This window comes from Kluyvera sp. (assembly GCF_965301105.1).
This window is the reverse complement of sequence record NZ_CBDKZX010000002.1, coordinates 1-57,671: the sequence shown is the minus strand read 5'-3', so window position 1 is coordinate 57,671 and position 57,671 is coordinate 1. Positions and strand designations below refer to the sequence as shown.

54 protein-coding genes are annotated in these 57,671 nt (G+C 56.7%); 25 read left to right on the top strand and 29 right to left on the bottom strand.

Annotation, left to right across the window (positions count from 1 at the left end):
• Positions 1-27: 27 nt before the first annotated feature.
• From ACW14G_RS01250 to timP, 5 genes are all read left to right on the top strand, one after another.
• Positions 28-1,572, top strand: coding sequence for a PTS transporter subunit EIIC (locus tag ACW14G_RS01250; RefSeq protein WP_249022896.1), 1,545 nt, complete (start codon positions 28-30; stop codon positions 1,570-1,572).
• A gap of 13 nt (positions 1,573-1,585) precedes the next feature.
• A complete protein-coding gene (locus ACW14G_RS01245; protein WP_249022895.1) occupies positions 1,586-2,950 on the top strand; it encodes a 6-phospho-alpha-glucosidase in 1,365 nt (454 codons plus the stop codon).
• A gap of 73 nt (positions 2,951-3,023) precedes the next feature.
• The gene (sseA, locus tag ACW14G_RS01240; protein ID WP_249022894.1) at positions 3,024-3,869 is read left to right on the top strand and encodes a 3-mercaptopyruvate sulfurtransferase; all 846 of its coding nucleotides are present in this window, start codon (positions 3,024-3,026) and stop codon (positions 3,867-3,869) included.
• Positions 3,869-4,642: a MurR/RpiR family transcriptional regulator gene (locus ACW14G_RS01235; RefSeq protein ID WP_249022893.1), complete on the top strand. Its 774-nt coding sequence runs from the start codon at positions 3,869-3,871 to the stop codon at positions 4,640-4,642. The genes sseA and ACW14G_RS01235 overlap by 1 nt, the downstream gene beginning before the upstream one ends.
• 350 nt (positions 4,643-4,992) lie before the next feature.
• Positions 4,993-5,127, top strand: coding sequence for a small toxic inner membrane protein TimP (gene timP / locus ACW14G_RS01230; RefSeq protein WP_419058551.1), 135 nt, complete (start codon positions 4,993-4,995; stop codon positions 5,125-5,127).
• Between the two features lie 36 nt (positions 5,128-5,163).
• Here the strand turns inward: timP and sseB are convergent, their stop codons facing one another.
• From sseB to trmJ, 11 genes are all read right to left on the bottom strand, one after another.
• Entirely contained in the window at positions 5,164-5,940 is a 777-nt protein-coding gene (sseB, locus tag ACW14G_RS01225; RefSeq protein ID WP_249022892.1) for an enhanced serine sensitivity protein SseB, read from the bottom strand.
• Positions 5,941-6,061: 121 nt separating this feature from the next.
• A complete protein-coding gene (gene pepB / locus ACW14G_RS01220; protein WP_249022891.1) occupies positions 6,062-7,348 on the bottom strand; it encodes an aminopeptidase PepB in 1,287 nt (428 codons plus the stop codon).
• 177 nt (positions 7,349-7,525) lie between these two features.
• Positions 7,526-7,726: a Fe-S cluster assembly protein IscX gene (gene iscX / locus ACW14G_RS01215; RefSeq protein WP_064543522.1), complete on the bottom strand. Its 201-nt coding sequence runs from the start codon at positions 7,724-7,726 to the stop codon at positions 7,526-7,528.
• 9 nt (positions 7,727-7,735) lie between these two features.
• On the bottom strand, positions 7,736-8,071 hold the full coding sequence (fdx, locus tag ACW14G_RS01210) for an ISC system 2Fe-2S type ferredoxin (protein WP_015963427.1): 336 nt from the start codon (positions 8,069-8,071) through the stop codon (positions 7,736-7,738).
• A gap of 1 nt (position 8,072) precedes the next feature.
• Positions 8,073-9,923, bottom strand: a complete 1,851-nt coding sequence (gene hscA, locus ACW14G_RS01205; RefSeq protein WP_163448283.1) for a Fe-S protein assembly chaperone HscA — start codon at positions 9,921-9,923, stop codon at positions 8,073-8,075.
• Positions 9,924-9,938: 15 nt separating this feature from the next.
• Positions 9,939-10,454: a co-chaperone HscB gene (hscB, locus tag ACW14G_RS01200; protein ID WP_249022890.1), complete on the bottom strand. Its 516-nt coding sequence runs from the start codon at positions 10,452-10,454 to the stop codon at positions 9,939-9,941.
• Between the two features lie 78 nt (positions 10,455-10,532).
• A complete protein-coding gene (gene iscA / locus ACW14G_RS01195) occupies positions 10,533-10,856 on the bottom strand; it encodes an iron-sulfur cluster assembly protein IscA (protein ID WP_004104506.1) in 324 nt (107 codons plus the stop codon).
• Between the two features lie 21 nt (positions 10,857-10,877).
• Positions 10,878-11,264, bottom strand: coding sequence for a Fe-S cluster assembly scaffold IscU (iscU, locus tag ACW14G_RS01190; protein ID WP_005120408.1), 387 nt, complete (start codon positions 11,262-11,264; stop codon positions 10,878-10,880).
• Between the two features lie 25 nt (positions 11,265-11,289).
• A complete protein-coding gene (gene iscS, locus ACW14G_RS01185; RefSeq protein WP_035891364.1) occupies positions 11,290-12,504 on the bottom strand; it encodes a cysteine desulfurase in 1,215 nt (404 codons plus the stop codon).
• Between the two features lie 150 nt (positions 12,505-12,654).
• Positions 12,655-13,146, bottom strand: a complete 492-nt coding sequence (gene iscR / locus ACW14G_RS01180; RefSeq protein ID WP_064543514.1) for a Fe-S cluster assembly transcriptional regulator IscR — start codon at positions 13,144-13,146, stop codon at positions 12,655-12,657.
• Positions 13,147-13,385: 239 nt separating this feature from the next.
• Positions 13,386-14,120 (bottom strand): tRNA (cytosine(32)/uridine(32)-2'-O)-methyltransferase TrmJ, encoded by a 735-nt coding sequence (trmJ, locus tag ACW14G_RS01175; protein ID WP_163448285.1) that lies wholly within the window; start codon positions 14,118-14,120, stop codon positions 13,386-13,388.
• A gap of 119 nt (positions 14,121-14,239) precedes the next feature.
• On the opposite strand from trmJ, the gene suhB reads away from it, so the two are divergent.
• Both suhB and ACW14G_RS01165 read left to right on the top strand, forming a co-directional pair.
• Positions 14,240-15,043, top strand: a complete 804-nt coding sequence (gene suhB, locus ACW14G_RS01170; RefSeq protein WP_163448286.1) for an inositol-1-monophosphatase — start codon at positions 14,240-14,242, stop codon at positions 15,041-15,043.
• Positions 15,044-15,178: 135 nt separating this feature from the next.
• On the top strand, positions 15,179-15,607 hold the full coding sequence (locus ACW14G_RS01165; RefSeq protein WP_249022889.1) for an OsmC family protein: 429 nt from the start codon (positions 15,179-15,181) through the stop codon (positions 15,605-15,607).
• A 121-nt stretch (positions 15,608-15,728) separates the two neighbouring features.
• Here ACW14G_RS01165 and ACW14G_RS01160 read toward each other — a convergent pair whose 3' ends face one another.
• Positions 15,729-16,712, bottom strand: a complete 984-nt coding sequence (locus ACW14G_RS01160) for a nickel/cobalt transporter (RefSeq protein ID WP_249022888.1) — start codon at positions 16,710-16,712, stop codon at positions 15,729-15,731.
• Positions 16,703-17,341, bottom strand: coding sequence for a DUF1007 family protein (locus ACW14G_RS01155; protein WP_249022887.1), 639 nt, complete (start codon positions 17,339-17,341; stop codon positions 16,703-16,705). The genes ACW14G_RS01160 and ACW14G_RS01155 overlap by 10 nt, the downstream gene beginning before the upstream one ends.
• Positions 17,342-17,457: 116 nt before the next feature.
• Between ACW14G_RS01155 and csiE the strand changes: the two genes are divergently transcribed.
• On the top strand, positions 17,458-18,735 hold the full coding sequence (gene csiE, locus ACW14G_RS01150; protein WP_249022886.1) for a stationary phase inducible protein CsiE: 1,278 nt from the start codon (positions 17,458-17,460) through the stop codon (positions 18,733-18,735).
• Here the strand turns inward: csiE and ACW14G_RS01145 are convergent.
• Together ACW14G_RS01145 and hcaR are read right to left on the bottom strand one after the other, a co-directional pair.
• Entirely contained in the window at positions 18,732-19,868 is a 1,137-nt protein-coding gene (locus ACW14G_RS01145) for a 3-phenylpropionate MFS transporter (RefSeq protein WP_163448291.1), read from the bottom strand. The two genes, csiE and ACW14G_RS01145, sit on opposite strands and share 4 nt — an antisense overlap.
• Before the next feature lie 160 nt (positions 19,869-20,028).
• Positions 20,029-20,913, bottom strand: a complete 885-nt coding sequence (gene hcaR / locus ACW14G_RS01140; protein WP_249022884.1) for a DNA-binding transcriptional regulator HcaR — start codon at positions 20,911-20,913, stop codon at positions 20,029-20,031.
• 135 nt (positions 20,914-21,048) lie between these two features.
• On the opposite strand from hcaR, the gene hcaE reads away from it, so the two are divergent.
• The 6 genes from hcaE to ACW14G_RS01110 all read left to right on the top strand — a co-directional run bounded on the left by hcaE (position 21,049) and on the right by ACW14G_RS01110 (position 25,837).
• Positions 21,049-22,410, top strand: coding sequence for a 3-phenylpropionate/cinnamic acid dioxygenase subunit alpha (gene hcaE, locus ACW14G_RS01135; protein WP_249022883.1), 1,362 nt, complete (start codon positions 21,049-21,051; stop codon positions 22,408-22,410).
• Positions 22,407-22,925, top strand: a complete 519-nt coding sequence (hcaF, locus tag ACW14G_RS01130; RefSeq protein WP_223803133.1) for a 3-phenylpropionate/cinnamic acid dioxygenase subunit beta — start codon at positions 22,407-22,409, stop codon at positions 22,923-22,925. The genes hcaE and hcaF overlap by 4 nt, the downstream gene beginning before the upstream one ends.
• Positions 22,925-23,242, top strand: coding sequence for a 3-phenylpropionate/cinnamic acid dioxygenase ferredoxin subunit (hcaC, locus tag ACW14G_RS01125; protein ID WP_167575232.1), 318 nt, complete (start codon positions 22,925-22,927; stop codon positions 23,240-23,242). The genes hcaF and hcaC overlap by 1 nt, the downstream gene beginning before the upstream one ends.
• Positions 23,242-24,054 (top strand): 3-phenylpropionate-dihydrodiol/cinnamic acid-dihydrodiol dehydrogenase, encoded by an 813-nt coding sequence (hcaB, locus tag ACW14G_RS01120; RefSeq protein WP_249022882.1) that lies wholly within the window; start codon positions 23,242-23,244, stop codon positions 24,052-24,054. Before hcaC ends, hcaB begins: the two co-directional genes overlap by 1 nt.
• A 9-nt stretch (positions 24,055-24,063) precedes the next feature.
• A complete protein-coding gene (gene hcaD, locus ACW14G_RS01115; protein WP_249022881.1) occupies positions 24,064-25,266 on the top strand; it encodes a phenylpropionate dioxygenase ferredoxin reductase subunit in 1,203 nt (400 codons plus the stop codon).
• A 148-nt stretch (positions 25,267-25,414) separates the two neighbouring features.
• Positions 25,415-25,837 (top strand): DoxX family protein, encoded by a 423-nt coding sequence (locus ACW14G_RS01110; protein WP_065355942.1) that lies wholly within the window; start codon positions 25,415-25,417, stop codon positions 25,835-25,837.
• Positions 25,838-25,954: 117 nt separating this feature from the next.
• Here ACW14G_RS01110 and glyA read toward each other — a convergent pair whose 3' ends face one another.
• Positions 25,955-27,208, bottom strand: coding sequence for a serine hydroxymethyltransferase (gene glyA / locus ACW14G_RS01105; protein WP_024157213.1), 1,254 nt, complete (start codon positions 27,206-27,208; stop codon positions 25,955-25,957).
• A gap of 326 nt (positions 27,209-27,534) precedes the next feature.
• Here glyA and hmpA point away from each other — a divergent pair, with 326 nt between their 5' ends.
• From hmpA to dtpD, 5 genes are all read left to right on the top strand, one after another.
• Positions 27,535-28,725 (top strand): NO-inducible flavohemoprotein, encoded by a 1,191-nt coding sequence (gene hmpA / locus ACW14G_RS01100; protein WP_249022880.1) that lies wholly within the window; start codon positions 27,535-27,537, stop codon positions 28,723-28,725.
• Between the two features lie 136 nt (positions 28,726-28,861).
• Positions 28,862-30,367, top strand: a complete 1,506-nt coding sequence (cadC, locus tag ACW14G_RS01095) for a lysine decarboxylation/transport transcriptional activator CadC (protein WP_163448300.1) — start codon at positions 28,862-28,864, stop codon at positions 30,365-30,367.
• Between the two features lie 348 nt (positions 30,368-30,715).
• Complete coding sequence (gene cadB, locus ACW14G_RS01090; RefSeq protein WP_163448301.1) at positions 30,716-32,047, top strand: cadaverine/lysine antiporter; 1,332 nt, start codon at positions 30,716-30,718, stop codon at positions 32,045-32,047.
• A gap of 90 nt (positions 32,048-32,137) precedes the next feature.
• Complete coding sequence (cadA, locus tag ACW14G_RS01085; protein WP_455648428.1) at positions 32,138-34,285, top strand: lysine decarboxylase CadA; 2,148 nt, start codon at positions 32,138-32,140, stop codon at positions 34,283-34,285.
• Positions 34,286-34,345: 60 nt separating this feature from the next.
• Entirely contained in the window at positions 34,346-35,800 is a 1,455-nt protein-coding gene (gene dtpD, locus ACW14G_RS01080) for a dipeptide permease DtpD (protein ID WP_249022879.1), read from the top strand.
• 45 nt (positions 35,801-35,845) lie between these two features.
• On the opposite strand, the gene glnB is transcribed toward dtpD, so the two are convergent.
• The 5 genes from glnB to purL form a co-directional block, all read right to left on the bottom strand.
• Positions 35,846-36,184: a nitrogen regulatory protein P-II gene (gene glnB / locus ACW14G_RS01075; RefSeq protein WP_002914032.1), complete on the bottom strand. Its 339-nt coding sequence runs from the start codon at positions 36,182-36,184 to the stop codon at positions 35,846-35,848.
• A gap of 68 nt (positions 36,185-36,252) precedes the next feature.
• Positions 36,253-37,590, bottom strand: a complete 1,338-nt coding sequence (glrR, locus tag ACW14G_RS01070; protein WP_163448303.1) for a two-component system response regulator GlrR — start codon at positions 37,588-37,590, stop codon at positions 36,253-36,255.
• On the bottom strand, positions 37,583-38,275 hold the full coding sequence (gene qseG, locus ACW14G_RS01065; protein WP_163448304.1) for a two-component system QseEF-associated lipoprotein QseG: 693 nt from the start codon (positions 38,273-38,275) through the stop codon (positions 37,583-37,585). Before qseG ends, glrR begins: the two co-directional genes overlap by 8 nt.
• A 17-nt stretch (positions 38,276-38,292) precedes the next feature.
• Positions 38,293-39,729 (bottom strand): two component system sensor histidine kinase QseE/GlrK, encoded by a 1,437-nt coding sequence (qseE, locus tag ACW14G_RS01060; protein ID WP_163448305.1) that lies wholly within the window; start codon positions 39,727-39,729, stop codon positions 38,293-38,295.
• A 566-nt stretch (positions 39,730-40,295) separates the two neighbouring features.
• Positions 40,296-44,183, bottom strand: coding sequence for a phosphoribosylformylglycinamidine synthase (purL, locus tag ACW14G_RS01055; RefSeq protein WP_249022878.1), 3,888 nt, complete (start codon positions 44,181-44,183; stop codon positions 40,296-40,298).
• A 245-nt stretch (positions 44,184-44,428) separates the two neighbouring features.
• Between purL and mltF the strand changes: the two genes are divergently transcribed.
• The 4 genes from mltF to ACW14G_RS01035 all read left to right on the top strand — a co-directional run bounded on the left by mltF (position 44,429) and on the right by ACW14G_RS01035 (position 50,318).
• Positions 44,429-45,967, top strand: coding sequence for a membrane-bound lytic murein transglycosylase MltF (gene mltF / locus ACW14G_RS01050; RefSeq protein ID WP_249022877.1), 1,539 nt, complete (start codon positions 44,429-44,431; stop codon positions 45,965-45,967).
• Positions 45,968-46,121: 154 nt separating this feature from the next.
• On the top strand, positions 46,122-47,483 hold the full coding sequence (locus ACW14G_RS01045; RefSeq protein WP_163448308.1) for an MFS transporter: 1,362 nt from the start codon (positions 46,122-46,124) through the stop codon (positions 47,481-47,483).
• Positions 47,483-49,462: an alpha-L-rhamnosidase-related protein gene (locus tag ACW14G_RS01040; RefSeq protein WP_249022876.1), complete on the top strand. Its 1,980-nt coding sequence runs from the start codon at positions 47,483-47,485 to the stop codon at positions 49,460-49,462. Before ACW14G_RS01045 ends, ACW14G_RS01040 begins: the two co-directional genes overlap by 1 nt.
• Positions 49,463-49,481: 19 nt before the next feature.
• Entirely contained in the window at positions 49,482-50,318 is an 837-nt protein-coding gene (locus tag ACW14G_RS01035) for a helix-turn-helix domain-containing protein (RefSeq protein ID WP_249022875.1), read from the top strand.
• Positions 50,319-50,327: 9 nt separating this feature from the next.
• On the opposite strand, the gene tadA is transcribed toward ACW14G_RS01035, so the two are convergent.
• Both tadA and yfhb read right to left on the bottom strand, forming a co-directional pair.
• Positions 50,328-50,831, bottom strand: coding sequence for a tRNA adenosine(34) deaminase TadA (gene tadA, locus ACW14G_RS01030; RefSeq protein WP_163448310.1), 504 nt, complete (start codon positions 50,829-50,831; stop codon positions 50,328-50,330).
• A gap of 65 nt (positions 50,832-50,896) precedes the next feature.
• Positions 50,897-51,532: a phosphatidylglycerophosphatase C gene (yfhb, locus tag ACW14G_RS01025; RefSeq protein ID WP_419058533.1), complete on the bottom strand. Its 636-nt coding sequence runs from the start codon at positions 51,530-51,532 to the stop codon at positions 50,897-50,899.
• Positions 51,533-51,758: 226 nt separating this feature from the next.
• On the opposite strand from yfhb, the gene ACW14G_RS01020 reads away from it, so the two are divergent.
• Complete coding sequence (locus tag ACW14G_RS01020) at positions 51,759-52,607, top strand: MurR/RpiR family transcriptional regulator (protein ID WP_064543458.1); 849 nt, start codon at positions 51,759-51,761, stop codon at positions 52,605-52,607.
• Positions 52,608-52,700: 93 nt separating this feature from the next.
• Positions 52,701-52,961 (top strand): YfhL family 4Fe-4S dicluster ferredoxin, encoded by a 261-nt coding sequence (locus ACW14G_RS01015; RefSeq protein WP_163448312.1) that lies wholly within the window; start codon positions 52,701-52,703, stop codon positions 52,959-52,961.
• Here ACW14G_RS01015 and acpS read toward each other — a convergent pair.
• The 6 genes from acpS to lepB form a co-directional block, all read right to left on the bottom strand.
• The gene (acpS, locus tag ACW14G_RS01010) at positions 52,958-53,338 is read right to left on the bottom strand and encodes a holo-ACP synthase (RefSeq protein ID WP_163448313.1); all 381 of its coding nucleotides are present in this window, start codon (positions 53,336-53,338) and stop codon (positions 52,958-52,960) included. The genes ACW14G_RS01015 and acpS overlap by 4 nt on opposite strands.
• Positions 53,338-54,069 carry a pyridoxine 5'-phosphate synthase gene (pdxJ, locus tag ACW14G_RS01005; protein ID WP_163448314.1) on the bottom strand — a complete coding sequence of 244 codons (732 nt, stop codon included), beginning with the start codon at positions 54,067-54,069 and terminating at the stop codon, positions 53,338-53,340. Before pdxJ ends, acpS begins: the two co-directional genes overlap by 1 nt.
• Positions 54,070-54,165: 96 nt before the next feature.
• A complete protein-coding gene (gene recO, locus ACW14G_RS01000) occupies positions 54,166-54,873 on the bottom strand; it encodes a DNA repair protein RecO (protein ID WP_064543449.1) in 708 nt (235 codons plus the stop codon).
• 11 nt (positions 54,874-54,884) lie between these two features.
• Positions 54,885-55,790: a GTPase Era gene (gene era / locus ACW14G_RS00995; protein WP_064543447.1), complete on the bottom strand. Its 906-nt coding sequence runs from the start codon at positions 55,788-55,790 to the stop codon at positions 54,885-54,887.
• Complete coding sequence (gene rnc, locus ACW14G_RS00990; RefSeq protein WP_064543445.1) at positions 55,787-56,467, bottom strand: ribonuclease III; 681 nt, start codon at positions 56,465-56,467, stop codon at positions 55,787-55,789. Before rnc ends, era begins: the two co-directional genes overlap by 4 nt.
• 218 nt (positions 56,468-56,685) lie before the next feature.
• Positions 56,686-57,660: a signal peptidase I gene (lepB, locus tag ACW14G_RS00985; protein WP_163448315.1), complete on the bottom strand. Its 975-nt coding sequence runs from the start codon at positions 57,658-57,660 to the stop codon at positions 56,686-56,688.
• Between the last annotated feature and the right edge of the window lie 11 nt (positions 57,661-57,671).

The following is a 57,671-nucleotide window of genomic DNA, read 5'->3' as shown; positions in this document are numbered from 1 at the left end:
CTACGCGGTTCAACGTTGGAGAAAATAATGAAAAGAGCCGTTAATGCCCTACAAAATTTTGGTAAATCCCTCTACGGCCCGGTCCTGATTCTGCCGATTGTCGGGCTGTTTATCGCCTTCGGCAACGTGCTGGGCAACGGCAGTCTTGCAGAATACGTCCCTTTTCTGGGCTACTCTGCGGTCCAGCATCTGGGGCAGCTGATCGCCAAATCCGCCGTTTCGCTATTGGTGAATCTGGCGATGATCTTTGCTGTCGGTATTCCCATCGGCCTCGCCGCTCGCGATAAAGGCTACGCCGCTCTGCTGGGGCTGGTGACGTTTATTGTGTTTATCAACGCCATGAACTTCACGCTGCAATGGCAGGGCGAACTGGCCCCGGCTGACCAGATGCGCACCGCCGGGCAAAGTATGGTGCTGGGCGTACAGGTGCTGGAGATGGGCGTTTTCGCAGGGATCCTTACCGGCGCGCTGACTGGCTATCTCTATAACCGTTACTCCGGCGTACAGTTCTCCGGGGCGATGGCTATCTACTCCGGTCACTGTTTTGTCACCATCATCATTCTGCCGGTGGCGATTATCCTTGGCGTGGTGATGAGCGAACTCTGGCCGTGGGCGCAGCACGGTATCAGCGCGCTGGCGCTGGCGATTAAAGGCTCCGGGCCGTTCGGGGTGGCGATTTACGGTTTCCTCGAACGTATTCTGGTGCCAACCGGCCTACACCACCTGGTCTATACCCCATTTTTGTATACCGAACTGGGCGGTTCGCACGAGGTCTGCGGCAACCTGTACCAGGGCGCGCGCAATATCTACTTCGCTGAAATGGCCTGCCCTGACGTCAAACAGTTGAGCAGTACCGTGGTGTGGGACGCGCGCGGCATCAGCAAAATGTTCGGCTTACCTGCCGCCGCGCTGGCGATGTATGTCACCGCGAAACCGGAACGCAAAGCCGCGGCGAAAGCCATTTTGATCCCAGCGGCGCTGACATCAATGCTGGTCGGCGTGACCGAGCCGATTGAGTTTTCCTTCCTGTTCGTCGCGCCGCTGCTGTTTGTGGTGCACGCCGTGCTGACCGGTATCGGCATGATGCTGTTCTCGCTGTTCGGCGTCCACGCCATCGGGGCCAACGGCATTATCGATTTTATTCTCTACAACCTGCCGCTGGGGACGGAGAAATCCAACTGGCCAATGTACATCGTGGTCGGGCTGATTATGTTCGCGCTCTACTTCGTCATCTTCCGCTTCCTGATCCTGCGCTTCAACATGAAAACGCCGGGCCGCGAAGAGGATGACCAGCAAACGAAGCTCTACAGCAAGCAGGAGTATCAGGCGAAGGGCAATAACGATGGTCTGGGCACCAGCATCATCGAGGGATTAGGCGGGCGCGACAACATTGAGGTGGTGGATAACTGCTACACCCGGCTGCGCGTCACCGTGAAGGACATCGCACGAATTAACGAGCCACAGCTCAAGGCAACCGGTGCGAAAGGCATTATTAAACAAGGTAATAACGTTCAGGTGGTCTACGGGCTGCACGTCAAAAAAATGCGAGAAGCCGTTGAGATGTTTCTCTGAAGGAGGCTATAACATGTTGAAATCCCCATTTATTCTGGCTATCGCCGGCGGTGGCAGCACCTACACGCCGGGCATTGTCAAAAGCCTGATGGTACGCCTGAGCGATTTCCCGCTGGCGGAAATTCGCCTCTACGATATTGATGAAGCGCGGCAAAACACCATCGCCCCGGTGGTGGAAAAGGTGATTCGCGACCATAGCCAGGGCATCAAATTTACCGTGACCACCTGCCCGGAAACGGCATTTAGCAGCGCGCACTTCGTCTTTGCCCAGATGCGTGTCGGCCAGTACAAAATGCGCGAGCAGGATGAACAAATTCCGCTACGCCACGGCGTGGTCGGCCAGGAGACCTGCGGCCCTGGCGGCCTGGCCTACGGCCTGCGCACCATTCTGCCGATGGTAGAGCTGATTGACCTCGTTGAGCGCTATGCCGATCCCAAAGCGTGGATCGTCAACTATTCCAACCCGGCGGCGATTGTGGCTGAAGGCATTCGCCGTCTGCGACCACAGGCGCGGGTGCTGAATATCTGCGATATGCCGGTGGCAGCCATGCGCAATATGGGGGCGATTCTCGGCGTCGACCGCCACAAGCTCGATGTGGATTACTTTGGTCTCAACCACTTTGGCTGGTTTACCCAGGTTCGGGTCGATGGCGAAGACAAACTGCCTGAGTTACGTCGCCACGTGGCGAAATTCGGCCTGCTGACCGAAGACGCCGCGCAAACGGACCCGCAGCATGCCGATCCGTCATGGGTGAAAACCTGGCGCAATATCAAGCCGATTATGGACTGCTTCCCGGAATATCTGCCGAACCCGTATCTGCAGTATTACCTGATGCCTAACCAAATCGTCGAGCATCAGAACCCGGACTACACGCGCGCCAACGAAGTGATGGACGGGCGAGAGAAGAAGCTGTTTGCAGCAGCCGTGGAGTATCAGCAAACCGGTATTCTGCCGGATGCTTTTCACGTTGGCGTGCACGGTGAGTTTATCGTTGAAGTGGCCCGTTCTCTGGCCTTTGATTTACGCCAGCGCCATTTAGTGATCGTCGAAAACCAGGGCGCCATCGCCAATCTGCCGGACGATGCGATGGTAGAAGTCCCGGCCTACATCACCGCCAATGGCCCGGAGCCGGTGCGGATGGGCAATGTGCCACTGTTCCACCAGACATTGTTGATGCAGCAACTGGCCTCGGAGCAGCTGTTGGTTGAAGCCACGCTTGAGGGCAGCTATGAAAAAGCGTTGCAGGCCTTTACCCTCAACCGCACCGTGCCGACAATGGAACACGCGCGCGCCATTCTTGACGAGATGATTGTCGCCAACCGGGATTACTGGCCGCAGCTGCAACATGCCTGGCAAAATGGTGAGGCAACGCGCTAATAAACCGCGGGTCGCTTGTCGGTGTGAGCAAAAACACCGACAATCTCTCTATGATTCATCAATGGAGGGTACCATGACCACTTCGTTTTTTGTTGCCGCCGACTGGCTGGCTGAGCACGTTGATGACCCGGAAGTACAAATTATCGACGCCCGTATGGCGCCGCCGGGACAAGAACATCGCGATCTGCACGCGGAATACCGCGCCGGGCATCTGCCGGGCGCGGTCTTTTTTGATATTGAAGCCCTCTCCGACCACACCTCGCCGCTGCCGCATATGATGCCGCGCCCGGAAGCATTCGCCGTCGCCATGCGCGAGCTGGGCGTCAGCCGCGATAAACACCTGGTGATTTACGACGAAGGCAACCTGTTCTCCGCACCGCGCGCGTGGTGGATGCTGCGTACCTTTGGCGCAGAGCGGGTCTCTATTCTGGCCGGGGGGCTGGCCGGCTGGCAGCGCGACGATCTGCTGCTCGAGCAGGGAGACGTACAAAGCGCTGAGGGCGAGTTTGAGTCTACATTCCATGCAGAAGCAGTCAAACGACTAACCGACGTGCTGTTGGCCAGCCATGAAGGCTCCGCGCAAATCGTCGACGCCCGTCCGGCGCCGCGCTTCAATGCCCAGGTTGATGAACCGCGTCCTGGACTGCGTCGTGGGCACATTCCCGGCGCGCGCAACGTGCCCTGGGGCGATCTGGTGGTGGACGGTGAGCTAAAAACCACTGACCAGCTCGAAGCTATCTTTGCTCGTCAGGGTGTCGACTTACATCAGCCGATTATCGTGAGCTGCGGTTCCGGTGTGACGGCGGCGGTGGTCGCACTGGCGCTGGCCACGCTTGAGGCCGACGACGTAACCCTGTACGACGGGTCCTGGAGTGAATGGGGTGCCCGCGCCGACCTGCCGATAGAGCCTGCGCAGTAATGGATAATCGCCTGGCAACGCTGCTGACGCGCGGAGCATCCTTAACCCGCGCGGAGTATCGGGTGCTGGCGCATTTGACAGAGCATCCGCTGCTGGTCGGTAAGATCACCGTCCGTCATCTGGCGCAGGCGACATTTGTCTCCACGGCAACCATTATGCGGCTGTGTCAAAAGCTGGGCTTTAGCGGCTACAGCGAGTTTATCTGGCACTGTAAAAGCCTGCTGGCGGAAACGCCGCATATCGCGGCGCATCGCACTGAGTCCTGCGCGGAATTTCCCGAGCTGTTCAACCGCTTCATCGCCAACTACCAGCAGTCTTTTCAGTGGGCAACGGCGGACAAGCGGCAGCAGTTTACCCGCCTGCTGCGCGAGCAGGAGAGCTTCTTTCTCTATGGCGCAGGATTTTCTTATCTCTTTGCCGAGTACCTGACGAAAAAGCTGCAGGTGCTTGGCAAAACGGCCTTTATTTCCGGCCCGGGCGATAGCCGGAACATCTTTCTCAGTAACGCCGCGCGCTACCAGGTGTTTATCGCGGTGTCGCGCAGCGGCGAAACCGAGCAGGTGCTGGATAAAGCGCGTATCGCCCGCAACGTGGGCATGACGGTCGTCGCCTTCACCCGCGCCTCCGCCAATACCCTGGCGGGACTGGCGGATCTGCATTTTGCGCTGTATGACGAAGCCGCGCATTTTGCCGCCGAAGCGGCGGATATCACGTCATTTGAGTCCAATCTGGTACTGTTGATGGATTTACTGCTGCTGGAGGCGACGGGATAAATTTCCCCGCTCGTCGGATATTTCACGTTTTTCAGCCACAAAAAAACCGCCTGTAACAGCGGTTATTTTGTGCTGGTCCGGTTCGCGGCCTTTCCAGCAAGCTACATTGCTAAAGCAATGCAGGCACACCATAGTGTGCATCATAGTGGCTTTAAAATCGGACAAAGTCAAGGTAGTCACAAGAGTGACTATTTGGCTGTTGATGTATAATCCATCCCGGCCCTTTCCGCCGTCTCGCAAACGGGCGCTGGCTTCGGGAAAGGATGTCCCATGGCCGTAAATGCAGGCACACCATAGCGCTTGCTATCGCAACATTATCGCCAGCGGTGCTGCTGTGATGCGGTCTTCGCATGGACCGCGCAATGAACAGACGATACTTCTGTATCGTGCTGATTGTTACTGCCGTCTTGTTTCTTCGCACCGACAGCGAACGGAGTCCCTCCGTCAACGCTGTTAGCGTGATAAGCAACGCGCAGGGCAAGTAAGCCAGGATGCCGCCCTTCGGGGCGGCTTTCCTCGGGTCAGATAATCCGGTTCTGCTTAAAATCGCGCAGGAAGCTGCCCCAGCGTTTTTCATAGAACGGCGTGATGTGCGCCAGCATAAAGTGGCTGATGCCCTTCTCGCCTTCCACCACCTGGCAGATATCAATTGGCTCATCACCCGGCAGGGTGTCGGTGGCGACGCTGCCCGCTGCGTGGATAATCTCTTCGATATCCCCTTCCGCTTCAATGCCAATCAGCAGGTTTGGCTGCTCGTCCGCATGCTCTTTAATCGAGCACAGGAACGCGCGTTTGACCGTTTTCAGGGTTTTGAACAGCGTGGTGAGCGATTCCACCATCTGTGCCGGTGGCTCCGCCACTTCAGAAAGCAACAGCGCGCTACCGCCTTCCAGCACTTCCTGGGTGCTCAGCGGGTTACCCTCTTCACCAATCAGGTGGCTGATTTCACGCGGGGTGAACTCTTTGCCGGTCGGCAGTTTGGCGTTGAGGAACAGCGTCTCGCCGAGGGTCATTTCAAACAGCGAGCGTACTGGCATGACGACGAACGACTGCTCGATGGTTACCGCCTGTTTCAGGGCTTCCAGTGAGGTGAAGAACGGGATAACGGAGGTGCCGTCATCTTTTTCCCAGTGCTGTAGCTCTAAGGCGCTGTCGTCGACAACCTGCTGGTCATCGGCGGCGGCGCCGGGTACCCAGACGGTAGACTCCAGCAGGGTGCGGAAAAAGGCCGGGCGATGAGCAGGTTCCGTCGCCGCTTGTTCCAGCAGCGTTTCGAGTTCGTTTTTGGTTTCGGACATAGTGGTTCCAGAAGGTATGGGTATCTTCCCCTCACCCCGGCCCTCTCCCCAAAGGGGCGAGGGAGAAAACCGAACAGTCCCCTCTCCCCTTTGGGGAGAGGGTTAGGGTGAGGGGAACAAATTACTCGGCAGTCAACAGGTTAGCAATCGTCCGCACGCCCAGCCCGGTCGCGCCCGCCGACCACTGCTCAACGGCAGCTTTACGGTAGGTCGCGGAGCAGTCGATGTGCAGCCAACCTTCATGATAGTTTTCCACGAAGTGGGACAGGAAGCCCGCCGCCGTGCTCGCGCCCGCCGGGTAGGCCGCGCTGCCGGTGTTGTTCAGTTCAGCAAAGTTAGATGGCAGCTGGTGACGATGGAACTCAGCCAGCGGCAGACGCCAGAAGGCTTCATTTTCCGCACTCGCGCTCGCCAGCAGGCGGTTAGCCAGCTTATCATCAAAGCTGAACAGCGCGTGGTAATCATTACCCAGCGCGGTTTTTGCCGCTCCGGTCAGGGTCGCCGCATCGATAATCAACTCCGGTTTCTGCGCGCTGGCGTCAATCAGGCCATCGGCCAGCACCAGACGCCCTTCCGCATCGGTGTTCATCACTTCCACATTTTTACCGTTACGGTAGTGGATGATATCGCCCAGCTTGAATGCATTGCCGCTGATCAGGTTGTCCGCACAGCACAGGTACAGTTTTACGCGCTTGTTCAGACCACGGGTGATCGCCAGCGCCAGCGCGCCGGTCACGGTCGCCGCGCCGCCCATGTCGGACTTCATGGAGTCCATGAATGCGCTCTGTTTGATGCTGTAGCCGCCGGAGTCGAAGGTAATACCTTTACCGACCAGGCAGGCGTAAACCGGCGCGTCTTTATCGCCCGTTGGGTTGTAATCCAGCGCCAGCAGAACCGGCGGACGTTCAGAACCACGGCCTACGGTATGCAGGCCAGCGTAGCCCTGCTCGCGCAGATCTTCACCTTTGGTGATGCGATAAGAGACGTTGTTGCACGCCACACCGCACAGCAGATCTACCGCACGCTGCGCCAGTTGCTCCGGGCCTAACTCTTCCGCCGGGGCGTTGATGGTATCGCGAACCCAGTCGATGTAGGTCAGACGGTTATCCAGCTCCTGGCGCTGCGCATCGTCAAGCTCAGGCCATGCAACCTGACGGGTGCCTTTCGGCCCTTTGTAACCCGCCCAGAAAGCCCAGGCACGCTCAACGTCCCAGCCCTCGCCCGCCAGAGCGACATGCTTGATGCCCATACCGTCTATTTTACGCGCCGCGCGCTGAATAAGGCCCGCATCGTCGCGGCCGGTCAGGTGCAGGGTAATCCCTTCATCATTAATGCTATAGGCCGCTTTGTCACCCCAGCGCGCATCGGCTGGCTGGGTAGACAGGGTAATTTTCATCGCTTCTGTCATTTTATTTATCCTTATTAGCAAACGGGCCGCCGAATGGCAGCCCGTTAGATCTTTTGCTAAATGATTCGCGTTGCAGGAAGGAGGCAAGTGAGCGAATCCCCGGGAGCATAGATAACTATGTGACTGGGGTGAGCGAACGTAGCCAACGCACCTGCGGCGCGAATCATGACGCAAAAATTATTCTGCTTCATCCAACCAGACTAGCAGAATTGCCTCAAGAATTTTTTCATTTGATGCCTGAGGATCGTCATCAAAGTCTTCGAGGTCGCAAATCCACTGGTGCATGTCGGTGAAACGTACCGTTTTCGGATCGGTATCCGGGAAGGTATCGTAAAGCGCTTCACCGATTTCACGGCTATCAGTCCACTTCAGTCCCATACTATCCTCTTAGTGCTCGCGCGCGTGGTTAATTGTGTAACGCGGAATTTCGACCACCAGGTCTTCATCCGTGACGCGGGCCTGGCAGCTCAGGCGGCTATCCGGTTCCAGCCCCCAGGCTTTGTCCAGCATATCGTCTTCGTCTTCGGTGCTTTCCGGCAGCGAGTCGAAACCTTCACGCACGATGCAGTGGCAGGTGGTGCAGGCACAGGATTTTTCACAGGCGTGTTCAATCTCGATACCGCTACGCAGCGCGGCATCCAGAATGGTTTCACCGGTCTCAGCTTCCACAACTACGCCATCCGGGCACAGGTCCTGGTGGGGCAGAAAAACAATCTTTGGCATATTAAACCTCGTCCACGGATTGGCCTTTCAGCGCGACACGAACGGATTGGTCCATGCGGCGAGCGGCAAATTCCTGGGTTTGTTTGTCAACGTTTTTAATGGCTTGTTCGATGGCGTCAGTGTCATTGCCCTCAGCTACCGCGCTCAACGCCGCAGCGGCCTCGTCAATTTCCTGACGCTCTGCGGCACTTAACAGCGCGGCATCGGCGGCAAGCGCACTGTGCAGGCTTTCCAGCACGCGCGCCGCTTCCACTTTCTGCTCGGCCAGCATACGCGCTTTCACGTCCTGCTCGGCATAGCTCATGGAATCCTGAATCATGGTGGCGATTTCACCGTCGGTCAGACCGTAGGACGGTTTCACCTGGATAGACGATTCCACGCCGGTGGATTTTTCCATCGCCGTGACGCTCAGCAGACCGTCAGCATCTACCTGGAAGGTGACGCGAATGTGCGCACCGCCCGCCGGGAGAGCCGGAATACCGCGCAGCGCGAAGCGCGCCAGCGAACGGCAGTCCTGTACCAGTTCGCGTTCGCCCTGCATCACGTGGATGGACATCGCGGTCTGGCCGTCTTTAAAGGTGGTGAACTCCTGCGCGCGGGCCACCGGGATGGTGGTGTTACGCGGGATAACCTTCTCTACCAGGCCGCCCATGGTTTCGAGGCCCAGAGAGAGCGGGATCACGTCGAGCAGCAGCATTTCGCTGTCCGGCTTGTTGCCGACCAGAATATCGGCCTGCACGGCGGCGCCAATCGCCACCACTTTATCCGGGTCGATGGAGGTCAGCGGCGTACGGCCAAAGAATTCGCCCACGCGCTCGCGCACCAGCGGTACGCGGGTCGAACCGCCCACCATCACCACTTCCAGCACCTCTTCGGCTTCCACGCCCGCATCTTTCAGCGCACGGCGGCAGGCCAGCAGGGTGCGCTTCACCAGCGCGGAAATCAGATCGTTAAACTGTTCGCGGGTCACTTCGCCTTTCCAGCCAGCCACCTCAACGGTGACGCTGTCGGCATCGCTCAGGGCGATTTTGGCAGCGATGGCGGCATCAAGCAGCTCGCGCTGTACGCGGTTGTCGCTGCGATCGGCAATGCCTGCCTGTTCGCGAATGTAATCTGCCAGCAGGTGGTCGAAATCGTCACCGCCCAGCGCGGAGTCGCCGCCGGTGGCCAGCACTTCAAACACACCGCGGCTGAGACGCAGAATCGAGATATCGAAGGTACCGCCGCCCAGATCGTAGACGGCAATCACCCCTTCCTGACCGGAATCGAGGCCATAGGCAATCGCCGCGGCAGTCGGTTCGTTCAGCAGGCGCAGCACGTGCAGGCCAGCCAGACGCGCAGCGTCTTTGGTGCCCTGACGCTGTGCATCGTCAAAGTAAGCGGGAACGGTAATCACCACGCCGTCGAGTTCGCCATCAAGCGTTTCGGTGGCGCGCGCCGCCAGCGCTTTGAGAATATCAGCCGAGACGCGGATCGGGTTGAGTACACCGGCGTTGGTTACCAGCATCGGCAGGCCGTTTTCACTGGACTGGAACTGGTAAGGCAGGTGCGGGTAACGCGTCTGGATATCCGCCAGCGAGCGGCCCATCATGCGTTTTACGGAGCTAATGGTGTTGGCCGGGTCCAGCGCGGCGTTGGTACGCGCATCATAGCCGACCACGTGGCCCTGCGCCTGATAGTGCACAACAGAAGGCAGCAGGTGACGCCCCTGATTGTCGGCCAGCGTTTCCGCCTGACCGCTACGCACGGTAGCAACCAGGGAATTGGTGGTGCCTAAGTCAATGCCAACCGCCAGACGACGCTGGTGCGGCGCGGCGCTCAGACCCGGCTCACTAATTTGTAATAAGGCCATGTTAAGCTTCCAGAATCAGAAATCGAGCAGCTTTTCTTCGAGTAATTCAGCGCTGCTTTGGAGTTTATCGAGAAAACGCAGTTTACGTACGGTATCCGCCGCCGCGTCCCACGTCTGCGAATCAAGTTCCGCCACCATCTGCTGCTGCCGCTGGCTGTACATCGCTTTGATGCGCTTAAGCAGCGCTTCCAGACGGTCAGCATCTTTCGCCTGTTCAATCTCGTCCAGCTCTTCACGCAGCTCCAGCTGTTCCATCAGGAACGCGGTATCGCGTACGGTATGCTGTTCGGAGGCCAGATCGAAGCCGTGCAGGGAGAGCAGATATTCGGCGCGCGTCAGCGGGTGACGCAGCGTTTGCCATGCCTGGTTGATAGTCGCGGAGCGCTGGACCGCCGCGAGCTGTTCAGCTTCGCTGGCGCTGGCAAAACGGTCGGGGTGATTCTGACGCTGCAGGTCCTGGAAGCGTGCCGCGAGGGCCTGAGTGTCTACGTGATAACCGGCTGGCAATCCAAAGAGAGTGAAGTAATCCATGACGTTCTCAGGGTTAACTATTTAAAACAAACCCCACGCACAGCAGTGGCGCTATGGTGGGGTTGGCAGGACACAAAATCAGACGTTAAAGCTTTCGCCGCAACCACACTCGTCTTTCACGTTCGGGTTAGTAAATTTAAACCCTTCGTTGAGACCTTCTTTGACGAAGTCGAGCTGCGTGCCATCAAGAAATTGCAGGCTCTTACCGTCGATGACCACCTTCACGCCCTTGTCTTCGAAAACGGTGTCTTCTGCCGCCGGCTCGTCAACAAATTCCAGTACATAGGCCATACCTGAACAGCCGGACGTTCTGACGCCCAGACGCAGACCAAACCCTTTACCGCGGTTTGCCAGGAAGGTATTGACTCGCGCTGCTGCACTGTCGCTTAAGGTAATCGACATAAAAACCTCAACTCTTCTTAATTATTTTGCTTCACGTTTGCTTTTGTAATCCGCAATAGCGGCTTTAATCGCGTCTTCTGCCAGAATAGAACAGTGAATTTTCACCGGCGGCAGTTCAAGCTCGTCGGCGATATCGGTATTTTTAATCGCCTGTGCTTCGTCCAGGGATTTCCCTTTGACCCACTCGGTGACGAGGGAGCTGGAAGCAATGGCGGAACCGCAGCCGTAGGTCTTGAAACGCGCGTCTTCAATGATACCTTCATTGTTGACTTTAATCTGCAACTTCATCACATCGCCGCAAGCCGGCGCACCGACCATACCGCTGCCGACGCTTTCGTCGCTGTTGTCGAAGGAACCTACGTTACGTGGGTTCTCGTAATGATCGATTACTTTTTCGCTGTAAGCCATGATGAATTCTCCTTATCGGTACCGATTAATGATGTGACCATTCAATGCTGTTCAGATCCACGCCCTGCTTGAACATTTCCCACAGCGGAGAAAGGTCGCGCAGACGGCCAATGGAGTTGCGAACCAGATTGATGGTGTAGTCAATCTCTTCTTCGGTAGTGAAACGACCTAAAGAGAAACGAATGGAGCTATGCGCCAGCTCATCGGTCATGCCTAGTGCGCGCAGCACGTAGGATGGCTCAAGGCTTGCGGAAGTACATGCGGAACCGGAGGAAACCGCCAGGTCTTTCAGCGCCATAATCAGCGATTCGCCTTCAACGTAGTTAAAGCTCACGTTGAGGATGTTCGGTGCGCCCTGCTCAAGGTCACCGTTCAGGTAAACCTCTTCCATATCCTTCACGCCGTTCCACAGACGGTTACGCAGACCGCGCAGACGGGCCATTTCGGTCTCCATCTCTTCTTTCGCGATACGGTAAGCTTCGCCCATGCCGACGATCTGGTGAACAGGCAGGGTGCCGGAACGCATGCCGCGCTCGTGACCGCCGCCGTGCATCTGCGCTTCGATACGGATACGCGGTTTACGACGAACGTACAGCGCGCCGATACCTTTCGGACCATAGATTTTGTGACCGGAGAAGGACATCAGGTCAACTTTCAGCTGGCTCAGGTCGATAGGCAGTTTGCCCACGCTCTGGGTCGCGTCAACGTGATAGATGATGCCGCGCGCACGGCACATTTCGCCGATAGTCGCGATATCCTGCACCACGCCGATTTCGTTGTTCACGTGCATGATGGAGACGAGGATGGTGTCGTCACGCATCGCCGCTTCGAGCTCTTTGAGATCGATAATGCCGTTGCGCTGCGGTGCCAGGTAAGTGATTTCGAAACCTTCACGCTCGAGCTGACGACAGGTGTCCAGCACGGCTTTGTGTTCGGTTTTACTGGTGATGATGTGCTTGCCTTTTTTCTGATAAAAGTTGGCTGCACCTTTAATCGCCAGGTTGTCGGATTCTGTCGCACCAGAGGTAAAGACGATTTCACGCGGGTCTGCACCCACGAGGTCGGCAATCTGGTTACGGGCGATATCTACCGCCTCTTCAGCCTGCCAGCCGAAACGGTGTGAACGAGAAGCCGGGTTACCAAAGGTCCCGTCCAGGGTCAGAAACTGCATCATTTTCTCGGCAACACGCGGGTCCACCGGCGTGGTTGCGGAGTAGTCGAGATAAATCGGTAATTTCATTGCTCTTTAACTCCGTACATCACTCAATGCAAGGAGTCAGGCAACCGGCTGGATGTACGACCGCGTTGACGGGAGAGTGTCCCGGCCTGACTCTGAAATCTCATTGTTATCTATAACTCGCTCTGCGCAGTACCCAGCAGAGCGGTTGGATTATGCGCGTAACTTAACGTCGATTGCGTCTTGTACGCGAGTCGTGCGGGAGGTGTCGTGCGAGTGCTGACGGCCGGACACGTCCAGAACTTCCTGGTTGTTCACCAGTTCACCAAGGGTGATGTTGTTCAGGAAACCGGTCAGACGGTCGCTCAGATCGCGCCACAGAGCGTGGGTCAAACATTTATCGCCGCCCTGGCAGCCACCTTTCCCCTGGCAGCGGGTCGCGTCAACGGACTCGTCCACTGCGCTGATCACTTCGCCAACGGCGATATGGTTTGCTTCTTTACCCAGCAGATAACCGCCGCCTGGACCACGTACGCTGGACACTAAGCCATTTTTACGCAGACGGGAGAACAGCTGCTCCAGATAGGAGAGTGAAATTCCCTGACGTTCGGAAATATCAGCCAACGGCACCGGGCCCGCTTCGGAGTTGAGTGCAACGTCCAGCATCGCGGTTACGGCATAACGCCCTTTAGATGTCAGTCTCATGTCTTACTTAACCTCAAACTCGCCCCTGCCCGGGGTTTTTAATAATATTGTGGGTATTGCATAGCAGGAGCAAGTCTGACATTCCCGACTAAATCAGTCAACTATTTACTTGAGTGATTTAGTCAGGTATTTGACGTTCCGTGCGGTATTGATCTGCCGGATGGCGCTTCGCTTATCCGGCCTACTGGCCGCTCGAGTTGTAGGCCGGATAAGCGAAGCGCCATCCGGCATTTACGCGATTACTTGCCTTTGTTCTGCTGCTCAATAGAGGCCAGAATCCCACGCAGGATGTTCAGCTCCTGGCTTTCCGGACGCGCGCGGGTGAACAGACGACGCAGCTTGTTCATCACCTGCCCCGGATGGTTTTCACGAATGAAGCCCGTGGAGAGCAGGGTCTGCTCCAGGTGACCGTAGAAACGTTCGAGATCGTCCACCAGCGGGTACGGTGTTTCTTCGTGTTCCACCTTCGGTTCAGCGCTTTCCTGCGCCGCCAGCCAGGCCATACGCACTTCATAAGAAATGACCTGTACCGCCATCGCCAGGTTTAGCGAGCTGTATTCCGGGTTAGCGGCAATCGCCACGTGATAGTGACATTTCTGCAGTTCGTCGTTAGTCAGACCCACACGCTCACGACCAAACACCAGCGCGACCGGCGCGTGTTCAGCTTCAGCGACGCTTTTCAGACCGCATTCACGCGGGTCAAGCATCGGCCACGGCAGAGTGCGGGAACGCGCGCTGGTGCCGACCACCAGGCTGCAACCGGCCAGCGCTTCGTCGAGTGTGTCGACGATCTGCGCGCTGCCAATGACATCGCTGGCGCCTGCCGCCAGGGCGATGGCCTGGGAGTCTGGTTTCACCAGCGGGTTAACCAGCCACAGGTTGGTTAAACCCATGGTTTTCATAGCGCGGGCAACGGAGCCCATGTTGCCGGTATGGGAGGTTTCGACCAGCACGATTCGGATATTTTGCAGCATTGTCATTCTTCGTCTAAAGATTATTCGGCCATATTACCATAAAGCTGAGACAGAATCCGAATTCGCTGCTATGATATGCGCCGTTTTCCCGTTCTTTAACATCCAGTGAGAGTAACCTGATGCATCCGATGCTGAACATCGCCGTGCGCGCAGCGCGCAAGGCGGGTAACCTGATTGCCAAAAACTACGAAACGCCAGAAGCTGTTGAAGCGAGCCAGAAAGGCAGCAACGATTTCGTGACCAACGTTGATAAAGCAGCCGAAGCGGTAATTATCGACACCATTCGCAAATCTTACCCGCAACACACCATCATCACCGAAGAAAGCGGTGAACACGTTGGCGAAGATCTGGATGTACAATGGGTTATCGATCCGCTGGATGGCACCACCAACTTCATCAAACGTCTGCCACACTTCTCTGTTTCCATTGCCGTACGCATTAAAGGCCGTACTGAAGTGGCTGTCGTTTACGATCCGATGCGCAACGAACTGTTCACCGCCACTCGCGGCCAGGGCGCACAGCTCAACGGTTACCGTCTGCGCGGCAGCACTGCCCGCGATCTGGATGGCACCATTATCGCCACCGGTTTCCCGTTCAAAGCCAAGCAGCACGCGACAGCTTACATGAACATCCTCGGCAAAATGTTTACCGAGTGCGCGGACTTCCGCCGTTCTGGTTCCGCCGCGCTGGATCTGGCCTACCTGGCCGCTGCGCGCGTTGACGGTTACTTCGAAATCGGCCTGAAGCCGTGGGACTTCGCCGCGGGCGAGCTGATCGCACGTGAAGCGGGCGCGCTGGTTTGCGATTTCGTTGGCGGTCACAACTACATGATGACCGGTAACATCGTTGCCGGTAACCCACGTGTGGTGAAAGCCATGCTGGCGAACATGCGCGACGAACTGAGCGAAGCGCTGAAGCGCTAAGTTCATACCGCGTGTCATTAAGAAGCCCGTTCGCGGGCTTCTTTTTTATCCCCTTCCCCAGAATTATCTCTATTCCCGTTGCCGCCAAATCCGTCGTCTATACTTAGCCTTTTGTTAGCCAAAAGGAGAGCGAACATGACAATTCACAAGCACGGGTCCGCGCACTGGTCAGGTGATATCAAACATGGAAAAGGGACGGTTTCTACCGAAAGTGGCGTTCTTAACCAGCAGCCTTATGGCTTTAATACCCGTTTTGAAGGCGCTAAAGGAACCAACCCGGAAGAACTGATTGGCGCGGCTCACGCGGCCTGTTTTTCGATGGCGTTATCATTGATGCTGGGCGAAGCAGACTATACCGCAGATTCTATTGATACCACGGCGGACGTGTCGCTGGATAAAACCGACGGTGGCTTTGCCATTACCAAAATCGCGCTGCAAAGTAAGGTGGCGGTTCCCGGTATTGACGCGCAACAGTTCGATGGCATTATCCAGAAAGCGAAAGCCGGTTGCCCGGTATCACAGCTGCTAAAAGCGGAAATTACGCTGGATTATACATTGAACTAACGCGAAACCGCTGATTCTGGCGCCTCTGATAAAAGAGGCGCAGATGAGGTATGCCACAGAAGAACTGCCCTCAATGCCCTGTTTTCGGGCTCAGACCGTTTTATGTCCCTCGACATCAACGCTAAAACGGCCTCAGCCCTCTGCCCACCGGCACCGCGCTCAGCCACATGACCACCGCCGCGGCAATCAGAATGACGCCGCCCGCTAAGGCCAGCGTCGTCCAGCCCACCTGCCGCCACAGCACCGGTGTTTTATTGCCGCTCAGCTTCACTGCCAGCGTACGGAAACCGTGAACCAGCAGCGCCAGCGACGAGATGGTGAGTGACGTCCCTGCCGCCATCGCCAGCGCCGAAGCAACGCCCCAGCTAAAGACGCCAATCACTTTACTGAACAGCAGTACCATAATGGCGCCGGAACAAGGGCGCATTCCCATCGAAAGAATAATCATCAGCCGCGCGCGCCAGTCGTCGCTCTGTTCAAGCTGCTGCGGGTTCGGCAAATGCTGGTGTCCGCAGCCACAGCCGTCATGGTGAACATGATGCGGCGTAAAGGCGGTGAATTTCGGTTTACGCAGTAGTAAGCGCAGCTTTTTCAACGCCCGCCAGCACAGCAGTAGCCCCAGTACGCCTACCAGCGCGTAACTCCCCTTTTCCAGCCAGAAGCTGCTGAGATGCAGCTGCCGCGCCGGAAGCCGTAATACGGTGAGCACAATAACCACCAACGCAATCGCCACCAGCCCCTGTAATAATGAGGAAGCCAGCGTCAGACCGATGCTCGACTTGAGTTTTGACGGATGGGTCGCCAGCCAGGTGGTAATCACCACTTTGCCGTGTCCCGGCCCCAGCGCGTGCAACACGCCGTAGGCAAAGCTGAACAGCAGCAGCGCGCCGCCCGCCTGGGTGGGATTATCAGCCACCGCTTTCAGTAGACCGCTCATCTGCTGGTTAACGTCACGCTGCCAGATAACGCTTTTCAGCATCACCTGCGGCCACGCCTGCCACAGCCAGACCAGCCCTACTGCAGCGGCAACAAGAAACAGCGCCAGCGGCCAGAGCGAGGCCCAGCGGCGCGGCGGACGGCGTCGGTTAACGGAAATCACTGACATTGCACGGTCACCTTCTGGGCAAACTGTTTCCCCAGCTCCATATCCTCCTCCGGCGCGTCTTCTTTATCGAGCGACTGCGCGTAGGAGAGCATCTCTTCGTTGGGCTGCGGCGTGTGCACACGAACCTTGCACGCGCCTTTAAAATCTGCGGCAAACGCCACGTCGCTGTCTTTTTCGTAGCTCATATCGACATAATAGGTCGGGTCAAAGGTGGAAAAAGTATAGGTTTGCCCCGCCAGCAGTTGCGGTGAGGCCAGCGGCAGCGTGAAGGTCAATACCGCCTGATGCCCCTGACGCGCCAGACCGTAGTCTTCAGGCAGATTGTTAAACTTCACCTTTTTGCCGTTGTGCCAGAACTCGGTGAAGTAATGCTGCCCCAGCACGTTGGCCATCACCTCCGCCGCCAGTTTTTTCCATACCTCATCCCCCGGCTTTGCATTACCCGCGTCGTACAGCAGGTCGGCCGAGGTGAGTTCATCCATCACCCAACGCATTTTCATGCCGGTAAGCGCGCCATCGCTCACCACCAATTGATTGGTGATGGTGATAAAACTGTGCGGATGCGCCCTGGCGTTTAATGATAAAAACGCAAGAAACACCATTACCGCGCATTGTTTCACTCTCTTCATCCGTTCCTCAGTGAAAAATTCTGTGAGCGTCGCCAGCATTCCTTAGCGAAAGCGCCGTGGTCGCCGCTATCTTTTGTCTATCCTTAATCCTGGTTACCTAAAACTGGATCTAGCTGATGATGACCGTACTTGAACCGCCATCTGTGCTTTCCAGTCCCCAGCGCCGCTGCCAGGCGCTGCTGATGCTGTATCTCCCAGGGCATACCATTACCGCGGAATACATTGGCATGGTGAATAATGTCGATGTTTCAACCGCCCGGCAAGATATCGTTGACGCCGGCGAGGAGATTGAGCGTTACCATCGTCTGGCAATCGCCACTCAGGCGGATGGCAGCTATCGGATTGAAGGCACCACCCTCGACCTGCGCCTGTGTCTGCTGCATTGGCTGCGTCGTGCGCTGCGGCTATGCCCGCATTTTGTCGCCAACCATTTTACACCGGCTATCAAAACGCAGCTGAAACAGCTGAAAATTGCCCGAACGCTGTATGATGAAACCAACCTCCAGGCGCTGGTTAACCGCTGTGCCCGCAGCCTGGAGCGCGAGTTTGAGTGCCGGGACGGTCAGTTTTTACGCCTGTATTTACAATATTGTCTGCTGCAACATCATCAGGGTGTCAGCCCCCGGTTCACAACATTGCAAAGCGCCTGGACCCAGTCGACCGACGAATACCAGATGGCGGCGGATATCGTGCGCCACTGGCAGCGCCGTGTTATGCAGACGCCTGACCCTTATGAACAGCATTTCCTCGCCCTACTCTTTATGCTGTTGAAAATCCCCAATCCGCACGACGATGGCCGCCAGCAGGAGCAGCAGCTACATCTGGCGATATCCCATCTGGTCGATCGCTTCCAGCAGCTTGCCGGATGTCACTTTACCGACGAACGCGCGCTGCACAACCAGCTTTATGTTCATTTATCGCAGGCGCTCAACCGCTGTGTGTTCGGGATCGGGATCGATCATCATCTACCGGAGGAGATCCATCGCCTCTATCCGCGTTTGATTCGCACCACCCGCAGCGCGCTGGCTGATTTTGAAACGCGTTACGCCCTGCGCTTCAGCGACGACGAAGCGGCGCTGATTGCGGTGATTTTCGGCGCGGGGTTAATGCAGGAGAGCGAGCTACACGAGAAACAGGTGGTATTACTGACCGGCGATAACCCGGCGCTGGAACAGGAGATTGAGCAGCAGCTGCGGGAGCTGACCCTGCTGCCGCTCAACGTGAAATATCTGGCGGCGCATATTTTCCAGAAAGAAGGGGCGCCAAAGGACAGCACGCTGGTGATATCGCCTTACGCGATTGTGCTGCCGCTGTTTTCGCCGCCGCTGATCCACGCCGAGCAGTCGCTCAGCGAACATCAGCAGCAGCGTATCTGCCAGATCCTAGAAACCTAGCGGACGACGGCTTTTGGCCGCAGCACCAACGCAGGCAGGGCCACCAACGCCATCACCCAGAACAGCCCCTGGTGCAGATGCTGGTAGAGGAAGCCCGCAAACATGGTCATCACAGCAATGCTGCCGCCCATTGCCACCGCCGAGTAGACCGCCTGCAGGCGAATCACTTCGCTGCCCTGGCGCGCGGCAATGTAGCGCATAGCCGCCAGATGGCAGACGGTGAAGGTGCCGCAGTGGAGGATCTGAATCAAAATCAGCCACGGTAAGCTGGTGGTCCAGCCCATCAGCCCCCAGCGAATCACGCCGCAAATGGCGGAGAGCAGCAGTAAGTCCCGCGCGCTAAAGCGACGAAACACTTTTTTGCTCAGGGCAAAGGTCAGCACTTCCGCCACCACGCCTAACGACCAAAGATAGCCAATTGCCGACGCCGAGTAGCCTGCGCCTTCCCAGAAAATCGCGCTAAAACCGTAATAGGCGGCGTGCGCGCCTTGCAGCAGGCTAACGCAGGCAAGGAAACGCCAGTTTTGTACCACCAGCGCGCGCCAGGCCGGCCAGCCCACTGATTCCTGGTGACGGGACTCGCCGAGCGGCATCACCGACGGCTTCAGCAACATGCCCAGCAGCATCGAAGCAACGCCCAGACTCAGCATCAGCAGAATCACATGATAGTCAAACAAGCTCACCAGCTTGCCGGTCAACGCCGAGCCAATCACAAAGGCAATCGACCCCCACAGGCGCACCCGGCCATAGTCCATGGTTATCTGTTTTTGCCAGGTATTGGCCAGCGCATCGGTCAGCGGCACCAGCGGTGAGAAAAAGAGGTTGAACCCGATCATCACCACCATCAGCCACGCTACGTTGCTGCCCGCCCAGAAGGCCAGCGCGAACAGCAGTGTCATCAACGCCAGAATGCGCAGAACGCTAATCAGTTTCGAGGGGTCGCTCACGCGCGGCGCAATCAGCAGGCTACCGAGAAAACGGGCCACCAGCCCGGCGCCGAGCAGCAAACCGATGGTTTCGGGAGAGAGCCCCGCGCCTTTGAGCCAGACGCTCCAGAAAGGCAGAAAAATACCGTAGCTAAAGAAGTAGGTGAAGTAACTGAGCGCCAGCCAGCGCGTGGAGTGCAAAACCATGGTTCCTCCCGTTATGGAGGCGATAGTCTAATGACTCTCCCCATATTCTGGAGAGTACTAACGCAGGTAGTTACCAGAAAATTGTGACGAGCATCACCTTCCTTCTTTATCACTCCAGAGTTGTCCGCCCTAACGGCAGCCGCTGAGAAGCACGCCCGCGTTAACCTTCAACCAACGGTCTTTGCGCCAGCTCGATAAAATCCCTTAGGGCGGGCTTTAGCTCGCCCTTTTTCCACGCCATCAGCAGCGCCAGCGTCGGCGCTTCGCCTTTAATTGGCCGAAAAACCACCTGTCCGGTATTAAAATTATTCATATAACCGGGTATCAAAGTGGCCCCCAGTCCCATACCAACGAGGTTCATGGTCACCAGGATATTGGTCGCCACCTGTACGATATTCGGCTGGCTGCGCTCTTTCTCAAACCACGCGTTGACTACCGATGAAAGTTCGCCGGAATAGTCCGGGTCGGTGGTGACAAAGTTCACACCGTGTAACTGCTGGGCGGAAATACTCTCCTCGCGGGATAGTGGATGACCTACCGGCAGCACCACCACCAGCGGTTCATGAAACAGCTCAATAAATTCAATATCCTGCCCGTGAACAGGATAACGCATCAGCCCGACGTCCAGTTCACCGCTCCGCAGCTTCTCTTCTTGCTGCGTGGTAATCAGGCTTGCCAGCTCGATATGGGTTTCAGGCTGACGCAGACGCAGCATCGGCAGCACCTTTGGCAGCAGATTCACCTCGGCGGAGGGGACAAAGCCAATCGCCAGATGGTCGTTATTCAGCGCCGCTTTACGCGCGCGCAGCTTGGCCTGTTCCGCATTGTCCAGAATGGCCTGCGCATCCTGCAAGAAACACTCACCGGCTGCCGTGAGGGTCACTTTGCGCTTGTCGCGTTCCAGCAACGCGACGCCCACGCACTGCTCCAGATCGCGTATTTGACTACTCAGGGAGGGCTGTGAGGTATGCAATTTTTCTGCGGCTCGAGTGAAGTTTAACTCCTGCGCCACCGCGACGAAGTAGCGTAGGTGCCTCAGTTCCATGTCCCTCTCCTTGTTATCGAAAAAACGTCTCAGCTGGTAGATATTTACTATTTCACAGATTGATAACTAACCAGCAACATCCTTAGGGCACAAAAAAAGAAGGTCAATACATCTTAGCTTTCAGGATTAAAAAATATGACCACACCCTCAAATTTAGACATCTACCAACTGATTGATACCCTACACGGTCGCGTAACCCCACGAATTTATACCGACCCTGACATTTACCAACTGGAGCTGGAACGCATCTTCGGACGCTGCTGGCTGTTTCTGGCCCACGAAAGCCAAATCCCCAAACCGGGCGATTTCTTTAACACCTATATGGGCGAAGACGCCGTGGTGGTGGTGCGCCAGAAGGACGGCAGCATCAAAGTGTTTCTCAACCAGTGTCGCCACCGTGCGATGCGCGTGAGTTATGCCGACTGCGGTAACACCCGCGCCTTCACCTGCCCGTATCACGGCTGGTCGTACGGCATTAACGGCGAGCTGATCGACGTGCCGCTGGAGCCACGCGCCTACCCGCAAGGGCTGTGCAAATCCCAGTGGGGGCTGAACGAAGTGCCGTGCGTCGAGAGTTACAAAGGGCTGATTTTCGGTAACTGGGATACCAGCGCGCCGAATCTGCGCGATTATCTCGGCGACATCGCCTGGTATCTCGACGGCGTGCTGGATCGCCGTGAAGGCGGCACCGAAATCGTCGGCGGCGTGCAGAAGTGGACCATCGACTGTAACTGGAAATTCCCCGCCGAACAGTTCGCCAGCGACCAGTATCACGCGCTGTTCAGCCACGCTTCCGCCGTGCAGGTGCTGGGGGCGAAGGATGACGGCAGCGATAAGCGCCTCGGCGACGGTCAGACCGCCCGCCCGGTGTGGGAAACCGCCAAAGACGCGCTGCAGTTCGGCCAGGACGGACACGGCAGCGGCTTCTTCTTTACCGAGAAACCGGACGCCAACGTCTGGGTCGACGGTGAAGTCTCCAGCTACTATCGCGACACCTATGAAGAGGCCGAGCAGCGTCTGGGCAAGGTACGCGCGCTGCGTCTCGCCGGTCACAACAACATTTTCCCCACCCTCTCCTGGCTGAATGGCACCGCCACGCTGCGCGTCTGGCACCCTCGCGGGCCGGACAAAGTCGAAGTATGGGCGTTCTGCATCGCTGATAAAGCCGCCTCTGATGAAGTCAAAGCCGCTTTTGAAAACAGCGCCACCCGCGCTTTCGGACCGGCGGGGTTCCTTGAGCAGGACGATTCGGAAAACTGGTGTGAAATTCAAAAATTGCTGAAAGGCCACCGGGCACGCAACACCAACCTGTGTCTGGAGATGGGTCTCGGCCAGGAAAAACGTCGTGAAGACGGCATACCAGGGATCACCAACTATATCTTCTCGGAAACCGCCGCCCGCGGCATGTATCAGCGCTGGGCCGATTTATTAAGCAGCGAAAGCTGGCAGGAAGTGCAGGAAAAAACCGCCGCATACCAGCAGGAGGTGATCAAATGAGCGCGTTAGTCTCCCCTGAGCTGCATCACCGCATCAGCCAGTTCCTGTATGAAGAAGCGCGTCTGCTGGACGACTGGCAGTTTCGCGACTGGCTGGCGCAACTGGATGAAGAGATTCGCTACACCATGCGTACCACGGTGAATGCCCAGACGCGCGACCGCCGTAAAGGCGTACAGCCGCCGACCACCTGGATTTTCAACGACAACAAAGACCAGCTTGAGCGTCGTATCGCGCGGCTGGAAACCGGCATGGCGTGGGCGGAGGAGCCGCCTTCCCGCACCCGCCACATGATCAGCAACCTGCAGGTGAGCGAAACCGACCAGCCGGATGTGTTCGCCGTGCGCCTGAACTATCTGCTGTACCGCGCGCAAAAGGAGCGTGATGAAACGTTCTACGTCGGTACACGCGTGGATAAAGTCCGCCGTCTGCCTGACGACACGTGGCGTCTGCTGGCACGAGAGATCGTGCTCGATCAGGCAGTGATCACCTCCCACAACCTGAGCATCCTTTTCTGATGAACCGTATTTTGGCCTGCTCCGCCACGGAGCTACCGGAGGGGGAAGCCCTCCGCCTGGAGACCTCGCCCGTCATCGCGCTGTTCCATATCGGCGGCGAGTTTTATGCCATTAACGACCGCTGTAGCCACGGCAACGCCTCGATGTCAGAGGGCTATCTGGAAGACGATGCGACGGTGGAATGCCCGCTGCACGCCGCCAGCTTCTGCCTGAAAACCGGCAAAGCGCTGTGCCTGCCCGCCACCGATCCGCTGACCACCTATGCGGTACATGTGGAAGGCGGCGAAGTGTTTATCGATATTCCCGAGGAGGCCTGATGAGCGATTTACGCGATAACGTTGTGTTTATTACCGGCGGCGGTTCCGGCCTGGGCCTGGCACTGGTCGAACGCTTTATTGAAGAAGGTGCGAAGGTTGCCACGCTGGAACTTTCGCCAGCCAAAGTCGCCAGCCTGCGCCAGCGCTTTGGCGATCATCTGCTGGCAGTAGAAGGTAATGTCACCTGTTACGCCGACTACCAGCGCGCGGTAGATCAGATCCTCAGCAATTTTGGCAAACTGGACTGCTTTATCGGCAATGCCGGGATCTGGGATCACAACGCTTCCCTGGTTAATACGCCTGCGGATGCGCTGGAGAGCGGCTTCCACGAACTGTTTAACGTTAACGTGCTGGGCTATCTGCTGGGCGCGAAAGCCTGCGCTCCCGCACTTATCGCCAGCGAAGGCAGCATGATTTTTACCCTCTCTAACGCGGCCTGGTATCCGGGCGGCGGTGGGCCGCTGTATACCGCCAGCAAGCACGCGGCCACCGGGCTGATTCGCCAGTTGGCCTACGAGCTGGCGCCGAAGGTGCGAGTGAACGGTGTCGGCCCATGCGGCATGGCCACCGATCTGCGTGGCCCGCAGGCGCTCGGTCAGAACGATACCTCGATTATGCAGTCACTGACGCCGGAGAAAATTGCCGCCATTCTGCCGCTGCAGTTCTTCCCGGCACCGGCTGACTTCACCGGCCCGTACGTGATGCTGGCTTCACGCCGCAACAACCGTACGCTAAGCGGCGTGATGATCAACGCCGATGCCGGGCTGGGGATCCGTGGGATCCGCCACGTGGCCGCCGGTCTGGATCTGTAAGGAGCGAGCATGAGCGAACAGATTATTGCCATTATCGGCGGCGGCCAGGCGGGGGCGATGGCCGCCGCCGCGCTGCGGCAGCAGGGGTTTAGCGGGCCGCTGCATCTTTTCTCCAACGAAATGCATTTGCCTTACGAGCGCCCACCGCTCTCGAAAGCCATGCTGCTGGACGATAACCCACAGCTTCAGCCCGTTCTGCCCGCCAACTGGTGGCAGGAACACAACGTGCAGTTGCATATGGGCGTCACGATACGCGAGATCGATCGCGCTACCCGCACGCTAACGCTCGCCGATGGGCAAACCTACCGCTGGTCACAGCTGCTGCTGGCTACCGGTGCCGCCGCCAGGCCGTTGCCGCTGCTGGATGCGCTGGGCGAGCGCTGCTTTACCCTGCGTCATGCCGGCGATGCCGAGCGTCTCCGGGCTGCGCTACAGCCGGGAAAATCGATCGTCATCGTCGGCGCAGGCACCATCGGCCTGGAGCTGGCGGCCAGCGCCACCCAGCGCGGTTGCCGCGTCACGGTAGTCGAACTGGCGGATACGGTGATGGGCCGCAATGCTCCTGCTCCGGTACGCGATTATCTGCTGGCACGCCATCAGCTAGCCGGCGTGCGGGTGCTGCTCAACAGCGCCATTGAGCACGCCGAAGCGGGCGAGTTCCTCTCGCTCACCCTGCAAAATGGCGAAACGCTACAGGCTGATGCCGTGGTTTACGGTATCGGCATCGTGGCCAACGATGCGCTGGCACGCGAAGCGGGGCTGGAAACCGCTAACGGTATTATTGTCGATAGCACCTGTGCCACCGCCGACCCGGCCATTTTCGCCGCCGGTGATGTGGCGCTCACTCGTCAGCCAGACGGCTCGTTAAGGCGTATAGAAAGCTGGGAAAATGCCAACTTCCAGGCGCAGGTCGCCGCCGCTGCCATGCTCGGTTTACCCGTGCCGGATGCCACACCGGGCTGGTTCTGGACCGATCAATACAGTGATAACCTGCAGTTTGTTGGCGAAATGCAGGGAGAAAACTGGTTATGTCGTGGTGAACCGGGCGACAGGAAAGCCATTTGGCTTCAGCTACGTGAAGGCGCGCTGGCAGGCGCGGTAGCACTGAACAACGGACGCGAAGTACGCGTGCTGCGTAAGCTGATTCAGTCAGGACGCGTAGTCAGTGAAGACGCCCTTTGTGATGAAAGCGTACCCTTAAAATCGCTATAGCAGGTGCGCATGACGGCCCCTTCTTATCGCTACGGCGAAGGGGCCATACCAAAGTACCATCCAATCTACTGATTTTTCGCCCCTGTGTGGCAGGCCACAAAATTGTGTATTACGTTTAAATCAAACGTACTTACCCAAAGGAACTGCCATGAACTCGCTTCGCTATCTCGACTTTGGCGCTTCGCGCGATCTGCTGCTGCTGATTGCCCGTATCGCTATCGTGCTGCTGTTTATTCTCTCCGGCTATCCCAAAATGCTCCACTACGACGGCACGGTGCAGTACATGGCCTCCATCGGCACACCGATGCCGGCGCTGGCGGCTATCATCGCGATCGTGATGGAAGTTCCCGCCGTTATTCTGGTGATTCTGGGGTTCTTTACGCGTCCGCTGGCGGTGATTTTTCTGTTCTATACGCTGGGGACGGCGGTGATTGGCCACCACTACTGGAACATGACCGGCGATGCGGTGATGCCAAATATGATTAACTTCTACAAAAATATCAGTATCTCGGGGGCGTTCCTGCTGCTGGCAATTGTCGGGCCGGGGAAAATTTCGTTAGATAAGCGCTGATGGTTTGCCTGATGGCGCTACGCTTATCAGGCCTACGAGTAGGACTGATAAGCGTAGTGCCATCGGGCAGAAAAAAAGGCCGCGTACGCGGCCTTTTTCACATCACACGATTCACGCTTACGCGTAAACCGGGAAGCGTGCACAGATATCCAGCACTTTCGCTTTCACGCGTTCAATGGTGGCTTCATCATTGATGTTGTCCAGCACGTCACACATCCAGCCAGCCAGCTCTTTCACTTCCGCTTCTTTGAAGCCGCGACGAGTAACAGCCGGGGAACCGATACGGATACCGGAGGTCACGAACGGGCTCTTCGGATCGTTCGGGACGCTGTTTTTGTTCACGGTGATGTTAGCGCGGCCCAGGGCTGCGTCAGCTTCTTTACCGGTCAGGTTTTTATCAACCAGGTCCAGCAGGAACAGGTGGTTCTCAGTACCACCAGAAACCACTTTGTAGCCGCGGTTCAGGAACACTTCTACCATCGCTTTCGCGTTTTTCGCAACCTGCTGCTGGTAGACTTTGAATTCCGGCTCCATCGCTTCTTTCAGCGCTACTGCTTTACCGGCGATCACGTGCATCAGCGGGCCGCCCTGCGCGCTTGGGAAAACAGCAGAGTTCAGTTTTTTATACAGCTCTTCATCGCCGCCCTTCGCCAGGATCAGGCCGCCGCGCGGACCCGCCAGAGTTTTGTGGGTGGTGGTGGTAACAACGTGAGCGTGCGGAACTGGGTTCGGGTACACGTCAGCGGCAATCAGGCCAGCCACGTGCGCCATGTCGACGAACAAGTATGCGCCGATGCTGTCAGCGATTTCGCGCATTTTTGCCCAATCAACCACGCCGGAGTAGGCAGAGAAACCACCGATAATCATCTTCGGCTTGTGCTCTTTGGCCAGCTTTGCCATTTCGTCATAGTCGATTTTACCGGACTCATCGATACCGTAAGGGACGATGTTATACAGTTTACCGGAGAAGTTGACCGGGGAGCCGTGAGTCAGGTGGCCCCCCTGCGCCAGGTTCATACCCAGAACGGTATCGCCCGGCTGCAGCAGCGCGGTGTAAACAGCGAAGTTAGCCTGAGAGCCAGAGTGCGGCTGCACGTTAGCGTAGTCGGCGCCGAACAGCTCTTTCGCGCGGTCGATAGCCAGCTGCTCAACGACATCAACGTATTCGCAGCCGCCGTAGTAGCGCTTGCCAGGATAACCTTCAGCGTATTTGTTGGTCAGCTGAGAACCCTGCGCCTGCATGACGCGCGGGCTGGTGTAGTTTTCGGAGGCGATCAGTTCGATGTGCTCTTCCTGACGTACTTTTTCCTGCTCCATAGCCTGCCACAGTTCGGCATCATAATCGGCAATGTTCATTTCACGCTTTAACATCCGCATCTCCTGACTCAGCTAACAATAAAATTTTGACCTGAAAAAGGCAGTCCTGTTGGACAACGGCCCACAGTATAACTGATTAGTTCTGTGATAACAGGTCTTGACAAACGAAATTACGCAAACGTTTACCTTCAAGCCACACAAGGGATTGAGCAATAAAGCGCTTCAGGGCGCAAACGGATTTCTTTTCAGGATTGTGATGCGAATTATTCATGTTGTAACCAGGAGACCCCATTAAAACAAAGAACCATTTACAAAGCAGGGGTATTTTTATAAGATGCATTTAACATGCAACAATTAATAACACGAAAGGAAGACCTGCCATGCTTGATGCTCATACTATCGCCACCGTTAAAGCCACCATTCCGCTGCTGGTCGAAACCGGTCCAAAGCTTACTGCCCACTTTTATGACCGGATGTTTGCCCATAACCCGGAGCTGAAAGAGATTTTTAATATGAGCAACCAGCGCAACGGCGATCAGCGTGAAGCGCTGTTCAATGCCATTGCCGCCTACGCCAGCAATATTGAAAACCTCCCTGCCCTGCTGCCGGCGGTGGAGAAAATCGCCCAGAAGCACACCAGCTTCCAGATTAAGCCGGAGCAGTACAACATTGTCGGCGAACACCTGCTGGCGACTCTGGATGAGATGTTCAGCCCGGGCCAGGAAGTGCTGGACGCGTGGGGCAAAGCCTACGGGGTACTGGCAGGCGTGTTTATCAAGCGTGAAGCAGAGATCTACCAGGATAACGCCGGCAAAACCGGTGGCTGGGAAGGCACCCGCGCCTTCCGTATCGTGAAGAAAACCCCGCGCAGCGCGCTGATTACCAGCTTTGAAATGGAACCCGTAGACGGCCAGCCGGTAGCGGATTACCAACCGGGCCAGTATCTGGCGGTATGGCTGAAGCCCGAGGGCTTTGAGTTTCAGGAAATTCGTCAGTATTCACTGACCCGCAAGGCAGATGGCAAGGGTTACCGCATTGCGGTGAAGCGCGAAAATGGCGGCCAGGTATCAAACTGGCTGCATAACGAGGCAAAAGAAGGTGATATTGTCCATCTGGCCGCGCCGGCTGGCGACTTCTTCCTCAACGTATCGCCACAAACGCCGGTGACCCTCATTTCCGGCGGCGTCGGCCAGACACCGATGCTGGCGATGCTCGATACGCTCGCGAAGAATCATCATCCGGCGCAGGTGAACTGGTTCCACGCCGCGGAAAACGGCGAGGTTCACGCCTTTGCCGATGAAGTCAACGCGCTGGGCGCAGAGCTGCCGCATTTCACTTCACACCTGTGGTATCGCGCGCCTACCGAGGCAGACCGTCAAGCCGCCGCTTTTGATGGCGAAGGGCTGATGGCGCTGGAACCACTGGCCGCGGATCTACAGAACCCAGAGATGCAGTTCTACCTCTGCGGCCCGGTTGCCTTTATGCAGCACGCGGCTAAACAGTTAGTGGCGCTAGGCGTCAGCAGCGATCGTATTCACTATGAATGCTTCGGTCCGCATAAAGTACTGTAATCTTTTCTTTCCAGACGGGCATATTTTGCCCGTCTTCCTCCCCCATCGTACGCTCTGCAAGGTCAAAAAACCGGACAGCGAATTGTGTTATGATTAATCTCCTGTCCCATTTTTTATCCTTTGGCGATTCATTTATATGCAACAACCGGTTGTACGCGTTGGCGAATGGCTGATCACGCCTTCTATTAATCAAATCAGCCGCGCAGGCCGACACCTCACTCTGGAACCGCGATTAATCGATCTGCTGATGTACTTTGCCCAGCATCCGGGGGAGGTACTGAGCCGTGATGAACTGATCGATAACATCTGGATGCGTAACATCGTGACCAGCCATGTGGTCACCCAGAGCATTTCTGAGCTGCGCAAATCGCTGCGTGACGGCGACGATGGGCACATTGATTATATTATTACCGTTCCCAAACGCGGCTATCAGCTCACGGCTGAAGTCACCTGGCTTGATGAAACAGAAGAGAATCAAACACCTGAGGCACCGGTCGTTTCGCCAGCCCCCACGGCCGCGCCGGCAAACGCGTCAGCAGCCCCGCGACTCAAAGCGAAACGCCGCTGGTACTCCAACGTCTGGACTCAGTTTGCCTTCCTGCTTTCGTTGGGCGTGCTGATAGCGATGGTGTTACTGACCGTCATTCGTCCCCATCCGCAGATCACCCGCTCACATCTGTTGCTGAACCCGCGCGACATCGACGTACGCTTTGAGCCGGGCGCATCGTGCAATAACTGGGTATCACAGCAGGCCTACGCCATTGGGCTGGGAACGCTGATCACCACCTCGCTGAATACCTACTCCACTTTTATGGTGCATGACAAAACCAACTACAACGTCAATGAACCCAGCAGTTCCGGGAAAACGCTGACCATCAGCTTCGTCAACCAGCGTCACTACCGCGCCCAGCAGTGCTTTATGTCGGTACTGTTGGTGGATAACGCCGACAGTTCAAAGATGCTTGATAAGCGTTATTTCGTCACCGACGGAAACCTGGTGTCTATTCAGCGCGATCTTTTTGACAGCCTTTCTACCGCGCTGACGCAGCCATGGCCAGCACAGATGCAAACCATGCTGGCACATCTGGATATGCCCCAGCCGATGTCACTCGCCCAGTTCTATCAGGCACTGTTATTAATTTCCCAGGGCGACGCGCCGTCTTTAACTAAGGCGAGCGCCATGCTCGACAGTATTATTAAGCTGTCGCCCGATTTCGCCTATGGCTATGCCCAGAAAGCGATGGTGGATGTATTACGCCATTCGCAGCAACCGTTTGATAGCAGCCAACTGGTGGCGTTAAGCCACGAATTAGATCACGTGGCCAACATGCCGGAACTGCAAAATAGCGCAGTGCTTTATCGAATTCAGGCAATTGACGCGTTAGGCAAAGGCAGTATTGATAACGCGTACGAGGCTATTAATAAAAGCATTGAGCTGGAAATGTCATGGCTCAATTATGTGGTGCTGGGAAAAGTGTACGAAATGAAAGGTGAGAGTCGGCTTGCCGCTGACGCCTATATCACCGCCTTTAATTTACGCCCCGGCGACAATACGCTGTACTGGATTCAGAACGGAATATTCCAGACGTCGATAGAAAAAATTGTTCCTTATCTGCAAACCTTCCTGCCTAAAACCGCTTAGCGGGCGTTGACCGTCATTATCATGGTTAAATAAGGGCACGCAAGATGTAATATTGATGTTGTTGCAAGGTTTTAATTGTTACCATGCAGCAACATCTCCCCTCCAGCAAGAACAAACCATACTCCATTGTAATTATTAAACATTTACCTTTTCGTGATATAAACTTTTTATCCTGACATGTTAATGCAAAAAGCTAAACACCTCATCTTTTCGATGTTTGTGTTTATTTCACTTTAACTTTAGGACTTCTCTTAGCCTGCTCAGTAATATTGCCGTCAGTTGGTCGGGTCGCTCGCCATAGCTCACCTCGCGGTCCGCACTTAAAAATACTGCTCAGGAGAAACGAACATGAGTTCCGCTAAGAAGATTGGGCTATTTGCCTGCACCGGCGTTGTCGCCGGGAATATGATGGGGAGCGGCATTGCCTTATTACCTGCAAACCTCGCCAGCATCGGTGGCATTGCAATTTGGGGCTGGGTAATTTCTATTATTGGCGCAATGTCGCTGGCATATGTTTATGCCCGACTGGCGACCAAAAACCCGCAGCAGGGTGGCCCAATTGCCTATGCGGGGGAATTATCTCCGGCATTTGGTTTCCAGACAGGCGTACTTTATTACCATGCCAACTGGATTGGTAACCTGGCAATCGGGATTACCGCCGTCTCTTATTTATCGACCTTCTTCCCAGTATTAAATGACCCGATTCCAGCGGGTATCGCCTGTATTGCCATCGTCTGGCTGTTCACCTTCGTGAATATGCTCGGTGGGACCTGGGTAAGCCGTCTGACGACCATTGGGCTGGTGCTGGTGCTTATCCCGGTTGTCATCACCGCCGTTATCGGCTGGCACTGGTTTGATATGGCAACCTATCAGGCTAACTGGAACACCTCGGCAACCACCGATCCGCACGCGGTTATCAAAAGTATTCTGCTGTGCCTGTGGGCGTTCGTTGGCGTGGAATCTGCCGCTGTCAGTACCGGTATGGTGAAAAACCCGAAACGTACCGTACCGCTGGCCACTATGCTCGGTACCGCGATTGCGGGCGTGATTTACATCGCCGCAACCCAGGTGATCTCCGGTATGTATCCGGCTTCCGTGATGGCCTCTTCCGGCGCGCCGTTCGCCGTCAGCGCCTCGACTATCATGGGTAGCTGGGCTGCGCCAATGGTGTCTGCCTTTACCGCCTTTGCGTGTCTGACTTCTCTGGGCTCCTGGATGATGCTGGTTGGCCAGGCAGGCGTTCGTGCCGCTAACGATGGTAACTTCCCGAAAGTGTACGGCGAAGTCGATAAAAACGGCATCCCGAAAAAAGGCCTGCTGCTGGCCGCCGTCAAAATGACCGCGCTGATGATTATTATCACCATCATGAACTCCAGCGGTGGTAAAGCCTCTGACCTGTTCGGTGAACTGACCGGTATTGCGGTTCTGCTGACCATGCTGCCGTACTTCTACTCCTGCGTTGACCTGATTCGCTTCGAAGGCTTCAACATTCGTAACTCGGCGAGCCTCGTGTGCTCCGTGCTGGGCTGCGCGTTCTGCTTTATCGCGCTGATGGGGGCCAACTCCTTCGAGCTGTCCGGCACCTTTATCGTCAGCCTGGTCATCCTGATGTTCTATGGCCGCAAAATGCATCAGCGTCAGCATGACGACCACGACAACAAACCGGCTGAAGCGCTCTAACCGCTAACTCCCCTATTTCTACAGGCCCTTCCTCCCCTGCCGCTAACGCGGTGGGAAGGGCCTCCTTTACCTGGAAACATGACTATGACTATGAACGTTATTGCTATCATGAACCACATGGGCGTCTACTTTAAAGAAGAGCCTATCCGTGAGCTTCACCGCGCCCTGGAAGGCCTGAACTTCCAGATTGTTTACCCGAATGACCGCGAAGACCTGCTGAAGCTGATCGAAAACAACGCCCGTCTGTGCGGCGTGATCTTCGACTGGGACAAATATAATCTCGAGCTGTGTGAAGAGATCAGCGCGATGAACGAGTACATGCCCGTTTACGCTTTTGCGAACAGCTACTCCACCCTCGACGTGAGCCTCAACGATCTGCGCATGCAGGTTCGCTTCTTCGAGTATGCGCTGGGCGCCGCCGACGATATCGCCGCGAAAATTCGCCAGAACACCGACGAGTACATCGACACCATTCTGCCGCCGCTAACCAAAGCGCTGTTCAAATACGTTCGCGAAGGAAAATACACCTTCTGTACGCCAGGCCACATGGGCGGTACCGCCTTCCAGAAAAGCCCGGTCGGCAGCATCTTCTATGACTTCTTCGGCCCGAATACCATGAAGTCTGACGTGTCGATTTCCGTTTCCGAACTGGGTTCTCTGCTGGATCACTCCGGCCCGCACAAAGAAGCGGAAGAGTATATTGCCCGTGTCTTTAACGCCGAACGTAGCTACATGGTGACCAACGGCACCTCTACCGCCAACAAGATTGTCGGCATGTACTCCGCGCCGGCAGGCAGCACCGTACTGATTGACCGTAACTGCCACAAATCGCTGACCCATCTGATGATGATGAGCGACATTACGCCAATCTACTTCCGCCCGACCCGTAACGCCTACGGCATCCTGGGTGGGATTCCGCAAAGCGAATTCCAGCACGCGACGATTGCTAAACGCGTGAAAGAGACGCCGAACGCCACCTGGCCGGTACACGCCGTTATCACCAACTCCACCTACGACGGCCTGCTGTACAACACCGACTACATCAAGAAAACGCTGGATGTGAAATCCATTCACTTCGACTCCGCGTGGGTGCCTTACACCAACTTCTCGCCGATTTATGCCGGTAAATGCGGGATGAGCGGCGGCCGTGTGGAAGGTAAAGTGATCTATGAAACCCAGTCTACGCACAAACTGCTGGCCGCGTTCTCTCAGGCTTCGATGATTCACGTGAAGGGTGACGTCAACGAAGAGACCTTCAACGAAGCCTACATGATGCACACCACCACCTCTCCGCACTACGGTATCGTGGCCTCCACCGAAACCGCCGCGGCGATGATGAAAGGTAATGCCGGTAAGCGCCTGATTAATGGCTCTATTGAACGCGCGATCAAGTTCCGTAAAGAGATCAAACGTCTGAAAGGCGAATCTGACGGCTGGTTCTTCGACGTCTGGCAGCCGGAGCATATCGATGGTCCTGAATGCTGGCCGCTGCGCTCCGACAGCGCATGGCACGGTTTCAAAAACATCGATAACGAGCACATGTACCTCGACCCGATCAAAGTCACCATTTTGACCCCGGGGATGAAGAAAGACGGCACCATGGACGAGTTCGGTATTCCGGCAAGCCTGGTGGCGAAGTATCTCGACGAGCGCGGCATCATCGTTGAGAAAACCGGCCCGTACAACCTGCTGTTCCTGTTCAGCATCGGGATCGATAAAACCAAGGCCCTGAGCCTGCTGCGCGCGCTGACCGAGTTCAAACGCGCGTTCGACCTGAACCTGCGTGTGAAAAACATCCTGCCGGCGCTGTACCGCGAGGCACCGGAGTTTTATGAAAACATGCGTATTCAGGAACTGGCGCAGAATATCCATAAACTGGTTGAGCATCACAACCTGCCGGACCTGATGTTCCGCGCGTTTGAAGTGCTGCCAGAAATGGAGATGACGCCGTATACCGCCTTCCAGAAAGAGCTGCACGGCGAAACCGAAGAGGTTTATCTGGAAGAGATGGTTGGCCGCGTCAACGCCAATATGATCCTGCCGTATCCTCCGGGTGTTCCGCTGGTGATGCCGGGTGAAAAAATCACCGAACAGAGCCGTCCGGTGCTGGAGTTCCTGCAGATGCTGTGCGAAATCGGCGCGCACTATCCGGGCTTCGAAACCGACATCCATGGCGCTTATCGTCAGGCTGACGGCCGTTACACCGTAAAAGTACTGAAAGCTGAAAACAGCAAATAATAAAAAAAGTAGAGGGAAGCGGCGTGCCGCTTCCCTTTTTTCACGCCGCAAGGAGTTCACATGAAAACACCCTCACAACCGCGCGCGATCTACTACATCGTGGCGATTCAAATCTGGGAATACTTCAGCTTTTACGGCATGCGCGCCCTCCTCATCCTTTATCTCACCCATCAGCTCGGCTTTAACGACAGCCACGCAATCAATCTTTTCAGCGCTTACGCTTCTCTGGTCTATGTGACCCCTATTCTGGGCGGCTGGCTCGCCGACCGCCTGCTCGGCAACCGCACGGCGGTAATTGCCGGTGCGTTATTGATGACGCTCGGCCACGTGGTGCTCGGTGTCAAATCTGACGCGACCTGGAGCCTGTATCTGGCGCTGGCGATAATTATCTGCGGCTATGGTCTGTTTAAATCCAATATCAGCTGCCTGCTCGGCGAGCTTTACGCGCCGGATGACCATCGCCGCGACGGCGGTTTCTCGCTGCTGTATGCCGCGGGTAATATCGGCTCCATCGCCGCGCCGATCGCCTGCGGGCTGGCGGCGCAGTGGTATGGCTGGCACGTCGGCTTTGCGCTGGCTGGCGTCGGGATGTTTATCGGCCTGATGGTGTTCTTAAGCGGCCACCGTCACTTCCGCCACACGCAGGGCGTGAACCAGCCGGCATTACGCGCAGTCAGGTTCGCGTTACCGACCTGGGGCTGGCTGGTGCTGATGCTGTGCATCGCGCCGGTATTCTTTACGCTGCTGCTGGAACATGACTGGTCAGGCTATCTGCTGGCGCTGGTCTGTGCGATTGCCGCCGGCATCGTCGCGCGAATCATGCTGCGTTTTCCGCAGCACCGCCGCGCGCTGTGGCAAATCGTTCTGCTGATGCTCACCGGTACGCTGTTCTGGGTACTGGCGCAGCAGGGCGGCAGCTCTATCAGCCTGTTTATCGACCACTTCGTCAACCGCCGCTGGCTGAATATCGAAGTGCCGACCGCGCTCTTCCAGTCGGTCAACGCGATCGCAGTCATGGCGGCTGGCGTGCTGCTGGCCTGGCTTGCGCGTCCGGAAGGCCGCGCCAGTTCGACGCTGCGAGTGTGGCTGAAGTTCGCCTTTGGGCTGGCGTTGATGGCCGCAGGCTTTATGCTGCTGGCGCTGAACGCGCGTGGCGCCCAACTTCACGGGCAGGCGTCGATGGGGATGATGATCGTGGGGCTGGCGCTAATGGGGTTCGCGGAGTTGTTTATTGACCCGGTAGCGATGGCACAGATTACCCGTCTGAATCTGCCCGGCGTTACTGGCGTACTGACTGGTATCTACATGCTGGCGACCGGCTCCGTCGCTAACTGGCTGGCGGGCGTAGTGGCGCAAAAAACCACCGAATCGCAGATCAGCGAAACGGCGATCGACGCCTATGGGCACTTTTTCTCACAGATGGGGGAATGGACGCTGGGTTGCGTGGCGCTCATTGTGGCGCTGGTCGCGCTGCGCCGCCTGCTCGGTAGCCCGGCAGCAGCATTAGCGGAATAACGTGATGAGCTGCCTGCATATCGCCGCAGGCAGCTGACAACAGGCTTAGATAGCCGCGTCGTCCTCTTCGCCGGTACGGATACGAATCACGCGCGCCACATCAAAGACGAAGATTTTACCGTCGCCGATTTTGCCGGTCTGGGCGGTACGGATAATGGTATCCACACAGGTATCGACGATATCGTCGGTGACCACGATTTCAATTTTTACTTTCGGCAGAAAGTCGACCATGTACTCGGCGCCGCGGTACAGCTCGGTGTGGCCCTTCTGGCGACCAAAGCCTTTCACTTCCGTTACCGTCATCCCGGTGATGCCCACTTCCGCCAGCGCTTCACGGACGTCATCCAGTTTGAAGGGTTTAATAATCGCATCAATCTTTTTCATGGTGTTCCTGTCGTTTTTATCGCGTAACCGGTTGCTTACCGTATCATAAATCACTCGTATGTACGGTGCTACTCTTTAAAATCGTTGGCGTCCAGTTCATGGCGCGAGAGTAATTTATAGAACTCAGTGCGGTTGCGGCCCGCCATCCTCGCGGCGTGGGTAACGTTACCTTTGGTGATTTGCAGCAGCTTGCGCAGGTAGTTGAGCTCAAACTGATTACGCGCCTCAACAAAGGTCGGCAGCGCGGTGTTTTCCCCTTCCAGCGCCTGTTCCACCAGCGCATCGCTGATCACCGGCGAAGAGGTCAGCGCCACGCACTGCTCAATCACGTTCACCAGTTGACGCACGTTGCCCGGCCAGTTGGCCGCCATCAGGCGCTTCATCGCATCGGTAGAAAACGCGCGCACAAACGGTTTGTGCCGGTCGGCGGCCTGGCGCAGCAGGTAGTTCGCCAGCAGCGGGATATCTTCGGTACGTTCGGCAAGCGTTGGAATCTTCAGATTCACCACGTTCAAGCGGTAGAACAGATCCTCACGGAACTCGCCGCGCGCCATCGCCTTCGGCAGATCGCGATGGGTGGCGGAAATAATCCGCACGTTAATGTCCAGATCGCGATTGCTGCCCAGCGGGCGCACCTTACGCTCCTGCAGCACGCGCAGCAGCTTCACCTGCAGCGGCGCGGGCATATCACCAATTTCATCAAGAAACAGCGTGCCGCCCTCAGCCGCCTGGAACAGCCCCTCACGATTGCTGACCGCGCCGGTAAAAGCCCCGCGAGCGTGACCAAATAGCTCGGACTCAAGTAGCTGTTCCGGCAACGCACCGCAGTTAATCGCCACAAACGGCTTCGCGTGGCGCGGGCTGGCATTGTGAATCGCCTGCGCCAGAATTTCTTTGCCGGTGCCGCTCTGGCCGTTAATCAGCACGCTGACGTCCGATTGCGCCACCATTTGCGCCTGCTCCAGCAGGCGCAGCATCAATGGGCTACGGGTAACGATGGCTTCCCGCCACTGCTCATCATTGGCAGGCGAAGAGCGTTCTAACGCCTCGTCGATAGCCTTATAGAGCGCGTCTTTATCCACCGGCTTGGTTAAGAAGCTGAAGACGCCTTGCTGAGTGGCGGAGACCGCATCCGGAATAGAGCCATGCGCCGTGAGGATAATCACCGGCATACCTGGCTGTACTTTTTGAATTTCGCTGAACAGCTGCATGCCGTCCATTTCGTCCATGCGCAAATCGCTAATCACCAGGTCGATACGTTCTTTTGCCAGTACGCGAAGCCCCTGCTGACCGCTTTCCGCCGTATCCACCCGGTAGCCCTCGCTGACCAGGCGCATTCCCAGCAGCTTAAGCAGGCCGGGATCATCATCCACCAGCAGCAGGTGCGCAGGTTTACGGTTACTCATGTTTATCCTCATCAGATGCCGCCGGATGTGACATATCAGCGCCCGGCTTACGGCTGGAAAGCTGGCGTTCAATGTCCGTCAGGTTTTGCAGTTTGCGGGTGGTGAGGTCCAGCTCAGCCTGGAGCTGCTGCTGCTGCAGACGCAGCGCGTCCAGCTGACCATCGCTGGTTTCCTGCAGTTTGCTATAGCGCAGGCGCTCTTCGGATAATGACAATTGCAGCGCCTGACCATCGCGCCATACCTGGTAGAGCGGACGAATGCGGGTAGGAATTTGCGGGCTCAGCGCGTCAATGTCGTTGACCAGTTGACGCCGCTCGGCGGGGGCAATTTTGGCATTCGCCAACAGGATGCCGCGCTTAAACGCGCCCTGCCAGCTGTCGGCAGCCAGAGAGCTCGCTTCCGAACGGGCGCGGGCTGCCGTTAGACGGTCGGCACAGTCCATACCGCGCAACCAGTAGAGTGGATTGTTTTCGGCAGTACCGCCGTTTAGCGACCAGATATCATCGCAATCGGTCGACAGGTAATCCGCCACCTGCTGGCGCGGTTCGCTGACCTCGCCGCTGGCCCCCGCATTGTGCGGTAGAAGCGTGGCGTTACATCCGGAGAGCATCAGACAGGCCAGGCCTAACAGACCGTCTCGCCACTGCCGTCGTCGTTGACCCGTACGTGCTAATCGTTGGGGCATAGTCACTCGATATCGATTCAGGTGATTGTTTTTTCAAGCCCAGGGGCCGGAAGCTCGATGCGAAAACAGACGTTGCCGTCCTGAGGATCAAGGAGATGCAGTTCGCCGTGCATTTTGCGCACGGAATCGCGCGCAAGGCTTAACCCCAGACCGCTCCCTTTCACCGCGCCTTTGCGCTGTTGGCTGCCCTGGAAGAAAGGCTCGAAAATCATTAATTTTTCTGCGTCCGGGATAGGTGAGCCGGTATTGATAACATCAATATAAACCCGAGCTCCTTCCCGACGGCTTCGGAGATAAATGTTACCGGATTCAGTGCCGTAGTGCACCGCATTCGAGTAGAGATTATCCAGCGCATTCATTAATAGCGTTGGCTCCGCCAGACAGCCAGCCGCCTGCAGGTCGACCTGCGTGTGCATCATTTTAGCTCGCGCTGGCAGGCTGTGCGCGGAAACCACCATCTCAACCAACGGCGCCAACGCCACATACTCCATCCGCACCGCGGTTTCACTGAGTTTACGGTTATAGTCCAATAGCTGCTCGATCAGCGTTTGCAGGTTGCGGCTGCTGCTATCAAGAATGGCTACCACTTCTTTTTGCTCGGCGCTGAGCGGCCCTACGACCTGATCGGCCAGCAGTTCGGTACCTTCACGCATGCTGGCAAGCGGCGTCTTTAGCTCATGGGAAAGATGACGCAGAAACTGATGGCGCTGGGACTCCAGCCACGACAGACGCTCGCTGAGCCAGATAATACGCTGCCCGACGGATCGCAGCTCGCGCGGCCCGCGGAACATCACCTCACCGTCCAGCGATTGCCCTTCCCCTAATCGGTTAATCATACTCTCAATACCCTTCACCGGCCCGATAATCATGCGGGTGAACAGCAACACCATCGCCAGACTCACCAGGAACAGCACCAGCGCCTGCCAGCCAAAGAACTGACCGCGCTCGGCAATCGCCTGCTGTAGTTGCTGCCCACGGGAGAAGACCACGGTGCGAGTGGCCTGCACCATCTCGGCGTTGGCGGTAGAGAATGCTTCCAGCCGGGCCAGCGCCGCCTTCTCCGGGCCGCTGTTGGTACACTGAAGCTGCGTCAGATCGTGCAGATTCTGGCGCAACCGCTGGTAGAGGGTTTCATCAGGCAGCACGCCCGCGTGTGCGTCCAGCATATCGCTATAGCGCTTACGTTGATTCTGATACACCTTTGCCAGGGTCGGGTCATCCAGCACGCAATACTGACGGTAGCTCCGTTCCATATCCAGCGCGACGTTAGCCATCGCTTCGCTACGACGAGCATCGATAAGCGTGGTACGGTTAGTCTGTTCAGCCTGCGCGCTCAGGATGTTCAGGCTCTGCCAGGCCTGCCACGCCAGCACCAGCAGCGGCAGCAGAATCAGCAGAAAGGCCAGCGTCACCAATTGGCGCAGCGATCGGGGCGAAAGAGAGAGGCGTTTCAACGGAGGTGTCTCAGTAAATCAACGTACCGGCATGCTAACTGAGGATATCAGCGAGGGAAAGGCCAGAAATAACAAAGCCGGGCAAAAGCCCGGCTTTGTTATGGAATAAGGCGGTGCCTAACTCAACGTTTCGCCCGATGGTTGATAAAGCAGCGCTATTATCAGTTGCTGGACGGCAGGCACCTTGTTGTGCGTCATTCGAAGTTTATGTAGCACGTCCCGAAGGGGCTGACATAAGAAGGTGAATGAGCCACTGGTTAATATTATGCACGATGTGTGCCAATATACAAAACAATAAATTAACACAATGAAATATATGGAAAATATATTTAAAAAGCGCAGTTAACGAATTGCGCGTAATTTACCCACAACGTCGCCAATCAGAGACACTCTTTTTCAATAAAAATAAATTACATTAAAATCAAATAATTAAATGTCTCCATTTGGAGACACTCCCATGGGGGATATGTCGGGATTCACCGACACCTGCGAAATTTCAGTATCGCATTGCCGCCCGACCTAAACCGCAGAATAAAAAAAGCCCCTCCGGAGAGGGGCTGGAAGGATTAGCCAAGCTGCTTACGCGCATTGCGGAAGATACGCATCCACGGGCTGTCCTCGCCCCAGTTTTCCGGGTGCCAGGAGTTCGCCACGGTACGGAACACGCGTTCCGGGTGCGGCATCATGATAGTAACGCGGCCGCTTTCGTTGGTGACCGAAGTAATGCCGTTCGGGGAGCCGTTCGGGTTCGCCGGGTAGGCTTCGGTTACCTTACCGAAGTTATCGACGAAGCGCAGCGCCACCAGACCTTTGCTTTCCAGCGCAGCGAGGTGTGCGCCGTCACGCACTTCCACATGACCTTCACCGTGGGAAACGGCAATCGGCATGCGGGAGCCTTCCATACCTGCCAGCAGCAGCGACGGGCTGCTGGTCACTTCCACCAGGCTGAAGCGCGCTTCAAAACGGTCGGAATGGTTACGCACAAAGCGCGGCCACAGATCGCTGCCCGGAATCAACTCGCGCAGGTTTGACATCATCTGGCAGCCGTTACATACGCCCAGCGCCAGCGTCTGCGGGCGATGGAAGAAGGTAGCGAACTCATCGCGCACGCGGTTGTTGAAGAGGATGGATTTCGCCCAGCCTTCACCCGCGCCCAGTACATCGCCGTAGGAGAAACCGCCGCAGGCCACCAGCGCCTGGAAGTCCGCCAGACCGGTGCGCCCTGCCAGCAGGTCGCTCATGTGGACGTCGATAGCGTCGAAGCCCGCACGGTGGAAGGCGGCCGCCATCTCAACGTGGGAGTTCACGCCCTGCTCGCGCAGTACGGCCACTTTTGGACGCGCCCCGGTAGCGATATACGGTGCCGCAACATCCGCATCGATATCGAAGGTGAGCTTCACGTTGAGGCCAGGATCGTTATCGTTCGCTTTCGCTTCATGTTCCTGATCGGCACATTCCGGGTTATCGCGCAGACGCTGCATCTGCCAGGTGGTCTCTGCCCACCACATACGCAGCGTGGTGCGGCTTTCGCTGAACACCGGCTGACCGTTGGCGGTCAGAGTGAAGCGGTCGCCTTCAACGGCTTTACCAAGGTAATGCACGCAGTCGGCCAGACCGTTGGCCGCCAGAATCGCTTCCACCGCTTCGCGGTCAGCGGCGCGGACCTGAATCACCGCACCCAGTTCTTCGTTGAACAGCGCGGCCAGGCGATCGTCGCCCAGCGCCGCCACGTCGGCTTCCACGCCGCAGTGACCGGCAAACGCCATCTCCGCCAGGGTGACCAACAGACCACCGTCAGAACGGTCGTGGTAGGCCAACAGCTTACGCTGCGCCACCAGCGCCTGAATCGCGTCGTAGAAGCCTTTCAGCTGCGCCACGTCGCGCACGTCGGCCGGCTTGTCGCCCAGTTGACGGTAAACCTGTGCCAGCGCCGTTGCGCCCAGCGCGTTGTGCCCCTTGCCGAGATCAATCAGCAGCAGGGCGTTGTCTTCGGTTGCCAGCTGTGGCGTGATGGTATGACGAACGTCTTCCACGCGGGCAAAGGCGGAAATCACCAGCGACAGCGGCGAAGTCATTTCGCGCTGTTCGTTGCCTTCCTGCCAGCGGGTTTTCATCGACATCGAGTCTTTGCCCACCGGAATGGTGAGGCCCAGCTGCGGGCACATCTCTTCACCGATGGCTTTCACCGCTTCGTACAGACCGGCGTCTTCACCCGGGTGACCGGCGGCGGACATCCAGTTTGCCGACAGCTTAATATGTTTGATATCGCCGATCTGCGTGGCGGCGATGTTGGTCAGCGCTTCCCCTACCGCCAGACGAGCGGAGGCAGCGAAGTCCAGCAGCGCGACCGGCGCGCGTTCGCCGATAGACATCGCTTCACCGTAGTAGCTGTCGAGGCTGGCGGTCGTGACCGCACAGTTGGCTACCGGAATCTGCCACGGGCCAACCATCTGGTCGCGCGCCACCATACCGGTAACGGTACGGTCGCCAATGGTCACGAGGAAGGTTTTCTCGGCGACGGTCGGCAGGTGCAGCACGCGGTTGACCGCGTCAGCCAGCGTAATCTGCTCACGCGCCAGCGCTTCGCCCTTCGCTTTCAGCGTCTGTACGTCGCGCGTCATCTTCGGCGTTTTGCCCAGCAGCACATCCAGCGGCATGTCGATCGGCTGGTTGTCAAAATGGCTATCGCTCAGGGTTAAATGCTGCTCTTCGGTTGCTTCACCAATCACCGCGTACGGTGCGCGCTCGCGCTTGCACAGTTCGTCGAACAGCGGCAGCTGATCGGCGGCGACCGCCAGCACGTAACGTTCCTGGGATTCGTTACACCAGATTTCCAGCGGGCTCATGCCCGGCTCATCGCTCAGGATGTCGCGCAGCTGGAATTTACCGCCGCGCCCACCGTCGCTCACCAGCTCCGGCATGGCGTTAGACAGACCGCCCGCGCCGACGTCGTGAATAAACAGAATCGGGTTGGCATCGCCCAACTGCCAGCAGCGGTCGATAACTTCCTGGCAACGACGCTCCATTTCCGGGTTGTCGCGCTGTACGGAAGCAAAGTCGAGGTCAGCGTCAGACTGACCGGAGGCCATTGACGAAGCCGCCCCGCCGCCGAGGCCGATATTCATCGCCGGGCCGCCAAGGACGATCAGCTTCGCGCCAACGACGATCTCGCCTTTCTGCACGTGATCGGCGCGAATGTTGCCGATCCCGCCCGCCAGCATGATCGGCTTATGGTAGCCGCGCAGCTCTTCGCCGTTATGGCTGTTGACCTTCTCTTCGTAGGTACGGAAGTAACCGGTCAGCGCCGGACGACCAAATTCGTTGTTGAACGCCGCGCCGCCCAGCGGGCCGTCGGTCATGATATCCAGCGCGGTAACGATACGTTCCGGCTTGCCGAAATCTTCTTCCCACGGCTGTTCGAAGCCAGGAATACGCAGGTTGGAAACAGAGAAGCCCACCAGCCCGGCTTTCGGCTTCGCACCGCGCCCGGTGGCGCCTTCATCACGAATTTCACCGCCTGAGCCGGTTGCCGCGCCCGGCCACGGAGAGATGGCCGTCGGGTGGTTGTGAGTTTCCACCTTCATCAGGATATGGGCTGGTTCCTGATGGAAATCGTAGCGACCGGTTTTGTGGTCGGCGAAGTAACGTCCAACTTCAGAGCCTTCCATCACCGCGGCGTTGTCTTTATAGGCCGACAGCACGTGATCCGGGGTGGTTTCGAAGGTGTTTTTAATCATTTTAAACAGCGACTTCGGCTGCTGTTGACCGTCGATAATCCAGTCGGCGTTAAAAATCTTGTGGCGACAGTGTTCGGAGTTGGCCTGCGCGAACATGTACAGCTCGATGTCGTTCGGGTTGCGCCCCAGTTTGCTGAACGCATCCTGCAGATAGTCGATTTCATCCTCCGCCAATGCCAGGCCGAGACGCACGTTGGCGTCAATCAGCGCCTGGCGGCCCTGACCGAGCAGATCGACGCTGGAGACCGGTGCAGGCTGATGATGCGCAAACAGTTTTTCGGCATCCTGTAAGGAAGCAAACACGCTCTCCATCATGCGGTCGTGCAGCTCCGCCGCCGCGGCGTTCAGCTGCGCGTCGGTCAGGCTTGCGGCTTCAACATAGTAGGCCACGCCGCGCTCGAGGCGCAGCACCTGCGATAAGCCGCAGTTGTGGGCGATGTCGGTAGCTTTGGAAGACCAGGGAGAGATAGTGCCAGGGCGGGGAGTGACGAGCAGCAGGTTACCGGTAGGGGTATGGCTGTTCAGGCTTGGGCCATACTGCAACAGTCGCTCGAGTCGGGCCCGCTCGTCTTCGGTCAGCGGCGCGTCCAGGTCGGCAAAATGGACATACTCGGCGTAAATATTGCTTACCGGGAGGTTGGCTGCCTGAAACCGCGTCAGCAGTTTGTTAATACGAAATGCAGACAGTGCAGGCGAACCACGCAGAATTTCCATCATAAGTCTCTCGTCTTCTCAGCTTTCAGTGTGCGCAATGGGGGAGAACGGCGGCTATTATAGAGAATCCTGCGGCCTGACGAAACCGTTTGCGTCGAAATAAAATCATCTCTCGTCTTTACCAATAGGTGTGACGCACATCGCGAATCAGTTGCCAACTGGCGTAATCTTAAGCAAAATGCCGCTCATTCTGTAACAAACCGTAATGTTATCAGGGACACACACGGGTACTGCAGCGAATTAACCGTTTGAAAAAATTAAAGATTAATTATCTGCTGATCGGCGTTGTCACGTTGCTGCTGGCAGCGGCCCTTTGGCCCTCACTCCCCTGGTTTGGCAAACCAGAGAATCGCATCGCCGCCATTGTGGAGCGGGGGGAGCTGCGCGTCAGTACCGTCCAGTCGCCGCTGACCTACGCCACCATTAACGGCAAAGTGTATGGGCTTGATTACGAGCTGGCACAACAGTTCGCCGACTACCTCGGCGTCAAACTGAAGATAACCGTGCGTCAGAATATCAGCCAACTGTTTGACGACCTGGACCACGGCGATGCCGATTTACTGGCCGCTGGGCTGGTCTATAACACTGAACGCGTACAGAACTACCAGGCGGGGCCAACCTACTACTCCGTCTCACAACAGTTGGTCTACCGTGTGGGCAGCAACCGCCCGCGTAGCCTGAGTAATGTCACCGCAGAGCAACTCACCGTCGCGCCGGGGCAGGTGGTCATCAACGATCTCCAGACGTTAAAAGAGAAGAAATACCCCGGCCTCGCCTGGACGGTGGATGACAAACGCGGTTCGGTCGATCTTATGCAGGCGGTCATCGACGGTAAACTCAACTACACGATCGCGGATTCCGTCGCCATCGGACTGTTCCAGCGCGTACACCCGGAGCTGGCCGTCGCGCTCGACGTCACCGACGAACAGCCGGTGACCTGGTTTAGCCTGAAAGACGGCGACAATACGCTTTCAGCGGCGATGCTCGACTTTTTCAATAATATGAATGAAGACGGCACCCTCGCCCGCCTGGAGGAAAAGTACCTTGGTCACGGCGACGACTTTGATTACGTCGATACGCGCTCTTTCCTGCGCGCGGTCGATAACGTCCTGCCCGACCTGCAACCGCTCTTTGAAAAGTACGCCAGCGCAATAGACTGGAAGCTGCTGGCGGCCATCTCCTACCAGGAATCGCATTGGGACCCGCTGGCAACATCGCCGACCGGGGTACGCGGCCTGATGATGCTGACCAAAAATACCGCCCAGAGCTTAGGCCTGAGCGATCGCACCGACGCCGAGCAGAGTATCAGCGGCGGTATGCGTTATTTGCAGGACATGATGGATAAGGTGCCGGACAGCGTGCCGCAGGAAGAGAAAATCTGGTTTGCGCTCGCCGCCTATAACATGGGCTACGCGCATATGCTCGACGCCCGCGCGCTGACGGCGAAGCAAAAAGGCAACCCGGACAGCTGGGCGGACGTAAAACAGCGCCTGCCGTTGCTCAGCCAGAAGCCATGGTACAGTAAGCTGACCTATGGCTACGCGCGCGGCCATGAGGCTTATACCTACGTCGAGAACATCCGTAAGTACCAGATAAGCCTGGTGGGCTATTTGCAGGAGAAAGAGAAGAAGGCGACGGAGCGGCTGGAGATCGCAGAGGCTTACCCGGTGGTGACCCTTGATGAGCTTCACCGCGACAGCAACCTTTTCGGACTGTTCTCCTTTTTACGCCAGGACAGCCAGAGCGGCAACGACGCCTCTCTGCTCTATTTTCCGGCGAAACACTAGATTACCGTTCAAAAACGCCGACAGCGTCACGCTCGTTTCCGCGCCAGTGCCAAATCAAGCCGATGACTCGGCAAAGACGCTGTTATCTAATACCTCTATGCTCAGGCCGGATCGCTAATACGGCCAACTATCCCATGAGTTTAATGAGGTTTGTATGGAAACAAAAACGGCGTCTCCCTGGAGATTACGGCTTGGTTTTTCCGTAGCCGATATTTCCTGTAATTTAGTGTGGCAATTAATTTCATTATATTTAATGTATTTCTATACCGATATAATGAAGCTCCCAGCCTATTATATCGGCATTATGTTTTTGATCACGCGACTGGCCGACGGGGTCACGGACGTATTAATGGGGATCCTCATTGATAATACCAGTACCCGTTGGGGCCGCTGTCGTCCGTGGCTGGCGATTGGCGCCATCCCTTTTGGCCTGTTATGTATTCTCGCCTTTTATATTCCAGACTTCGGCACTACTGGCAAACTAATATGGGCGTTTATCACCTATTTTTTATTGTCGGTGATGTTTACGGTAGTCAATATTCCGTATAACGCGATGCTTCCTTTCTTAAGCAACGATGCGCATGAACGTACCGTGCTTTCCTCCGTGAGAATAATGTTCAGTTTTATTGGTTCGACGATTGTCTCGGTCGCCACGCTGCCATTGGTCAATTGGTTGGGCAACGGTAATCAGGATCGTGGGTTTATCTATACCGCCACGCTGTTCGGCGTGCTGTCGACCTTCTTTCTGTTTGTCAGCTTTTGCAACGTGAAAGAGCGCTACGCCATTACGCCGGAAAAAATGACCCTGCGTCGCGCCTGGCAGGGGCTCAAAGAGAACACGCCGTGGAAGGTGTTCGCCATCAATATTCTCTTTATGTGGGGCGCGTTCTTTTTACAGTCCGGCGCGCTTATCTACTTCTTTAAATATTACGTGGGTAACACCGCGCTCACCTCCGTGGCGGCAGGCATCGCCTCGTTTGTACCACTGCTGGGCACGCTGACCGTGCCGTTCCTCGCCAAACGGCTGCGTAAGATTCAGGTGTATCAGTTGGCCTGCGCCATCAACCTCGGCGGTATGGTCATTATGATGCTCTCCGGCGTCAACGTCTGGGGGCTGATGTCCGGCGCGGTGCTGCTGGCGCTGGGCTTCGGGCAACGTAATGCTATCTATTTTTCCATGCAGGCCGATCCGGTGGACTACGGCGAGTGGAAAACCGGGATCAACACGGCGGGCATTCTCACCTCGGTAAACGGTTTTATCGGCAAGGTGGCGATGGCAGCAGCCGGGGCATTAAGCGGTTTTATGCTCTCGGCGACCGGTTACGTTGCGGAAGCGCAGCAGTCGGCGGCGGCGATTATGGCGATTAAAGCCTGCTATCTGTGGATCCCTGCGGGGTTAATTGTGGTCTCGATGCTGTGGATGGGGCGTTTTTATACCCTCGATAACCAGTATGAAGAGATTAAGAAGCAGCTCGCAGAACAAAAATTACTGAATGCAGAAGGTCTGGGGAATTGATGATGACAAGGCGTAATACTCGCGCAAAATGGATCTGGCTGGCCGGAGACTTTGAGATCCGCCACGCGTTATTGCAAAACCTGCAGCGCGAAGAGCGCGGTTTCGACTGGCCCGCCTACTGGCACGTAGAGGACTGCTGCAAAAGCGTCGTCTTTACCCGCCGCTACTGTTTTAGCGAACCGCAGACCTTCACCGTACAGGTAGAAGGTTCGGGCTACGCGCTGATTGACGGCAAAAAACAGCCGCTCAACGGCCCTCTCACCTGCCCGATGGGCGAGCAAACGCTCACCTTCTACGTCGCCAATGCCAGTGGGCTTCCCGCGTTGCGCGTCGAAGGCGAGCAGGTCTTCAGCGATGAAAGCTGGTTTGCCAGTGACTATATCGACACCGCCCCGGTGGGCTGTGATGCGCTCTATACCTCGGCGCAGACCTCTCCTAACGCCGTTAACTTTGAGCGTGAACCACGGCTGCCGGTAAGCGAACGCGCGATGAATGGCGGCGTGCTTTTCGATTTCGTGCGCGTGGTTAATGGGGAGCTCGCGGTCAGCTTCAACAGCGATAAGCAACCGCCGGTGACGCTGTGCTATGGCGAATCCCAGGCGGAAGCGCTGGACACCCAATATTGCTACTACTCACAGACCAACGTCACGCCGGATTCCGCCATCCGTAAACGCGCCTTCCGCTACGTTTTTATTCCCGATGTCGCACCTGGCGCAGTCAGCCTGGCGGCGGAGCATGAATTTATCACCAAACCACGTTGCGCCAGCTTCCACAGCAACGATCCGCTGATCGACCAGATCTGGCAGGTTTCGCGCGAGACTTTCGCCCTGTGCAGCGATCTGTTTTTCATCGACGGCGTGAAACGCGACCGTTGGATCTGGTCAGGCGATGCCTGGCAGTGCACGCTGATCAACCCGTATCTGTTTTTCGATGAAGATATCAACCGCCGCACCCTGCTCGCCCTTCGCGGCCGCGACCCGATGCGCCAGCATATCAATACCATCGTCGACTACTCGCTGCTGTGGGTGATCAACATTGAGAAGCACTACCTGATGAGCAACGACGCGGCGTTTGTCCGTCAGGTATACGGCAAAATGGTCAGCCTGATGGAATGGCTGATGCCCGATATCGACGAAAGCGGTTTTATTCGCGGTAAAGAAGGCGACTGGATTTTTATCGACTGGGCCGAGATCGATAAAACCGGCGCGGTGTGCGCCGAACAGATGCTGCTGCTGAAGGCCTGGCGTTCGCTGGCGCTGTGCGCGGAGATCGTCGGCGCGGATCCTGCCGAGTGGCAGCGGCGGGCCGATAAACTGGCAGAAAGCATCGACCTCTTCTTCTGGGACGAAGAGCAAGGCGCCTATATCGATAGCTATGAGAGCGGCAAACGTCACGTGACTCGTCATGCCAACATCTTCGCGCTGATGTTTGATACCGTAACCCCCAAGCGGCGACAGACCATCGTCGAGCGAGTACTGATGAACGAGGCCATTGCCCCCATCGTCACCCCCTACTTCACCTTTTTCGAGCTGGATACGCTGTGCCAGTGCGGCCGACAGGATGTGGTCTGGCAACGGATGCGCGATTACTGGGGCGGTATGCTGGCGCTGGGCGCCACGACCTTCTGGGAAGAGTACAACCCGGATATTAAAGGCGACGAACACTACGCGATGTACGGCGACAAGTTTGGCAAGAGCCTGTGCCACGCCTGGGGAGCGAGCCCGCTCTACCTGCTGGGGCGCTACTTTGTCGGCCTGCATCCGCTAACGCCGGGCTATGAAACCTTCGCCATTGAACCGTGGCTTGCACCTTTTAGCGTGCTGGACTGCACATTGCCGATTAAAGAGGGTGAAGTCACGCTCACCTTACGCGACAATCAGCTGACGGTTCGCGCCTCCCGCGGCGGCGGCGTGCTGCGGTTGCGCGGCGAAAGCTGGCCGCTTAGCGCCGGGCAAGCGTTAACGCTGCCTGTTAACTAACGATGTCAGGAGAGGAAGAATGAAGATTATGCTCACCCAGGACTACTTCCTCTCCGATACCCACGCGTTTTCGCTGTTCAGCTCGCGCGATCAGGAGATGGCGGATATTCACGGCCATGATTTTCACGAAATCGTCATCGTGAAAGAGGGTTGCGGGTTTCACATCATCAACGATCGCGTCAATCTGGTGTTTAAGGGCGATTTTTTCTTCGTCTCCGCCAACGACATTCACTATTACGAATCCACCCGACATCTGTCGCTGATTAATATCCTGCTGCGCCGCGACGGCGAGTTTCAGTTCGTAAAATCGCTGCTGCCGCTGCTGATGCAGCTTCAGACGCAGACCCGCGAGCGGCCGGCCTCATTAAACGAAGCGACGCTGGCGCGTGTGGTCCAGCTGGCGGGGGAGATTCACAGCAAAACGGATGATGATTATGACAGCACTTATTTCGTCACCACCGAAGCCATACTTTTGACGATCGTGGGCACGCTGATGGAGAACAGCGTCAGATTACCGCGGGGCGGTCGTTATGATGATAAAAAACGACGGCTGTTGCGCAGCATTCGGGACAATTTGCAGCAGGCCGTCATCTGGGAGCATCTGGCGGAAGAGTGCGCCATTCCCAAACGCACGTTGTACCGGTTTATCAAGGAGTTTACTGGCTTTACGCCGGATCAGTTCGTCCAGCGCTACCGCCTGTTGAAAGCGCAGGAACTGCTGCGCACCACCGAACGCTCGGTAGCCAGTATTGCCCGCGCCTGCGGATTTAGCTCATTGCCCCGTTTAACCGAGGCCTACAGTCGTTTTTTTCAGCATTCGCCGAGTGCGGAAAGAGAAAAACGAACGGTGGCGTAGACTCGCCCGTTAAACGCTATTTTTCAGCGACTGCTTCAGCGCCTTCTGCTGCTGGCGACGATGGCGGAAGAAGTCGCTCAGCATGGCCGAACACTCATCCGCCAGCACCCCTTCGGTGATTTCCACGCGATGGTTCATCCCAGGATGATGCAGAACGTCAATCAGCGAACCGGCCGCGCCGGTTTTAGCATCACGCGCGCCAAACACCAGCTGGCCAATACGCCCATGTACCATCGCTCCTGCGCACATCACGCACGGTTCCAGGGTGACGTAGAGGGTCGTGTCGATCAGCCGATAGTTTTGCAGCACCACCCCGCCCTGACGTAGCGCCATAATTTCCGCGTGTGCAGTGGGATCGTGGCGGCCAATAGGCCGGTTCCAGCCTTCGCCAATTACCTGATTGTTGTGTACCAGCACCGCGCCAACCGGCACCTCACCCTCTTCCCAGGCACGACGAGCCAGCACCAGCGCGTGGCGCATCCAGTATTCGTGATTTTGTTCAATGTCGGACAACGTCGGGACTCCAGGTTTTCAAACGCGGCGCATTATACACAATATCCAGCAAAGCGCAGCGCCCGCTATTCCAGCTGTTCCAGCTCGCCGTGCGGCGTTACGCGCCAGCGATGCTCACAGAAAAAGAGTAGTGGATTATCTTGCTTGCTGTCGCTGTAACCGCTGTACAGGCGCAGCGGCACGCCAAGGCGCTGTTCCAGTTGCACCACCTTTTCATGGCCAAGGCAGCGCACCGACAGTACCCGGCCACCCAGCGCACGTTGCATCTGGCTGCCGATAAGGTTCACGCGCGACATCCAGGGCGCATCGGCATAGACGCGCTCTACCAACGTTTGCGGAGAGCCGGTGATCAGCCAGACGTCGGCATCATGATGCTGAAGATAGTTGTCTAAACGCGCCTGCACCACCGGAAAGGGCGTCACCGTAGCGCGAAACCAGATAATGAAGCTCGCCTCCAGCGCCTTGAGCGTGGCTTCACGTCGCCCAAAAGTGCAACCCCACAGTAATACGCTCATCGGCCAGCGGGCCGCACGGCCTCTAATGAGCATCGTCAGGCCAATGGCGGGAAGCAACGGCAGCACTAATAGCGCGTTAAGCGGCATACGACGCAATAAATAGCGGATAAACGCCCCGAACAGATCCTGCTGATGTAGCGTACCGTCAAGGTCGAAAAACACCACGCGGCGAGAGTGGCTAGTCAAAAGAGCCTCCTGTATTCCTAAGCGGGCCAGCCCACAGACTAGCAGATTGTCGACCGTCTTTCGCCAAACGGCGAGTTAACGGACCTGATGCGCGAAAAGAGTTGCGTTTTTACCGGCGCATGGAATATTTAATTCGGTATATTCCGGTATAATAGAATACATAATTCTTGCAGATGATCAGAACAGTGTTCTGGCGCGAGATGGCGATCTTGCCCATGAGGTTCTTATGAATTGTCTAATCAGTATCCGCCAGCGTTATCCTCAGCTAGCGCAAAGCGATCGTAAGCTGGCTGATTTTATTCTGGCGCAGCCGGATCAGGCGCGTCATTTAAGTTCACAACAGCTAGCCAGCCAGGCAGGCGTTAGCCAGTCCAGCGTGGTGAAATTCGCCCAGAAGCTCGGCTTCAAGGGTTTTCCGGCGCTGAAGCTGGCGCTCAGCGAGGCGCTGGCGAGTAACGTCAACCCGCACTCGGTGCCGGTGCATAATCAGATTTGCGGCGACGATCCGCTACGGCTGGTCGGCGAGAAGCTGATTAAAGATAACGTCGCGGCAATGCATGCTTCACTGGACGTCAACAGTGAAGACAAACTGCTGGAGACCATCAACCTGCTACGCGGCGCGCGGCGCATCATCCTCACCGGCATCGGCGCTTCCGGGCTGGTGGCGCGCAATTTTAGCTGGAAGCTGATGAAAATTGGCTTCAACGCCGTGGCGGAGCTTGATATGCACGCCCTGCTCGCCACCGTTCAGGCAATGGCGCAGGACGATCTGCTGTTGGCCATCTCTTATTCCGGCGCGCGTCGCGAGATCAATCTCGCCGCCGACGAAACGTTACGGGTAGGCGGCAAAGTGCTCGCCATTACCGGCTTTTCGCCCAACGCGCTACAGCAGCGCGCGACCCATTGCCTGTATACCATTGCCGAAGAGCAGGCAACGCGCAGCGCCGCGATTTCCTCCACCAGCGCACAGATGATGCTCACCGATCTACTGTTTATGGGCCTGGTGCAGCAGGATCTGGAAAAGGCGCCGGAGCGTATTCGCCATAGCGAGGCGCTGGTGAAAAAGCTGGTTTGATCTGCGGTGCGATGACCACAGAAAAGGTATGGCCTGCGCGGAAAATGCGCGTATAATGCGCGCCCTGTTTATCGAGTTACTGAGAATTTACTGATGGCGCTGTTAATCACCAAAAAATGTATCAACTGCGATATGTGCGAACCGGAATGCCCTAACCAGGCCATTTCGATGGGTGATAGCATCTATGAGATCGACCACGATCGCTGCACCGAGTGCATCGGCCATTACGAAACGCCGACCTGCCAGAAAGTGTGCCCGATCCCGAATACCATTCTCAAGGACCCGGCACATTTAGAAAGTGAAGAGCAGCTGTGGGATAAATTTGTCCAGATGCATCACGCGGACAAAATCTAGCTTTCGACAATCACCGTCGCGCAAGCGTAGTGGCGCTCATCAGCGAGCGTCACGTGCAGATGGGCCACGCCCATACGCTCGGCGAGTAACTTTGCTTCTCCCCATAAACGCAGCTTCGGCTTGCCCAGTTCATCGTTAAAAACTTCAAACTGATTAAACGCCAGGCCGTTACGAATGCCGGTACCCAGCGCCTTCGACGCCGCTTCTTTCACCGCAAAACGCTTCGCCAGAAAACGCACCGGCTGCTGGTGCGTCTCCCAGATGGCCCACTCATTATCGCTAAGTACCCGACGCGCAAGGCGGTCGCCGCTACGGGCAATCACCGCTTCAATACGGGCGATTTCGACAATGTCTGTTCCAAGCCCCAGAATCGCCATTACGCGCGCGCTTCCAGCATCAGGCGCTTCATTTCCGCCACCGCGTCTTTCAGGCCGCTCATCACCGCCCGGCCAATAATGGCGTGGCCGATATTCAGCTCGTGCATTTCCGGCAGCGCGGCAATCGCTTTCACGTTGTGGTAAGTAAGACCGTGGCCCGCGTTAACCTTCAGGCCCAGGCTTGCGGCGTAGGTCGCGGCTTTCGCGATACGCTCAAGCTCTTTGGCTTGCTCCGCATCAGTGACGGCATCGGCGTAGCAGCCGGTGTGGATTTCGATATACGGCGCGCCCACATCAGCGGCGGCTTTAATCTGCGCATCGTCGGCGTCAATAAACAGCGACACCAGGATGCCCGCGTCGGCAAGGCGTTTGCAGGCATCACGCATTTTGTCGAACTGACCCGCCACGTCCAGACCGCCTTCGGTGGTCACTTCCTGACGTTTTTCCGGCACCAGGCAGCAGAAATGCGGTTTGGTTTCACAGGCGATGGCCAGCATCTCTTCGGTCACGGCCATCTCCAGGTTCATGCGGGTGTCCAGCGTCTGACGCAGAATACGCACATCGCGGTCGGTGATATGGCGACGATCTTCACGTAAATGCACGGTGATACCATCCGCACCGGCCTGCTCGGCGATAAACGCGGCCTGTACCGGGTCCGGGTAAGCGGTGCCGCGTGCGTTACGCAGGGTGGCAATGTGGTCAATATTGACGCCTAACAGTAATTCAGCCATGACAATCCTCGTGTTTTTATTTTTAACTTCGTTTCCCCTCATCCCGGCCCTCTCCCTAAAGGGGCGAGGGGAAAAGCGGGATGGGTGCAATCAGGGTTACCGCTTCGGCATAAACTGTCGAAACAACTCGCGGCTCTTTAACGGTTTCCCGCCAAGATACGGCTTTAACGCCATGCGGGTAAAGCGTTTCGCTGCGCGCAGCGTATCAATATCCGGAAACTCACGGTTAGCCAGCGCTTTCAGCTGATGGCCGGTAAAGGTGTTGTTATCGATAACCACGCTGGCAATAAATCCTTTCTCTTCCCGGTAGCGGTAGGTCATGGTGTCGTCAACCTCATCACCGCTGCCGGCGCAGTGCAGGAAGTCGACGCCATAGCCGAGGTGCCCCAGCAACGCCAGCTCAAAGCGGCGCAGCGCCGGTTCAGGCGAGCCCGTTGCGCCAGCCAACGCCTGGATACAGTGCAGATAGTCGAAAAAGAGTTCAGAAAAGCGGGTTTCGTGCTCGAGCACGCGCGACACCAGTTCGTTGATGTACAGACCGCTATACAGCGTAATGCCGCTCAGAGGAAGCGCCAGCGAAACCGCTTCAGCGCTACGCAGCGTTTTCACTTCGCCACGGCCGCCAAAACGGACTAACAGGGGGGTAAAGGGCTGAAGCGCGCCTTTAAGGTTGGAACGTTTGGAACGTGCGCCTTTCGCCACAAGGCGCACGCGACCCGATTCTTCCGTGAAGACGTCCAGCATCAGGCTGGTCTCGCTCCAGGGGCGACTATGCAGAACAAATGCGCGCTGCCAGCCCTCCATCGGGGTTATTCTCAGAGATCGTCGACGTAACCGAGGCTGCGCAGCGCGCGCTCGTCATCCGCCCAGCCTGATTTCACTTTCACCCACAGTTCCAGGTGAACAGGCGCTTCGAACATCTCCTGCATATCTTTACGGGCTTCAATACCGATGGTTTTGATCTTGGCGCCTTTGTTGCCAATCACCATCTTCTTCTGCCCTTCACGCTCAACCAGGATCAGGCCATTGATGTCGTAGCCGCCACGTTCGTTAGAAACGAAGCGCTCGATTTCAACGGTCACCGAATATGGCAGTTCAGCCCCCAGGAAACGCATCAGCTTTTCACGGATGATTTCCGAGGCCATAAAGCGCTGTGAACGGTCGGTGATGTAGTCTTCCGGGAAGTGGTGTGTCGCTTCCGGCAGGTGCTTACGCACGATACCGGCAACGGTGTCCACGTTCAGCCCGCTCTCCGCAGAGATAGGCACGATATCGAGGAAGTTCATCTGGCTACCGAGGAACTGCAGGTGCGGCAGCAGATCCGCTTTTTCCTGCACGTTATCCACTTTGTTCACCGCCAGAATCACCGGCGCTTTGCCTTCGCGCAGTTTGTTCAGCACCATTTCGTCGTCCGGCGTCCAGCGGGTGCCTTCGACCACGAAAATCACCAGCTCAACGTCACCGATAGAGCTGCTGGCCGCCTTGTTCATCAGGCGGTTGATGGCACGCTTCTCTTCCATATGCAGGCCCGGAGTATCGACGTAGATCGCCTGATACTCGCCTTCAGTATGGATGCCCACGATGCGGTGGCGCGTGGTCTGCGCTTTACGGGAGGTAATCGAGATCTTCTGCCCGAGCAGCTTGTTCAATAACGTGGATTTGCCGACGTTCGGACGACCGACGATGGCAATAAATCCGCAATAGGTTTTTTCTTCGCTCATTCCAGCTCCAGCTTTTTCAGCGCCTGTTCGGCGGCAGCCTGTTCCGCCTTGCGACGGCTGGAACCTGTGCCGACCACCGGTTCACTCAGGCCGCTAACCTGGCAGTGGATAGTAAATTCCTGATCGTGTGCTTCCCCACGCACCTGAACCACCAGATAAGACGGCAGCGGCAGATGGCGGCCTTGCAGATACTCCTGCAAGCGTGTTTTTGGATCTTTTTGCTTATCGCCCGGGCTGATTTCGTCCAGACGCGTCTGGTACCAGGAGAGGATTAGCTTCTCGACGGTTTGAATATCGCTGTCGAGGAACACCCCGCCGATTAATGCTTCAACCGTATCCGCCAGGATAGATTCCCGACGGAAGCCGCCGCTTTTCAGCTCGCCCGGCCCCAGGCGCAAACATTCGCCCAGCTCGAACTCACGCGCGATCTCGGCCAGCGTGTTACCACGCACCAGCGTCGCACGCATGCGGCTCATATCGCCTTCATCCACGCGCGGAAAACGATGATAGAGCGCGTTGGCAATCACGTAGCTTAATATGGAATCGCCCAGGAACTCTAAGCGTTCGTTATGTTTGCTGCTGGCACTGCGGTGCGTTAACGCCTGTTGCAACAGCTCCTGATGAAGAAAAGTGTAGCCCAGCTTCCGTTGAAGCCGATTAATTACGATGGGGTTCATGCGATACCAAATAAATAAATGCGTCCACAATGCAGCACACGAAACAGACCTGAGGGAAACCAACGCGGTTTCGTGTGCCGTGTCTCCCATAAGAGACATCCGAAACTTCGGGGGGATATTCTATACGCAACGACAAGGGATGTCGTTAGTTTGAATAGATTAAAACTAAATAATTCACGCGGCGCACGCCTGGCCGCCGCGTGAAGTCAAACGGAGGATTAATGAATCCCACCGATGCGGCTTAAACGCACGCCGGTAGGCCATTGGCCCTCTTGTTTTTCAAAGCTCATCCAGATAGCGGTTGCCTTACCGACCAGGTTCGCTTCCGGCACAAAGCCCCAGTAACGGCTGTCCGCGCTGTTATCGCGGTTATCACCCATCATGAAGTACTGCCCCGGTGGGACGATCCAGGTTGCCAGCGGCAGACCGGACTGGTGGTAGTACATCCCCACCTGATCCTGAGCAATCGGCACGGTCAGAATACGGTGGTTCACATCGCCCAGCGTTTCCTGACGTTGATCCAGCCGTACACCGTCTGCTTTGCGCTCGCCCTGCGGCATTTCAAAGAAGCCGCTGGTCGCCTCGCCGCCGTTGCTGCGGGAGAACGTCTGCACGAAATCACTCGGCTCGACGTTGGAGTAAGTGACCGGCAGCGCGCTACCGCACGCCTGGCCGGAGCTGCATCCCGGTTGAATTGTCACTTGTTTCGCAATCGGATCGTAAGTGACCTTATCGCCCGGCAGGCCGACGGTACGTTTGATGTAGTCCAGACGCGGATCTTCCGGGTATTTGAACACCACGATATCGCCGCGTTTCGGATGGCCTGTTTCAATAATCGTCTTCTGGTAGATCGGGTCTTTAATCCCGTAGGCGAATTTCTCCACCAGGATAAAGTCGCCAATCAGCAGCGTTGGCATCATCGAACCGGAGGGGATCTGGAACGGCTCATAAATAAATGAACGCACGATCAGCACGATCGCCAGCACCGGAAAGACCGACGCGCCGGTTTCCAGCCAACCTGGTTTCGGGCCGACTTTTTTCAGCGTCTTTTTATCCAGCGCTTCGCCGGTGGCAACCTGCGCCGCCGCCTGGCGTTCCCGCCGTTTGGGCGCGAAGATAAACTTATCAACGCACCACAAAATGCCCGTGACCAGTGTGGCAATCACCAGAATCAGGGCAAACATGTTCGCCATGCCAACTCCTT

Coding starts and splice junctions, on each gene's coding strand:
- ACW14G_RS01015 (WP_163448312.1), top strand. CDS start 52,701: ATGGCGCTGTTAATCACCAAAAAATGTATCAACTGCGATATGTGCGAA.
- lepB (WP_163448315.1), bottom strand. CDS start 57,660: ATGGCGAACATGTTTGCCCTGATTCTGGTGATTGCCACACTGGTCACG.
- hcaB (WP_249022882.1), top strand. CDS start 23,242: ATGAGCGATTTACGCGATAACGTTGTGTTTATTACCGGCGGCGGTTCC.
- iscU (WP_005120408.1), bottom strand. CDS start 11,264: ATGGCTTACAGCGAAAAAGTAATCGATCATTACGAGAACCCACGTAAC.
- ACW14G_RS01035 (WP_249022875.1), top strand. CDS start 49,482: ATGAAGATTATGCTCACCCAGGACTACTTCCTCTCCGATACCCACGCG.
- hmpA (WP_249022880.1), top strand. CDS start 27,535: ATGCTTGATGCTCATACTATCGCCACCGTTAAAGCCACCATTCCGCTG.
- ACW14G_RS01160 (WP_249022888.1), bottom strand. CDS start 16,712: ATGTCAGTGATTTCCGTTAACCGACGCCGTCCGCCGCGCCGCTGGGCC.
- hcaE (WP_249022883.1), top strand. CDS start 21,049: ATGACCACACCCTCAAATTTAGACATCTACCAACTGATTGATACCCTA.
- trmJ (WP_163448285.1), bottom strand. CDS start 14,120: ATGCTGCAAAATATCCGAATCGTGCTGGTCGAAACCTCCCATACCGGC.
- hscB (WP_249022890.1), bottom strand. CDS start 10,454: ATGGATTACTTCACTCTCTTTGGATTGCCAGCCGGTTATCACGTAGAC.
- ACW14G_RS01020 (WP_064543458.1), top strand. CDS start 51,759: ATGAATTGTCTAATCAGTATCCGCCAGCGTTATCCTCAGCTAGCGCAA.
- ACW14G_RS01040 (WP_249022876.1), top strand. CDS start 47,483: ATGATGACAAGGCGTAATACTCGCGCAAAATGGATCTGGCTGGCCGGA.
- glnB (WP_002914032.1), bottom strand. CDS start 36,184: ATGAAAAAGATTGATGCGATTATTAAACCCTTCAAACTGGATGACGTC.
- hcaD (WP_249022881.1), top strand. CDS start 24,064: ATGAGCGAACAGATTATTGCCATTATCGGCGGCGGCCAGGCGGGGGCG.
- ACW14G_RS01145 (WP_163448291.1), bottom strand. CDS start 19,868: ATGGTTTTGCACTCCACGCGCTGGCTGGCGCTCAGTTACTTCACCTAC.
- csiE (WP_249022886.1), top strand. CDS start 17,458: ATGATGACCGTACTTGAACCGCCATCTGTGCTTTCCAGTCCCCAGCGC.
- iscX (WP_064543522.1), bottom strand. CDS start 7,726: ATGGGACTGAAGTGGACTGATAGCCGTGAAATCGGTGAAGCGCTTTAC.
- cadB (WP_163448301.1), top strand. CDS start 30,716: ATGAGTTCCGCTAAGAAGATTGGGCTATTTGCCTGCACCGGCGTTGTC.
- timP (WP_419058551.1), top strand. CDS start 4,993: ATGGACCGCGCAATGAACAGACGATACTTCTGTATCGTGCTGATTGTT.
- pdxJ (WP_163448314.1), bottom strand. CDS start 54,069: ATGGCTGAATTACTGTTAGGCGTCAATATTGACCACATTGCCACCCTG.
- ACW14G_RS01165 (WP_249022889.1), top strand. CDS start 15,179: ATGACAATTCACAAGCACGGGTCCGCGCACTGGTCAGGTGATATCAAA.
- acpS (WP_163448313.1), bottom strand. CDS start 53,338: ATGGCGATTCTGGGGCTTGGAACAGACATTGTCGAAATCGCCCGTATT.
- hscA (WP_163448283.1), bottom strand. CDS start 9,923: ATGGCCTTATTACAAATTAGTGAGCCGGGTCTGAGCGCCGCGCCGCAC.
- ACW14G_RS01245 (WP_249022895.1), top strand. CDS start 1,586: ATGTTGAAATCCCCATTTATTCTGGCTATCGCCGGCGGTGGCAGCACC.
- ACW14G_RS01155 (WP_249022887.1), bottom strand. CDS start 17,341: ATGAAGAGAGTGAAACAATGCGCGGTAATGGTGTTTCTTGCGTTTTTA.
- hcaC (WP_167575232.1), top strand. CDS start 22,925: ATGAACCGTATTTTGGCCTGCTCCGCCACGGAGCTACCGGAGGGGGAA.
- iscS (WP_035891364.1), bottom strand. CDS start 12,504: ATGAAATTACCGATTTATCTCGACTACTCCGCAACCACGCCGGTGGAC.
- sseB (WP_249022892.1), bottom strand. CDS start 5,940: ATGTCCGAAACCAAAAACGAACTCGAAACGCTGCTGGAACAAGCGGCG.
- ACW14G_RS01235 (WP_249022893.1), top strand. CDS start 3,869: ATGGATAATCGCCTGGCAACGCTGCTGACGCGCGGAGCATCCTTAACC.
- era (WP_064543447.1), bottom strand. CDS start 55,790: ATGAGCGAAGAAAAAACCTATTGCGGATTTATTGCCATCGTCGGTCGT.
- recO (WP_064543449.1), bottom strand. CDS start 54,873: ATGGAGGGCTGGCAGCGCGCATTTGTTCTGCATAGTCGCCCCTGGAGC.
- pepB (WP_249022891.1), bottom strand. CDS start 7,348: ATGACAGAAGCGATGAAAATTACCCTGTCTACCCAGCCAGCCGATGCG.
- cadA (WP_455648428.1), top strand. CDS start 32,138: ATGAACGTTATTGCTATCATGAACCACATGGGCGTCTACTTTAAAGAA.
- rnc (WP_064543445.1), bottom strand. CDS start 56,467: ATGAACCCCATCGTAATTAATCGGCTTCAACGGAAGCTGGGCTACACT.
- qseG (WP_163448304.1), bottom strand. CDS start 38,275: ATGCCCCAACGATTAGCACGTACGGGTCAACGACGACGGCAGTGGCGA.
- iscR (WP_064543514.1), bottom strand. CDS start 13,146: ATGAGACTGACATCTAAAGGGCGTTATGCCGTAACCGCGATGCTGGAC.
- iscA (WP_004104506.1), bottom strand. CDS start 10,856: ATGTCGATTACCTTAAGCGACAGTGCAGCAGCGCGAGTCAATACCTTC.
- purL (WP_249022878.1), bottom strand. CDS start 44,183: ATGATGGAAATTCTGCGTGGTTCGCCTGCACTGTCTGCATTTCGTATT.
- cadC (WP_163448300.1), top strand. CDS start 28,862: ATGCAACAACCGGTTGTACGCGTTGGCGAATGGCTGATCACGCCTTCT.
- glyA (WP_024157213.1), bottom strand. CDS start 27,208: ATGTTAAAGCGTGAAATGAACATTGCCGATTATGATGCCGAACTGTGG.
- glrR (WP_163448303.1), bottom strand. CDS start 37,590: ATGAGTAACCGTAAACCTGCGCACCTGCTGCTGGTGGATGATGATCCC.
- hcaR (WP_249022884.1), bottom strand. CDS start 20,913: ATGGAACTGAGGCACCTACGCTACTTCGTCGCGGTGGCGCAGGAGTTA.
- hcaF (WP_223803133.1), top strand. CDS start 22,407: ATGAGCGCGTTAGTCTCCCCTGAGCTGCATCACCGCATCAGCCAGTTC.
- ACW14G_RS01110 (WP_065355942.1), top strand. CDS start 25,415: ATGAACTCGCTTCGCTATCTCGACTTTGGCGCTTCGCGCGATCTGCTG.
- dtpD (WP_249022879.1), top strand. CDS start 34,346: ATGAAAACACCCTCACAACCGCGCGCGATCTACTACATCGTGGCGATT.
- ACW14G_RS01045 (WP_163448308.1), top strand. CDS start 46,122: ATGGAAACAAAAACGGCGTCTCCCTGGAGATTACGGCTTGGTTTTTCC.
- suhB (WP_163448286.1), top strand. CDS start 14,240: ATGCATCCGATGCTGAACATCGCCGTGCGCGCAGCGCGCAAGGCGGGT.
- sseA (WP_249022894.1), top strand. CDS start 3,024: ATGACCACTTCGTTTTTTGTTGCCGCCGACTGGCTGGCTGAGCACGTT.
- fdx (WP_015963427.1), bottom strand. CDS start 8,071: ATGCCAAAGATTGTTTTTCTGCCCCACCAGGACCTGTGCCCGGATGGC.
- ACW14G_RS01250 (WP_249022896.1), top strand. CDS start 28: ATGAAAAGAGCCGTTAATGCCCTACAAAATTTTGGTAAATCCCTCTAC.